The sequence below is a fragment of the uncultured Lentibacter sp. genome (assembly GCF_937123735.1).
In the GTDB taxonomy this organism is placed as follows: domain Bacteria; phylum Pseudomonadota; class Alphaproteobacteria; order Rhodobacterales; family Rhodobacteraceae; genus Lentibacter.
Genome location: NZ_CAKZKL010000024.1, coordinates 57,306 through 112,208, shown reverse-complemented (window position 1 = coordinate 112,208; position 54,903 = coordinate 57,306). Strand labels below are relative to the sequence as shown.

Genomic DNA, 54,903 nt, shown 5'->3' with positions numbered 1-54,903 from the left:
TTGCTTTTGTTGTGCCTTGGATTGTCTGGCGCTGGCCGTGGGCATCATAGGTGTCAAGGCTACGGCGCACTTTTTGAAGCGTTGAAAGGCGATTGGCCACAGTCTTGATGCCACGGGTGGCGCTTTCCAACATCGCCTGATTTCGGATAGCTTTTGTTTGGAGGGTCTTGATGTTCCCTTCGGCCCGCAAAGGCGTTGCACTCAGTGTCTCGATCAAAGATTTCTTTTGCTCCAAGAGTTTGACGAGCGCCTCTAGCTCACCGTTGATGAGCGCGTTGTATTCCTTCTCTAAAACTGTCTCGATTTGGTTGATGAGATCACTTTGGTTGGATCTGGTCATTTTGCTTCTCCTTGAGGGCCTGAAAGATTGATTCGGCGAGCCCGATACCACCGCGCTCGACGATTTTTTTTGCGTGGGCCTCGACCATAAAGGAGGCAAAATGCTCCTCACCGGCGCCACCGCCCAGAGCCTCGCGGGCCTTCCCAAAGCCTGCTTCTTTCAGCATTTCCGCCAAAAAACTGGCCTCGAGGTCTTTGGCGACCTCTTGCAGCCTTGTGTTGTGGGCCAGTGGGATGGTTGCCTTTGCAGACTCTGTGAGAGCACTTGTGACAGGGACCATTGAATTACCTCCAATTCTTCGGATTTTCTTGGTTATGCCCATAAATCGGTAAAGAAGCGGTAACCAACTTCTGGGATGGTTGTGCCATTGGAAGAATTCCTGAGGTCAAAATGATACTGCTCAATTTATCCGCTGCGACGACACCTGCCTTGGGAGAGACAGGTCTGCTCCAAAGTTCCCTTGCAGGCTCTGATGGCGACTCGGGTCACGCCTCCTTTGATGAAGTTCTGGCCGATGGCGCCAAAGGGTCTCTGTTGTTGTTGCCGCCCGATGTGGAACTTCCGGGTGAAAGCCTTAAAGCTGAGCAGGAGGGCGCCGAGCTTGTTTTAGCTGATCCGGATGTTGCCCAGCCCACCGCAGATCAGGCGCTTAGGCCGCCCGATGGGGAGAGGGAATTTGAAAGGCTCGATATCCCTTCCGCGCAGACGATTGAGACAGCACACTCGGCTAAGATTGTGCCGCCGCCTTCAGGTGCGCCTTCAGAGCGGCTGAGCGCGGAAGGGTATGAAAAGACACCAGAGGCGCACACCCACCCCGTAGAAGGCTTGCGCTGGCAAGCCAAGGGGGGTGCTGGCGATGACAACACTGTCTTACCCCAGTCATTTATGATGCGTGGGTTAGAAGCCCCGGTTGATGTTGGTCATATCCCTGCGGCTGAGCCGCGCGAAGTGGCTGCAAAAGCCACTTCGGTGGACACAGAGAGACAAATGATGGCGCCTTGGGTAGGGATGGCTGGCGCGAATGAAGAGACATCTGGCTCTGTTGAAACAGCGCCTAGTGCCAAAGCCGGCGGGCGGTTGGAGCCCGTGGTTGCTCTCTCTGAGAAAGCTATGCCTGTTGCCGCCCAGTTTGGGACTGTTGAAAAATCGGGCTCTCAAACACCTGTGGACATTCAGGCCCAGCGCAGTGGACCTTTGCCAGAGGCGGCAAAGGTGCTCTCGGCCGCCTTGGGGCAAGGCGAGTTGATGCAGGCAGCGACAAAGTCAGCGCCCCAAGCAGCATTGGACAAAAAGGCTGAAGCGAGTTTCACACCCGCGCGCATTCAAAATAAAGAGCCTGCGCCGGCGCATGACGATTTATTTGCAGCGCCGCGTATGGCCAAGAATGCCGATCAGTATGTGACTGCCAGTTCAGGCTCAAGCAGCCAGAACATGGCGGCGCTCGGAGGAATTGCAGTAACGCCAGGGAAAACTGAGTGGGTTCCGACGCGCGGCGCTGAAGCTGGGCGTGAATTGATAGATCCACAGACCTCTTTGCAGACCTATAATCCCGAGCACATATCGCGCGAGGGCAAGGCGCCTTCGCTGCAACCCATCAATGCCGAAAAAGCCGTGCTGATCGTGCGCGAGGCGCTTGATGAGCTTGTTGCAAACAAACGCCGCGAGATTGAGCTGCAATTGCACCCGAAGGAGTTGGGAAGACTGCGCTTTGTGATGAGCCCAGCAGAGGGGCAGGTTATGGTGCATGTCTTTGCCGACCGCCCGGAAACGCTTGAGGCAATGCGCCGGCATGTGGATATTTTGGCGCGCGAGTTCTTGGCGGAGGGTTTTGCGATGGGGCAATTTTCATTTGAACAGAACCAGCCAGGTGATCAGGAACGACGGACGCTCGAGGCCGGACCACGCGAGCCCCACACAGAGCTCAATGCAGCCTTGCCGGAGCAGGCTCAGTATGTGTGGCAAAATCCGAATGCCCGTCTTGATATTCGTCTCTGAAAGGACTGCACATGACACAAATTTCCGCCGTGACACCCCCTGTGACCTCGTCTGGCACGGTTGCAAAAGCGCAAACAGCTTTGAACTCTGATTTTCAGACCTTCATTGAAATGCTCACCACCCAGGCGCAGAATCAAGATCCGTTGAACCCGATGGATTCGGCTGAATATGCGTCTCAGCTCGCCAGCTTTTCCTCGGTCGAACAGCAAGTATTGACCAATGATTTATTGGCGGGCCTGGCGGCACAAATGGGCGCAACCAACCTCTCACAATTGTCGAGCTGGGTGGGTATGGAAGCGCGCAGTGCGGCGCCCGTGCAGTTTGAAGGTGACGCTGTGACGTTACACCCGTTACCCGCGCGCGCGGCTGATGAAGCTTATCTTGTGGTCTATAACGCGCTTGGCGAAGTGGTTCAGCGCAATCAGATCGGACTGGATTCTGCACCGATCAACTGGACGGGGCTGCACAGTGACGGGACAACGCTGCCTGCGGGGGTATACCGGTTTGAGGTTGAAAACCACTCGGCGGGAAATCTGCTCGGGAACTCTGCGGTGGAATCCTATCAGCGTGTTGAAGAAGCGCAGATGATAGAGGGTCAGGTCGTGTTGTTGCTTGAAGGCGGGCAGGCGGTTTTCCCGGACGATGTGATTGGCTTGCGAAGCTGAGGTGATGGCCGAACCATGGGGGTGTTGGCAAGGAGGGGAAAGGTTTCAGCGCAGCTTTTGTATCGTGATATGACCAATCTTAGGGCCAATCCATTGTCGCGACTGAACAATCCGCCCTGTGGAAGACACTCGGTAGTTGTTTTGAAAGGAAAGACCATGCCCTGCACAACGCTCCTCGACCGTGCGTGTGGTCACATGGATCTCGCCAATCGAGATTGTTTGCTGCCCCGTAGGGGCAAAGCTGCATGAGAATATGAGCGAAACTTCCTGGTTTTCACCATCTAGGTAGATATGGCTGCGTATTGCCGACCCTGCGCGCTGTCCCTGGATGAGCGCAAGGCTTTCGCCGACATTGGCAGACATCAAATCGGCTCCGAGTCCGCGACTTGCGGTTACCAAGCCGCTTTGCTCAGAGAGCGTGCGCCGATCAGGTGACCCCCAAGTGCTGTAGGCTCCGTTTCGGGCGATCTCTGTCAAGAAGGTGAAGGTATTGTGGCGTTCAACAACGGCAACAGCCAAGCGCTTGTCGGTGTTGGCCAGCGCCTCGGTGATCGTGCGCTTTAGCTCGGTGGCATCTGGGATGGCAGAGGACGGCGCAGCTTTTTTCAAGACAGCCCCGCGTATCGCTTGAAGACCAGTGCCATGGCCGGGCTGGTTCCCACAGGCTGCCAAGAGAAGCAACGCGGGAAAAACCAACAGGAGCTTGCTATGCTGTTTCATCTCCAGAACCGACCCCATGTTTTCGCCATATCTGCGCCATGGCTGCTCCGTATGCTCTGATACAGCCGGCCGTTCACATTCAAGCGCGCGCCCCCATCGCGGGTGAGAGACTGAATGGTAAGAGGAGCGCTCCGTTTGGTTGCACTGCCAATTGCCCAGCTCATCGGAACAGTTATCCGGATACCTTTGTCAAATGAACCCTCTCCAAAACTCTCCGACGATAGATTTGTCTTCGTGACATAGGCCCCTATGCGCCAGCCGTTGCCAAACTCCCGGTCAAGTGAGGTTGTGACCCCCCAGTCGCCCGCGAGATAGCGGCCAGCATCAAGCTGCGTGTGAAACCCGTTTCCGAGATCATAATAGGCAGAGATATGCCCTGTAGCGATTTTGTAGCCCCGCGTGCCAAACTGCTGGTCATAGTCGCGTTGCGCCACATAGTTGAGTTCTGCGCCAATCGCGAGGCGGCTGTTGACAGGTTTCCAAAGCAGCTCCCCTGACGCGCCGGCATACATTTGCTCCAAGTAGCCGACAGTCACCCGGCTATAAAGGTTGTCAGACAGGCGGCCGTATCGGGCGAGTGTGAGATGGTCAATTTTGGGACCGCTTCCCGAGGCATAGAGCCGGGCGTCAGACCGCACGGGATAGGCTGGGTCAACCGCGACGAAACCGGTGCGCCCCTCCGGAAGGCCGTCCAGGTTGCCCCCGAGCTTGTAAGTGAAGGCACCCGACGCGACCCAGCCAGGGGATATATGGTATTGCCCCTCCAGATGCGCCACAAGATCGGCACGCACGGGGCTGTCGGGGTCGAATGCGCTGAGTTTCACCAGCGGTCCAAAGCTCCACGCCAGGCGCGGGAAGCGCCCTTGCGCGATTTCAAAGTCGCGAGCCCGGCTCTGGGCAGAAAAGCTAGCGCGCTGCAAAATGGCGGAGGCCGGGGCATTTTCGAGTGCCTCAAGGTCGGCACGGGCCAGAGCCACGGAGCCGGTGGGCATTCCCCGGCTGGATTGCGTAACCGTGAAAGTGGCAACGGAGGCAGGGAGCACACGGCTCATAACCCGCATCGTGCGGCCGATGGCCTGGCTGTCAATGTCATACCGCTCGTTGTGGATCATGATTTCGGCCTTGGTGGCCGCCAGCTTCAGTCCCTCAAGTTTGATCCCCTCACGGGCCAATGCGTTTGCGAGAGCTTTTGTGATCTGCGCTTTTTGATCTGCTTCAAATGTCCATCCCAGGTCGGCGATTGCAGTTTTTTTGCGTAGCGCCACAGGCTGTGGTGCAGGATCATTCCCACCAATCACGGGCGCGCTTTTCGGGTCCAAGGTGATTGCAACGTTGAGGCCAAATGTGCTGCCATACATATAGGCCGCACCGAACTGCACAGTGTTGTTAAGTTTGTAATTGATGCCAAGGTTCACAGGCGATTTCACCGCAAACATATCGCCGTTCTCGCGCAGATAGGCATCTGAAGAATACTCGGCGGCAAAGCTTAGGCGGGCATTGTGTTGATAGCTGATCCCTGCAAATGGCGCCATCGGGCCTCGAAACCACCTGTCATAGTTTGGAATGCCACCGCCACCAAGGAGCTCGCTGGGCCTTGTGCCAAAGGTGGTGGCTGTGTTGTGGCTCCCAAGCCGTCCCCACCCGAGGCCCCCTGTCAGCCGCAGCTTTTTGCCAATAGATTTTGTTGCAACGATATATTCGCCTTCATAGAGCCCTGTTCCCAGAAGATCCCGCAGCCCGAGCGCGATGGCGGGACGGTAGCGGGTTTCTTCAAACAGCTGGTAGTGAAGATCAAAGCTGCGGTCATAGTATGAGGGCAGGGTGTAGCGCGGCCCGGCATCAAACCCGTTCAAAGCAGAGTAGCGAAAGCTGCCTGAAAGCTTGGGAGTGACCTGGAAGGTAAGAGCGGTTTTGGTGGTGCCCCCGAAGTAAGAAAGGCCGGTAACCAACCGGGCGTCCTGTGCAACCTCGGCCGTCGGCATATCAATCAGGCCGCCCGGGTTGCCATACATGTTGATCCAGGGTGTTGTCTGAGGATCTGCCCCGATCATCGTCGGGGTCAGGGCCAGGGCAAGAATGGCAGGTTGGAGAGTTCTTTTGCGCATACCGTGCGTCGCCTCGTAATCACTTTGACCAAACTAGACCAAACTATCTTTTTTTAACAGACCAAAGAAACGAGCGGTTGGAAAGATAAACGCGAGGGGCCTCAGCCGGCGAGTGCCCAGAAGCCAAGAGCGGCCAGCCCGGCACCTGCGAGCGCTGCCAACACCAGCAAAGCCTTTGCAGGCTTGGCCTCGGGCTTGGTGGTGGTTGCGGCCTGTGCTGCCAGCGCATTTTCCACAAGACGCGGCAGCCGCGGCCCAAAGCGTGCGACAACCATGAGTGTCTTGATCAAATCACTGGCGAGTGCGCGCGGGCCAAGTGATTTTTTGATGTAGTCTTCGACGATCGGGCGCGCGACATCCCAGATATTCAATTGAGGGCTGAGGCTACGGGCAACACCTTCGACAACGACCATGGTGCGCTGAAGCAAGATAAGCTCGGTGCGGGTTTCCATGCCGAAGCGCTCGGTCACCTCGAATAGGTAACTGAGCAATTTGCCCATAGAAATGCGCGTGGCGTCCATACCGAAAATCGGCTCCCCCACAGCTCTGAGCGCACGGGCGAACTCCTCAACATCGCGATCTGCGGGGACATAGCCGGCTTCAAAATGCACTTCAGCTACGCGCTGATAATCCCGCTTGATGAAGCCATAAAGAATTTCGGCGTAAACGCGTCGGGTGTATTCATCAATATGGCCCATGATCCCAAAATCAAACGCGACGATATCGCCGTTAGGGGCCACCTTGAGATTGCCTTGATGCATGTCAGCGTGAAAAAATCCGTCGCGCAAGGCATGGCTGAGAAACAGCTGCAAAACTCGCGTGCCAAGCGCGTCACGGTCGTGGCCGGCAGCATCAATTGCGGCATTGTCGCCCAAAGGCACGCCATCCGCCCAGCTCATGGTCATGATACGGCGGCTTGAATGCTCCCAGAGGATTTTGGGCAAGGCAAAGCCTGCATCCTTTTGTGTGTTGGCAGCAAATTCGCTGGCAGAGGCACTTTCGAGGCGTAGGTCGAGTTCGCCCTTCACCACACCTTCAAAATGCGCGATCACATCACGCGGTTTGAGGCGACGCGAACCAGGACTGAAGACTTCAATAAAGCCTGCCACAAAGTAAAACACATCAATGTCGCGTTGAAAGGCACGCTCTATGCCCGGGCGCAACACTTTGACAGCCACCTCATCACCCGTAGCGCGCAGCGTTGCCTTGTGAACCTGTGCAATCGACGCAGCGGCGACGGGCTCGCTGAACGTCTCAAACAGCTCTTCTGTCGGCTGGCCCAGCTCGGATTGAATCATGGCCTGCGCCACATCTGTCGGGAAGGGGGGCAATTTGTCTTGAAGCACGCGCAATTGGTGCGCCAGATCGGTGCCCACAAGGTCAGGGCGTGTGCTGAGAACCTGACCAAATTTGATATAGGCAGGGCCCAGCGCCGAGAGCGCACGCGCAGGTGGCGGCAATTCCGTGTCGCCCCGTTTTCCAAGCCATTGGAAGGGCCACACCAAGCTCCGCGCCAGAATACGCAGTGGGCGGGGCGCATCAAAAGCCTCAAGCACCACAGGCATGGCGCCTGTGCGCTCCAAGGTCGCTCCCATCCGGATCATCCGGAAGATATTGTGGGGGCCCTTCAAATTTTCCAGCCCGAATGCAGCGCCGCAATGCCGAGGCTCAGGTTGCGATAGCTCGCATTTTCAAAGCCCGCTTGCTTGATCATGGACAGAAAGCTTTCCTGATCGGGGAAGCGGCGTATGGATTCCACGAGATATTGGTAGCTGTCTTTGTCACCGGCAATGGCCTGGCCTAGCTGGGGAATGATATTGAAGGAATACAGGTCGTAAGCCTTTTGCAGCAAGTCATTCGGGATCTGGCTGAACTCCAGAACCATGAGCCGCCCGCCCGGTTTGAGCACGCGAAAGGCCTCTGCAAGGGCTTCCTCGGGGCGGGTGACGTTTCGGATGCCGAAAGAAATGGTGTAAACATCAAAGCTGTTGTCGGGAAAAGGCAGGGCCATCGCATCGCCAACAACCCAGCTCAGCTTGCGTGCCATCCGCTCGGCTTCGGCACGCTTGCGCCCCTCTACAAGCATAGGCTCTGTCAGGTCGCAGACAACGGCCTCAGCTTCGCCTGCGCGGGCCAGAAAGCGGAAAGAAATGTCACCTGTTCCTCCGGCGACATCCAGCAGGCGCTGGCCCTTCCGGGGGGCCAGCCAATCCATCATGGCGTCTTTCCAAAGGCGGTGGATCCCGAGGCTCATCGCATCGTTCATGATGTCGTATTTTGACGCAACCGACCCGAATATCCCCTGCACCCGACCAGCCTTTTCAGACTCTGGCACGGTTTGAAAACCAAAATGTGTTGTTTTGTTGTCCATGGGCCTTGCCGATTGCTGCACTCCCTCCTCATATAGTGCCAATGGGGCGCGCACAATGCGCCGAAATGGCACGAAACACGCAAGCGAGGCGCCCATGCCGGAACTTCCTGAAGTTGAAACTGTGAAGCGCGGCCTTGCCCCTTCCATGGAGGGGGCGCAGATCGAGGCTGTTGATGTCAACCGTCCGGATTTGCGCTGGCCCTTTCCCAAGCAGATGGCGGCGCGGTTGGCCGGACAGACAGTTTTGCGTTTGCGCCGGCGCTCAAAGTATATCCTGGCAGACCTGAGCAGCGGAGAATCACTTCTGGTTCATCTGGGAATGTCTGGGCGCATGACTGTGTCTGGGGACCCTTTGGGGCAGTTTGTGCATGAGCACCCGCAACTGGAAAAGCATGATCATGTGGTGTTCTGGATGGCAGGCGGCGCCCGCATTGCCTTCAATGATCCGCGCCGCTTTGGGGCCATGGATTTGTTGCCAACAGAAACCGCACAGGAGCACCCGCTTCTTGCCAAGCTCGGGCCAGAGCCCTTGGGGAACGACTTTTCTGAGGCTTATCTTGCCCAAGCTCTTTCGGGCCGGCGCACTCCTATGAAAACCGCTCTGCTGGACCAGCGGATTATTGCGGGATTGGGGAATATCTATGTCTGTGAAGTGCTTCACAAAACGGGGATTTCCCCTTTGCGGCAGGCGGGCAAGGTAAGCGCTGCGCGGCTGGCAAAAGTCGTGCCTGCTGTGCGAGAGGTGTTGGAAGCGGCCATTGCGGCAGGTGGGTCCTCGCTCAAGGATTTCAAACAGGCCAGCGGCGAACTTGGCTATTTTCAACACCAGTTTCAGGTCTATGATCGTGCGGGAGGCGCCTGCCGGACAGCGGGGTGCGAGGGGGTTGTCGCCCGGATCGTGCAGGCCGGACGCTCGACCTACTATTGCCCTGTCTGTCAAAGATAGCTTGAACCAGACGTCAGGAGTGATATTCAAACGGCTCTGAGAGAAACAAGCGAAAGCGACTGTCATATGGCTTTTGAGACGATTACCGTCGACGTTGAAGACCACATAGCCCTTATCAGGCTGAACCGGCCTGATGCCCTCAACGCGCTGAACGCACAGCTGCTTACAGAGCTTGTTGAGGCTTTGAAGGACGCACAGACCAACGAGAAAGTGCGCTGTGTCGTCCTCACCGGCAGTGAAAAAGCTTTTGCCGCGGGTGCGGACATCAAAATGATGAGCGAGAAGAGCTTTGTCGACGTGTTCACAGAAGACCTGTTCACGCCAGAAAGCCACGAGATTGGCCGCATTCGCAAGCCTATTATAGCTGCGGTGTCGGGCTATGCTCTTGGGGGCGGATGTGAGCTTGCCATGATGTGCGATTTCATTATTTGCTCGGATACAGCCAAGTTTGGCCAGCCAGAGATCAATCTCGGGGTGATGGCCGGGTTGGGCGGCACCCAGCGCCTGACAAGGGCGATTGGCAAGGCCAAGGCCATGGATATGAACCTCACAGGTCGCTTTATGGATGCGGATGAAGCGGAGCGCGCCGGGCTTGTCAGCCGGGTGGTGCCTGCCAAAAAACTGATGGAAGAAGCGATGAGCGCCGCGGCCAAAATTGCCGAGAAATCCATGCTGACAACCATGGCAATCAAAGAGGCCACCAACCGCTCGTTTGAGACGACGCTGGCTGAAGGCCTGTTGTTTGAGCGCCGGGTTTTTCATTCGCTATTTGCGACTGAAGACCAGAAAGAAGGTATGGCGGCCTTTGCAGAGAAGCGTCAGCCGCAGTTTCGCGATCGCTAACCAACAGCGCAGGGCGTGAGATAGGGGTTTGCATTTGCGGCAAACTTGCTTATACGCCCTCGCAATACATGCGTGTGCAGCCCGCTCTGGCTAGAATCACCACTTGGTGTCGGCTGTGGGCGCAATGCGTTCTTACGAATTGAAAACAACCGAACCAAGGACACTCTCATGGCAAATTCGCCCCAAGCAAAAAAACGCGCCCGTCAGAACGAGGCACGCTTCGCTGTAAACAAAGCGCGCCGCTCGCGTATCCGCACATTCCTGCGCAAAGTTGAGGAAGCTATCGCCACTGGCGATAAAGAGGCCGCAACAGCAGCCCTGCGCGCGGCCCAGCCCGAACTGATGCGCGGAGTGACGAAAGGCGTTTTCCACAAGAACACAGCTGCGCGCAAAATGTCGCGCCTGACATCTCGTGTGAAGGCGCTCGGCTGAACACGCCACCTTCTAGACCTTGCAAGCGGCGCCCTTTTGGGCGCCGTTTTTATTTTTCCCCATGTTTTCAATGCCGCCCAAAGGCACGCGAGATTCTTTTGCGCTGAATCGCGAGTCAAGCGTGAAGATAAGTTGCGACATGCTTGCGCTCATTGGTAGTTTCGAGTTCAGCGATTCACCTCGCGATGGGGGGATAATCAGGTTGGGCCGGCAGGATTTTGGGAGTCTTGCGCTGGTGTTAACCGGATGTCCAAAGGTTGTAGTTAAAAAGCAAAAGATTGATGGCTTTTGGCTTATTGGTTTGTTTGTCTCATGGCTGGTGAATCATACGGGCAGACCCTCTTTCTGCGCGTTTGATAGGGATAGTGAAATTTTTCGAGGCCTGCCTGACAGGCCCAAGAAGACGAAGCGGGACAATTATGACGGACGAACAATGGGGTGCCTTGCGAAGCAACCTTCTGAATGCAGTTGGCAAAAACAACTTTTCAAGCTGGATCGAGCCTCTGGACTTTGACGGGCTTTGTGACGGGGTCGCAACATTCCACGTTCCCACGACGTTTCTGGGCAATTATGTAAAACAGAATTTTGGCGATCAGATTCTTTATCAGATGATGGGTCTGGGTGTTGATGTGTCGCGTGTGCGCTTTCTTGTGCCGGCGGCCAATGGCCGCTCGCGCCATAGCCTGGCCCAGAGCCACGCCACCGACGTGCTGCCTGCTGGCGAAGTGAAAGATGAAAGCCGCCACAGCGTTGTTGCGGCAGCGCCTCTGGATGTGAAGTTCACCTTCTCAAATTTTGTGGTCGGCAAGCCAAACGAGCTGGCCCATGCGGCGGCAAAGCGTGTGGCCGAGGGTGGCCCCGTTACGTTCAACCCGTTGTTTCTTTATGGCGGTGTCGGCCTTGGCAAAACCCATTTGATGCACGCAATCGCATGGGAGCTTCAGCTGTCACGTCCGGATCTGAACGTGGTCTACCTGTCTGCTGAGCAATTCATGTATCGCTTTGTCCAAGCGCTCAGAGACCGCAAGATGATGGATTTCAAAGAGCTGTTCCGCTCGGTAGATGTCTTGATGGTCGATGACGTGCAATTTATTGCAGGTAAAGACAGCACGCAGGAAGAATTTTTCCATACGTTCAACGCGCTGGTGGACCAGCACAAGCAGATCATTATTTCAGCAGATCGCGCCCCGGGAGAGATCAAAGGGCTGGAAGAGCGCATCAAGAGCCGGTTGCAATGTGGTCTTGTGGTAGACCTTCACCCCACCGACTACGAGCTCCGCCTGGGCATTCTGCAATCCAAGGTGGAAGTGCATCAAGCCCAGTATCCAGAGCTTGAGCTTGACGCTGGTGTGCTTGAGTTTCTGGCCCATCGGATCAGCACCAATGTGCGGGTGCTGGAGGGCGCGCTCACGCGGCTCTTTGCCTTTGCCTCGCTTGTTGGGCGCCCGATTACGCTGGAGCTAGCGCAAGACTGTCTGGCAGATGTGCTGCGCGATTCTGAACGCAAGATTTCTGTGGAAGAAATTCAGCGCAAGGTTTCCGAGCATTACAGCATTCGGCTGAGTGACATGATCGGCCCCAAGCGGGTGCGCACTTACGCCCGCCCGCGTCAGATTGCCATGTTTTTGTGCAAGCAATTGACCAGCCGCTCCCTGCCGGAGATTGGCCGCTGTTTTGGCGGGCGTGACCATACGACCATCATGTATGGGGTGCGCAAAATTGATGATTTGCGGATGCACGATGGGCAGCTTGCAGAAGACATCGAAATTCTGCGCCGGATGCTTGAAGCCTGAGGCGCGATTGGCGGCGGGTGCTTGACGGCTCGCGCTTTCCAGCAGACAACACAAGAAAGAACTTGAGTTGACAGGCGGATGGGCTACCTTGCCCATCCCGCACGCACAAAGGAGCTAGGGATGAAGTTTAGCATTGAGCGCGCTGCGCTATTGAAAGCCGTGGCACAGGCGCAGTCTGTTGTAGAGCGCCGCAATACGATCCCTATTTTGGCAAATGTCTTGATTGAAGCCCAGGACAACGACGTTCGCTTCCGCGCAACGGATCTGGATATCGAGGTCGTTGACCGCGCAGATGCGCATGTGGAACGCGCCGGCGCGACGACAGTTTCTGCCGTGATGTTGCATGAGATTGTGCGCAAATTGCCGGATGGTGCGCTGGTCACATTGACGGATGATGGGGTCTCTGGGCGTCTGACAGTTGAAGCCGGGCGCTCTAACTTCTCTTTGGCGACGCTGCCCAAAGAAGATTTCCCTGTGATGGCAAGCTCTGAATACAGCTCCAATTTCTCGGCACCGGCACCTGTTTTACGCCGATTGTTTGACAAGTCGAAATTTGCGATTTCCACCGAGGAAACCCGCTACTATCTCAATGGCGTCTACATGCATGTCTCTGATGCCGATGGCGGCAAGGTGTTGCGGTGTGTGGCCACAGATGGCCATCGCCTTGCGCGCATCGACGCCGAGTTGCCCGCCGGTGCGGCGGAAATGCCGGGCGTGATTGTGCCACGCAAAACTGTGGGGGAATTGCGCAAGCTTCTTGACGATGATGACGCCAAGATCGCCGTTTCTGTGAGTGAAACGAAAATCCGTTTTGCCACCCCTGACATTACACTCACCTCCAAGGTGATAGACGGCACATTCCCTGATTACACCCGCGTTATTCCACAGGGTAACACCCGCAAGCTTGAGGTGGATGCCGCCGAGTTTGCCAAGGCGGTTGACCGGGTTGCCACGGTTTCTTCCGAGCGCTCGCGCGCCGTCAAACTGACATTGGGCGAAGACAGATTGGTGCTCTCGGTGAACGCGCCTGACAGCGGTGCTGCCGAAGAGGAGCTGGCCGTTGCATATGGCGATGAGCATCTGGAAATAGGCTTCAATGCCAAATACTTGCTGGAAATTGCCAGTCAGGTAGACCGGGAAAACGCAGTCTTCCTGTTCAACTCGTCCGGAGACCCGACATTGATGCGCGAGGGCAATGACACCTCGGCTGTATATGTCGTGATGCCCATGCGTGTATAAGGCTGGGCGGGGGAAGCACGCATGGCTTCGCTTGCCCTAACCAAGCTCTCGCTTTCCCATTTTAGGTCTCATAAATCGGCACGCCTTGAGGTTGATGAGCGGCCTCTGGCCCTGTTTGGGGCCAATGGTGCTGGCAAGACCAATATTCTGGAGGCTGTCTCGCTGTTCTCTCCGGGGCGCGGAATGCGCCGTGCTGCGGCCAAAGAAATGGCGAAACGGCCCGAAGCCATTGGCTGGAAGTTATCAGGGCTCGTGGAGAGTGACGGGCGCAGTTACGAAGTCGAGAGCAGCTCCTCAGACGGCGCCGCCCGCGCTGTGAAAATTGATGGCAAGCCCGCCGCGCAAACAGCTTTGGGGCGGATTGTTCGCATGGTTTGGCTGATGCCGTCTATGGACCGGCTCTGGATTGAAGGGGCGGACGGGCGCAGGCGCTTTCTGGACCGTATGAGCATGAGCTTCTTTCCTGCCCATTCCGACGTGTCACTAGAGTATGAGAAGGCCATGCGCGAGCGCAACCGGCTGCTGAAAGCCGAGGTGCGCGACACGCATTGGTATGCCGCGCTTGAAGGACAGATGGCCCGGAGCGGAGCCGCCATTCATGCCAACCGGATGGCCGCGTTGGAGCGTCTGAAGGCTGCACAGGACGGTGCGCAAACAGCCTTTCCTGTAGCGGAGCTTGAGCTTGTCCAAAGTGAAGGAGAGATGCCTGAAACGGAGGCAGATCTGGCTGAGGCCCTGGCCGAAAGCCGGTTTCGCGATATGGCCGCTGGACGCGCTTTGGTTGGGCCGCATCGCTCTGATTTATATGGAGTTTTTGCGGCCAAGGCAGTGCCTGCGAAAGACTGCTCGACTGGCGAGCAAAAGGCGCTTTTGATCTCGCTTATTCTGGCGAATGCGCGGGCGCTCAAGGCTGATTTGGGCGTGCCACCGATTGTGCTACTGGACGAGGTGGCTGCACATCTGGATGCGACGCGCCGTGCTGCGCTTTATGACGAAATTTGCGCTCTCGGGGCACAGGCATGGATGACTGGCACAGGGCCTGAGCTTTTTTCGGAACTGGGGTCGCGGGCGCAACATCTTGAGGTGCGTGAGGTGGGGCAGGGTTCAGAGATCGTCCGGCTCTGAGGGTGTTGGCCACAGCCAGCTGTAGAGCCATTGGAGGGCGAGCCCGATCACGCCTGTGACAAACACGGGCTCAAACAGGCTGGCCACATAGAGATATTTCCCCTGACCCATGGTGAAGGCGAAGACGGCCACAATGGCCAGGCTGAAGAGCACCACCTCAAAGGCTGACCAAAGCCTGTCATCCTTTGGTTTGGCGGGGGTGAAGGCTCTTTCGACGGGTTTGCGGGGCTTTGCAGCGTTTTGATTGATCATGCTCAAATGCTGCTGGAGCAATATGCGCAAAAGCCGAAAGGAACGTGGCCAAATCACGGCGCTTTGCGCAGATTAAGCGCGAATTGAGACGATCCTCGCGGCTTTGACAGTGGGTTTGGCGGTGCGCGTGTCAGACAGCAAAATCTAGCGGTTGGGCGTGACAATCCCCCCTATAAATTGTATAAAATGACAAAATCGCAAAGGAAGCGTGTGAATGTCAGATAACGAGCAGAGATCCGAAGAGTATGGCGCGGATTCTATCAAAGTTCTCAAGGGGTTGGAGGCTGTTCGCAAGCGGCCCGGAATGTATATCGGCGACACCGATGATGGCTCTGGTCTGCACCATATGGTCTATGAGGTTGTCGACAACGGGATCGACGAGGCGCTCGCTGGCCATGCCGATTATGTGAATGTGAAAATTCATGCCGACTCCTCTATTTCTGTGCGCGACAACGGGCGCGGAATTCCGGTTGGAATCCACGAGGAAGAGGGTGTTTCGGCGGCCGAAGTGATCATGACGCAGCTGCACGCGGGCGGCAAATTTGACAGCAATTCTTATAAGGTGTCAGGCGGCCTCCATGGTGTGGGTGTGTCGGTTGTAAACGCGCTCTCTATCTGGCTGGAGCTGCGCGTCTGGCGCGATGGTAAGGAACACTACGCAAAGTTTGCCCATGGCGACACGGTAGAGCACCTGCGCGTTGTGGGCGACGCCAATGGCGAGACAGGCACGGAAGTGCGCTTTCTGGCCTCGACAGAGACCTTCTCCAACCTTGATTATGAGTTTGCCACGCTGGAAAAGCGGCTGCGCGAGCTGGCCTTTCTCAACAGCGGTGTGCGGATCATTCTGGAAGACGAACGCCCCGCAGAGCCCGTAAAGTCCGAACTGTTTTACGAAGGCGGCGTTAAGGAATTCGTTAAGTATCTCGACCGATCCAAGACCTCGGTGATGGATGAGCCGATCCATATCGTCGGCGAAAAGGACGATATTGGTGTTGAGGTGGCGATGTGGTGGAACGATAGCTATCACGAGACGGTTCTTCCTTTCACAAACAACATTCCGCAGCGCGACGGGGGCACGCATATGGCGGGCTTCAGGGGCGCGCTCACGCGGACGATCAACAACTATGCCCAATCATCGGGCATCGCCAAAAAAGAAAAGATTAACTTCACGGGCGATGATGCCCGCGAGGGCCTCACCTGTGTGCTCTCGGTGAAGGTTCCTGACCCGAAGTTCTCCAGCCAGACAAAGGACAAGCTGGTGAGCTCAGAAGTGCGCCCTGTGGTGGAAAGCCTGACGGGGGACAAGCTGGCCGAATGGTTTGAGGAAAACCCGGCTCAGGCCAAGATCATTGTCGGCAAAATCGTGGAAGCCGCCCACGCCCGCGAGGCGGCGCGCAAGGCGCGCGAGCTGACACGGCGCAAAACGGCGATGGATGTGAACTTTCTGGCCGGAAAGCTCAAGGATTGTTCGGAAAAAGACCCGAGCAAGACAGAGCTTTTCATCGTGGAGGGCGACTCTGCCGGTGGCTCGGCCCAGACGGGGCGCGACCGTGGCACGCAGGCCATTCTGCCGCTCAAGGGCAAGATCCTCAACGTGGAGCGCGCGCGGTTTGACCGGATGCTGGGGAGCCAGGAAATTGGCAACCTTGTGATGGCGCTGGGCACGGGGATCGGGCGCGACGAATTCAACATCGAAAAACTGCGCTACCACAAGATCGTTCTGATGACCGATGCGGACGTGGACGGCGCGCATATTCGCACGCTTTTGCTGACCTTCTTTTACCGTCAGATGCCCGAGCTGATTGATGGTGGCTATCTCTACATTGCGCAGCCGCCGCTTTACAAAGTCGGGCGGGGCAAGTCGGAGGTCTACCTCAAGGACCAGACCGCGCTGGACGACTACCTGGTGCAGCAAGGTGCTGACGGGGCGGTGCTTAAGCTTGGCAACGGCTCTGAAATGGCCGGGCAAGACCTCATCCGCGTGATCGACGAGGCGCGCCAGCTGCGGCGGGTTTTGGACGCGTTTCCAACGCATTACCCGCGTCATATCCTTGAGCAGGCGGCGATTGCAGGGGCTTTTGTGCCCGGTGCGATCGAGGGCGATTTGCAGGGTGTGGCCGACAAGGTGGCGCGGCGGTTGGACCTGATCGCGCTGGAATATGAGCGCGGTTGGCAGGGGCGGATCACGCAGGATCACGGCATCCGGCTGGCGCGGATTTTGCGCGGTGTCGAAGAGGTGCGCACGCTGGACGGGCCGATGCTGCGCTCGGGTGAGGCGCGCCGCACGGGCAGTTTGACCGAAAGCTTGCAGGAGGTTTACGGCAAGCCCGCAAGGCTGGAGCGCAAGGAGCGCAGCCAGATGATTTACGGTCCGCTGGACCTGCTCAAAGCCATTCTGGAAGAGGGCGAGCGCGGGCTGTCACTCCAGCGCTACAAGGGCCTTGGTGAGATGAACCCGAGCCAGCTTTGGGAGACCACCCTGGACCCGGATGCGCGCACGCTATTGCAGGTAAAGGTAGAGGATATTGCCGAGGCAGACGACCTTTTCACCAAGCTGATGGGCGATGTGGTTGAGCCGCGCCGCGAGTTTATCCAGCAGAATGCGCTGAGCGTGGAAAACCTAGACTTTTAAGGCGTTTACGCAGATTTAAAGAGGCCCGTTTGCAACGCGCAGGCGGGCCTTTTTGCGGCGCTCAATCGTCCACAGCGCGGATCAGTTTGCGCTCGAGCACGCGCAGAACTGTCTTGAGATCATGGCCGCGTTTGAGGATCTGCCCGTCCATGCCGATGACCGAATATTGCCCCTGTTTCAGGCGCAGTTTGGGCTGCTTTTCGATGCGGTAGAGCGGGTGCTCGGCGGTGCGGCGGAAGACGGAGAACACGGCGCAATCCTTGAGGCAGGAAATGCCGTAATCGCGCCATTCGCCAGCGGCGACCATGCGGCCGTAGAGGCCGAGGATGAGCGCCAGCTCGCTGCGGTGAAACGCGACCTGCCCGCTGACAGGAAAGGGCGTTGGGGAAGCCATATTCATGGCCCCAGCGTGGCCCTCTTTGCGCCGCGAATCAAGCCCTGCTGTGAAAGGGTTAACGGGGCCAAAAAGGGGGGGGTGATATGCGTGCACCGGGCGTGCACAAAGCGTGCACCGCCCAAACACGATTTTGGCGGGTTAACACAGCGCACGGTGCGCGGGGTGTGTGAACGAGAGGTTAAGGCCCTTGCAGAAAGGTTAACGCGACCCGTTAACGCTGCGCGCGGTGGGTTTTCGGATTGCGCTTTGCGCAATCCGACCCATGCGAGAGGGGCCAGCCCCTCTCGCGCTCTCCCCGGGATATTTGAGGAAAGAAAAAGGGGCCGGGTTGGCGCGTGGCTTTAGAGCGGGTCGATATCGCCCTGGGCGCGGGTGGCGTGGAAGTTGCGCTCGAAGCTGGCGAAGGTATCTTCGGCGATGGCTGCGCGCATTTCGGCCATGAGGGTTTGGTAGTAGTGCAGGTTGTGCCATGTGAGCAGCATGGAGGAGATGATCTCCTGGCTGCGGAAGACGTGGTGCAGGTAGGCGCGGCTGTAGTTTTTGCACGCGGGGCAGGTGCAGCTTTCATCGAGCGGGCGCGGATCGTTTTGATGGCGGGCGTTTTTGATGTTGAGCACGCCGAGGCGGGTGAATATCTGCCCTGTGCGCCCGGAGCGGGAGGGCAGCACGCAGTCCATCATGTCAATGCCGCGGGCGACGGCGCCGACGATGTCATCGGGTTTGCCCACGCCCATGAGGTAGCGCGGTTTGTTCTGCGGGAGCTGGTCGGGGGCATACTCAAGGCAGCCGAACATCGCCTCCTGCCCTTCGCCCACGGCAAGGCCGCCGACGGCGTAGCCTTCAAAGCCGATGTCTTGCAGGGCCTCGGCGGAGGCTTGGCGCAGGTCTTCTTCCAGCCCGCCTTGCTGGATGCCGAAGAGCGCGTATCCCGGGCGCGCGCCAAAGGCGTCGCGGGAGCGGCGCGCCCAGCGCATGGAGAGCTCCATCGACTTGGCGATATCGGCGCGGGAGGCGGGCAGGGCGGGGCATTCATCAAAGCACATGACAATGTCAGAGCCAAGCAGGCGCTGGATCTCCATGCTGCGCTCTGGCGAGAGCATGTGTTTGGAGCCGTCAATATGGGATTTGAAGGTCACGCCTTCTTCGGTGAGTTTGCGCAGGCCGGCCAGCGACATGACCTGAAAGCCGCCTGAATCTGTGAGGATGGGGCGCTCCCAGTTCATGAATGTGTGCAAGCCCCCGAGCGCTGCGATGCGCTCGGCCGTGGGGCGCAGCATGAGGTGGTAGGTGTTGCCGAGCAGGATATCGGCCCCTGTGGCGCGCACGCTTTCGGGCATCATCGCTTTCACCGTTGCCGCTGTGCCCACGGGCATGAAGGCGGGTGTGCGGATCTCGCCACGGGGGGTGGAGATTGTGCCGGTGCGGGCCTTGCCTGATGTGGCAGCGAGGGAGAAGGAGAAGCTTTGTGTCATCCTTTGCCTCTTGGCCTATTGTGGCGGATTTGCCAAGAGCCAAGCGGCCTGTGATCAGGGCTGGCCGTGGGCGAAAAACTGTGCGAATGGGCGCGCATTGGGCTTTGCAGCATCTTCCTGTAGGCTTGTCTTGAGCGATTTTTCATACATTGGACCGTAGCGCATGAGTATTGAGAACAGCAGTTCTGTTTTGTCGTTTGGCTGGGAGGAGTGGGTGGCTTTGCCGCAGCTGGGCTTGCCGGCGATTCAGGCCAAGGTTGATACAGGGGCGAAGACATCGGCTTTGCACGCCTATGACATCGAGGTTTTTGGCCCGGCGAGTAAGCCCAAGGTGCGGTTCATGGTGCACCCTGTGCCGGGGCGGGAGGATATTGTTTTTGCCTGTTCGGCAGAGATCAGGGACCGGCGCGAGGTGACGTCTTCCAATGGCGAGAGCGAGAACCGTTATGTGATCGAGAGTCATCTGGATGTGGCCGGGCAGAGCTGGCCGATCGAGATCACGCTCAGCAACCGGGCGACCATGAACAGCCGGATGCTGCTGGGGCGGCAGGCGCTCAAGGATCATATCACCATTGTTGCCACGGGCCGGTTTTTGCAGCCGGAGTTGAGTTATGATGTCTATCATTCCAAGCGGTTGCGGGAGGTGGCGCCGGAGCGGGCGCTGCGAATTGCGGTGTTGAGCCGGGAGGACAATTACTCCACCCGCCGGCTTGTTGAAGAGGGCGAGAAGCGGGGCCATGTTGTCGAGGTGATTGACACCACGCGCTGTTACATGGCGCTCAATGCGCTGGCGCCGGAGGTGCATTATGATGGCAAGCGGCTGGCGCGCTATGATGCGGTGATCCCGCGGATCGGCGCGTCTATCACCTCTTATGGCACCGCCGTGGTGCGCCAGTTCGAGACCATCGGGACGTTTTGTGTGAACTCCTCGCAGGGCATTACCGCGAGCCGCGACAAGCTTCATGCGCATCAGCTGATGGCGCGTCACAAGATCGGTATGCCCAACACGGCTTTTGCGGCCAGCCCCAAAGACACCAACTCGATTGTTAGCCTGGTTGGCACGGCGCCTTTGATTGTGAAGCTTCTGGAGAGCACGCAGGGCAAGGGCGTTGTCCTGGCGGAAACCAAGAAGGCGGCCGAATCGGTGATTGATGCGTTTCGCGGGCTGAAGGCCAATTTTCTGGTGCAGAATTTTGTCAAGGAAGCGGCGGGCGAGGATATCCGCTGTCTGGTGATTGGTGGCAAGGTTGTGGCCGCCATGCGCCGCACGGGAGCGGAAGGAGATTTCCGCTCCAACCTGCACAGGGGGGGCTCGGCTGTGGCGGTCAGGATCAGCAAACCCGAGCGCGAAGCGGCGTTGAAAGCGACCAAGGCTTTCGGGCTGCATATGGCGGGCGTGGATTTGCTGCGCGCCAGCGACGGGCCGAAGGTTTTGGAGGTGAACTCCTCGCCGGGGCTTGAGGGCATCGAGGCGGCGAGCGGCAAAAACATTGCCAGCACGCTTTATGAGATGATCGAGGCGCGGGTGCGCCCGGCGCCCGTGCGCAAGCGCATGAAGGCGTCTGGCTAAGGCCATCACGAGAGCTTGTCTTGATTGGTCGGGGATTTCATGCGGTAATTCGGCGTGAAAGGGAGAGTAGCTATGATGAAGTTTCTGGGAACATTTGCCTTGGCCACGGCGCTAGCCGGCGCGGGTTTGGCCCATGAAGGCGTGAAAAACGAGGCCGTGAAAGCGCGGATGATGCTGATGGACGGTGTGAAGACCGCGACAGGCGCGCTGGGCGGCATGGCCAAGGGCGATGTGGCCTTTGACGCGGCCAAAGCCGGCGCGGCGCGGCAGGCCTTGATAGATCATGCGGCAGCCATTCCGGCGGCCTTTAAGGCCCCCGAGATGGACCCGAAGTCAACCGCGCTGCCCGCGATCTGGGAAAACTGGGCCGATTTTGAAGCCAAGGCCCGGTCGATGGGCGCGGCGGCTGAAGAGCTCGACACAAGCGAGCTTGAGTGGCTGCAAGCGGGCATGGGCGCTTTGGGGGGCAGTTGTGCCGCCTGCCACAAGGCTTATCGCGTCAAGAAGTGATCAGCCGCAGCGGAACCCCGTGATCCGCTCTGAGGCGTCAATCAGCACGTTGAGGCGCGCGGGGCGGTGATCTTTTGTGATGGCGCTGTTGGGGCCGACAATGCGCACAGGGCCGGCGCTTGTATCAAACTTGACGTCCCCGATGCGCATCCCTGTCATGAAGGTGACATCTTCTGCGCCGCAGCCCGCCTTTGTGGGGTGTGTGGCCGGTGGGTATGCCGGTGCGGGCGCGTTTGTCGGGGCCATCTGGCAAGCGGAGATGAGCGCTATGACGGCAATGCTGGCTGAAAAACGGACCGGATACATCGAAGACTCCTTTAACGGGTTCTGACCGCGCGGCGGCCGGGGCAACTCTGCGCAGGGTGACAGGATTTTGCGCCCCGGTGCAGGGGAATGCGGCGGCTCTCTTCCCCCAAGGCGCTGGGCGGCCTGTGCTGCGCTTTGCAGCCGGGCGGAGCTGTCTTTGGCTTGCATAAGCGGGCCGTTTGCCGCAGGCTCCACCGGGAAAAACGGGAGAGAAAGCAATGCGAACACGGGCAGCAGTGGCGCTGGCAGCGGGCCAGCCTCTGGAGATCATGGACGTCGAACTGGAGGGCCCCAAGGCGGGCGAGGTTCTGATTGAGATCAAGGCCACAGGCGTGTGCCACACCGATGAGTTTACCCGCTCGGGCGACGACCCTGAGGGGCTGTTCCCCAGTATTCTGGGCCATGAAGGCGCTGGGGTTGTTCTGGAAGTGGGCGAGGGAGTGACCACGCTCGCGCCGGGGGATCATGTGATCCCGCTTTACACGCCTGAATGTCGCGAATGCCACGCCTGCCTGAGCGGCAAGACGAACCTGTGCACCGCCATTCGCGGCACGCAGGGGCAGGGCCTGATGCCGGATGGGACCACCCGTTTCAAGATGCTCGATGGCACGCCGATTTATCACTACATGGGCTGTTCGACCTTTGCCAACCACACGGTCATGCCCGAGATTGCCCTCGCCAAGGTGCGCAAGGATGCGCCGTTTGAGAGCATTTGCTATATCGGCTGCGGTGTGACCACGGGCATTGGCGCGGTGATCAACACGGCGGGGGTTGAGATCGGCTCCACGGCGGCTGTTTTCGGCCTTGGGGGTATTGGTCTCAATGTCATTCAGGGCCTGCGCATGGCGGGGGCCGACAAGATCATCGGTGTGGACCTCAATGACGACAAGGCGGAGATGGCGCGCAAATTCGGCATGACCGATTTTGTGAACCCAGGCAAGCTTTCGGGCCAGTCTGTGACTGAGAAGATCATCGAGCTGACCAAGACCGAGCAGGACGCTTTCGGCGGGGTGGATTACAGCTTTGATGCCACGGGCAATGTGCAGGTGATGCGCGATGCGCTGGAATGCAGCCACCGTGGCTGGGGTGTTTCGGTGATCATCGGTGTGGCCCCTGCGGGGGCGGAGATCAGCACGCGCCCCTTCCAGCTTGTCACCGGCCGCGTCTGGAAAGGCACCGCCTTTGGCGGCGCGAAAGGGCGCACGGATGTGCCCAAGATCGTGGATTGGTATATGGATGGGAAGGTCGAGATTGACAGCATGATCACCCATAAGATGGGGCTGGACGACATCAACAAAGCCTTTGATCTCATGCATTCCGGAGAGAGTATCCGCAGCGTTGTGGTCTACTAGCCCGGGTTGGCCCGCGCCTTGCCCTGATGTTTGACGGGCATGGGGGCGGCGGAGAGCCCGCAGGGCCATTTGCAACCGGGACAGGCGAAACCGGGCAAGGCCCGTTGCGGTTTTGCTTTTCTTTTGCGGGGGTTTTTGCAACACTCTTGCGGGGGCAGGCGGTGGCCTGATCCATGGGAGTGCGCGGAGGGGCAGCTATGACGCTGAGACAACTGGTTGTGTTCACGGTCGCGCTTTGTGTCGCCTTCGCAACGGTTTTGAGCCTTGGGGATCTGTTCGGCTTTGACGCCTGGGCGCGGTTTGATGCGTTGGGCCTGTCGGCTTTGCCGGTGGGCATTGGGCTCTTGCTGTTTTCGGCTGTGGGGGGGCTTGCCTATCTTTTGGACAGGCGCAAGGATGACTGAAACCTTTGAAAACACCGCATTGGCGCGGCTGAGGGCTTAACGACGTGCAGTTTGTCAGGTTTGGGGTTGTTGCGGGTCTTTTGCTCAGTCTGGTCTATCTGCTTTTGTCGCTTTACCTGCGGTCTTTGCGGCGCGAGCGCCTTGAAAACGACTGGGCCGGGCTTGACGCCGCTGCGCAGGCGCAAACAGAGCGGGACGCATATGTGGCCGCGGGACTGCGCCGTTATGAGCGCGGGCTCTGGCGCTGGCTGCTCTTGCTGGTTTATGTGTTGCCCGGCCTGGCGCTGGCCTGGCTGGTTTATGTGGTCAATTGAGAGGAGCTGTCATGCGCAATTTGAAACGGGTCTTGCGGGGCTGTGTGCTTTTGCTTGCGGGGCTCTATCTGCATTACACCCTGCCGCAGCACGACATTGCCAAGGTGACGGGGGTTTCGGACCGTCTTGAGCGGCTGTCTTGGGTGCAAAAGCCGTTTTTCAACCAGGGCGATCTGGGCGCGGCAGAGGGCGAGATGCGCGATTTGCGTTTGATCAACTCAGTGCGGGTGAACAGCTGGTTCTTCGGTCTTTGGCGGGGCGGTGAGCAGGTGATGGTTTACCGCAATGAGGATACGGGGGTGTATCCGCCTTATTTCAAGTTTGACAGTTCTGATCTGGAGGCCGAGGCCACGGCCCTGGCCGGCAAGGAGCAATGGGTTTCCATCACCCACTATGGTTGGCGCCTGCGGTTTTTGTCGATCTATCCCAATGCGGTTTCGATCACGCCTGTGAGCGGGCCGGAGCACCGGGTTTTCCCCTGGTTCAACTTGTTTTTCTTCGGGTTTCTGCTTGTGGCGGGTGTCACTTTGCGGGCCATGTGGCGCCAGTTTCTGGAGCGGATGGTTGATCCGGCGATGGAGAGTCTGGAAGACGGCTATGACCGCCGCAAGAGCAGGATCCAGAAGTGGATTGACCGCTGGCGTTGAGTGGTTTGCCAGCGGTTTGAGATGAGTATTTTTGCCAAGAAAAAGCCAGGGGTGAGTGGCGTTCTGCGCGCGCCGGGCAGGGGTTAGGCGCGGTCTGAGAGGCTGCGGTAGGGGCGCATTTTGGGGCCGTTGTAAAGGGTGAGCGGGCGGATGAGGATGTTGCTGCGTTGCTGCTCGACACATTGGATGATCCAGCCGGGCATCCGGCCGATGGCGAAGATCGGCACATAGAGGTCCATGGGAATGCCGTGGAGCTGGTAGATGACGCCGGAGTAGAAATCGACGTTCACGTTGAGGCCATGGCGGGCATAGGGCTGCATGGCCTCGACGACGGCTTGCAGGATTTCATACCATTCCGGCGCGCCCATTTCCGCGCCGAGCTGGCGCACCCCGTCGCGCATGTGGCGCGCGCGCGGATCTTCGGCGCGATAGACGCGGTGGCCAAAGCCTGTGACGGCCTCGCGGGCGGCGCGTTTGGCTTTGACATAGGCGGCGGCCTTGTCGGGTGTGCCGATCTCGTGGACCATTTTCATGACATCTTCGGCGGCTCCCCCATGGGCCGGGCCGGCGAGGGTGGCCAGGGCGGTGACCATTGCGCCGTGCAGGTTGGCTTCTGTGCCGACGGTCACACGGGCGGCGAAGGCCGAGGCATTGGCGCCATGTTCGGCGTGGAGGATGAAATCGACATCCGCCAGCCGGGCCGCGGCTTCGGAGGGCACGGTGCCTTTGAGCATGTAGAGCCAGTTTGCGGCATGGCTCAGGGCGGGATCGGGCGCGACGGGGGCGCGGTTGTTGCGGATGTTTTCATGGGCGGCGATGATCATCGGCACCTGGGCGGTGAGGCGGATGCCGTTTTCGATGAAGGCGTCCTCACCGACAGATTGGCTGGCCGGCTCCAGGGCTGCCAGCGCCGAGACGGCGGTGCGCAGGACATCCATCGGGTGGCCCTGAGCGGTGCTGCGAATGATGTCATAGACCGCCGGGGGCAGCTGGCGCGCGGCTTTGAGGCGGGCGTCAAACTCTGCCAGCTCCGCAGCGGTGGGCAGCTCGCCGAAGATCAGCAGGTAGCAGACTTCCTCAAAGGTGGATTGCGTGGCGAGGTCGTGGATCGAGTAGCCGCGATAGCTGAGTTCGCCCTTGGCCCCATCGATATGGCTGACGCCGGAGCGCTCGAAATAGATGCCTTTGAGGCCACGGTTGATCTTGACGTCTGTGCTCATAGCTGGCTCCTTTGGTTCCTGTATACGGAGGCATACATGAAATTTTTAGAAAAAATATATGCCGCGGCGCAGGCGCGCCCACGGCGGATTGTTTTTCCCGAGGCGGGAGATGCACGGGTGGCCGAGGCCATGGTGCAGCTCAAGGCCCGAGGGCTATGCGAGCCTGTGCCTCTGGCCGAGGTGAGCGCGGCGCAGGTTGCGGCGCTTGTTGCCCAACGGGGCCTGAAAGAGGCGATGGCGCGGCGCTTGTTGGCCAAGCCCTTATACCGCGCTGCGGCCATGGTTGCCGCAGGCGAGGCGGAGGCCATGGTGGCTGGTGCAGACAGCCCCACCCGGCGGGTGATTGAGGCGGCATCTATGGCAATAGGCCCAGCGGCGGGCGTCAAGACGGCCTCGTCTTTCTTTGTGATGCTCTTTGCGGACGGGCGCGAGATGATCTTTGCGGATTGCGCTGTGAATGTGGCCCCCTCGGCGGAAGAGCTGGCAGATATCGCGCGGGCCTCGGCGGCTTCAGCCGGGGCGCTTTTGGGGCGGTCCGAGCTGGCCATGCTGTCTTTTTCCACGGGCACGAGCGGTGCTGGTGAGAGCGTGGAGCGGGTGCGCCGCGCCGCAGACCTGGCCGGGGTGTTGGGCCCCGTGCAGGCGGACGCGGCGCTGAATGCGGCGATTGCCGCGAAGAAGGGGCTGGGCGCCGGCGCGGCCAATGTGCTGATCTTCCCGGATCTGGATGCGGGCAACATAGCATATAAGCTGTGCCAAGAGCTGGCCGGGGCGCAGGCTTTGGGGCCCTTTTTGCAGGGGTTTGCGCGGCCTGTCTGCGACTTGAGCCGTGGGGCGAGCGTGGCGGATATCGTGGCGGCAACGGCTGTCACGTCGGCCATGAGTTGAGGGGGGTGTTGAGGCGCGCTCATGGGCGGGCCATCAGGGTGTCTGCGTCCTGAGCGATCTGGCGTTCTTCGTCGGCGGGGACAACGTGCACGGGTTTTTCGCCAAGCCACGCCAGCCCTTGCATGATGCGCTCGCGGATGGGCGCCGAGTTCTCGCCGATGCCGCCTGTGAAGGCGATGGCATCGACACCTTCGAGCGCCGCGATGAGGCTACCGGCCTGACGCACCACGGAATAGACGAAATGACTGACGGCGAAGGCCGCCTCTGGCGCAGGGTCGGCCAGCAGAGCGCGCATATCGGCTGTTGTGCCCGACAGGCCGAGGAGGCCGCTTTCCTTGTTGAGCAGGGTTGTGGCAGCATCCAGCCCGTGATCCTGGAGGAGGCGGAGAACGGCCATGCCATCAATATCGCCCGTGCGGGTGGCCATTGTGGGGCCGGAGAGCGGCGAATAGCCCATCGATGTGGCGATGGAGCGGCCATCTTTTATGGCGCAGAGACTGACGCCTGCGCCAAGGTGCATGGCCAGAAGCCGCGGCGGCAGACCGGCCCCGAGCTGGCGGACCATGCCTGCGTAGCTGAGGCCGTGGAAGCCGTAGCGGCGGATGCCCTTGTCGCGCTCTGCCTTTGGCAGGGCGTAGGCGGTGGCAACCTCGGGCTGGGTGGCGTGAAAGGCGGTGTCAAAGCTGGCGAACTGGGGCAGGTGCGGCAGGCGCTCGGCCACGGCGGCAATGCCCGCGAGCGCGGGCGGGTTGTGCAGGGGCGCGAGCGGGACCATGGCCTCGATCTGGGCGAGGGTTTCGGCTGTGATGGCGATGGGAGCCGTGAGGGTTTGGCCGCCGTGGACAACGCGGTGGGCCGCGCCTGTGATTTCGCTCAGGGCGATGCCATGGGCGGGGAGGCCCGCGAGCAGACAATCGAGCGCTGCGCTGTGGTTTTGGGTGGTGACGTCTTCTCGGGTGTCGCCCAGTGCCATGCGGCCCGCGCCGCCAACGCCGGACACATTGCCTTCGATGAGAAGCTCGAGCGCTGTGTTGAAGACGGCGAGCTTGATCGAGGAGGAGCCGGTGTTGAGGACGAGGAGCATCAGCTTTGGCCTTGTTTGGCTTGGTGGGCGGCAATCATGCCGAGGGCGGCAGAGGCGAGGCGTGCGGCGGCTTCTTGTGAGCGGGAGGTGAGCAGGATCGGCACGCGCGCGCCGACAACGAGGCCGCCCGCGCAGCAGCCCATGCCCAGCACCATCAACTTGAAGAGCGCGTTGCCTGTGGTGATGTTGGGGGTGACGATGATGTCGGCATCGCCAGCCACGGGGCTTGTGTAGCCTTTCACCTCGGCGGCTTTCTTGGACAGGATGAGGTCCATCGCGATGGGGCCTGCGACATCGGCTTGGGGCAGGTTGGCTTCTGCCCACGCGGCGATGGCGGCACTTTCCATTGTGTTGGTGATTTGGGGTGTTGCGTCTTCCGAGGGCGCCAGAAGAGCGGCTTTGGGGCGGGCTATCCCCAGCGTCTGCGCGAGGGAGACCGCGTGAGACAGGCAGGCCTGACGGGTCTCAATGCTGGGGTCGACGTTCAGGGCGGCATCGGTGAGCAGGAGGGGGCGGTCACTGCCCGGGGCTGTGATGTGGAAAACATGGCCGCAGCGTGTGCCAGCGGCGCGCAGGCCAGCGGCGGAGGGCAGCAAGCCTTTGAGAAAGGTCGAGGTGTGAACCTGTCCTTTCATGATTGTATTGACCTCGCCTCTGCGCGCCAGCTCGGCGGCCTTGACGCTCGCTTCGGCATGGGGGGCGTGGATCAGGCGCAGGGCGGAGATGTCATAGCCGATCTCGCTGGCGGCGGCGCGGATCTTGGCCTCGTCGCCGATGAGGACGGGCTCGGCCAGCCCCGCCTCGGCGGCTTCGCGAATACCCAGAAGGGGCGTGACTGCGCCTGCGTTGACAAGGGCCACGCGGGGCACGGGCAGGGCGCGCGCCTGTGCAAGAAGGCGCGCGGGCGCGTGGGGCGTGGCCTTGGAAAGGAAAGGGTAACGCTCTGTCATGATGTGCCTTTCTTGGATGTGTCCGCCGCAGTATGGGGCGAACACATCACAAGTATGTGGCGCAATCTACCGCTATCCGGCCTTTTGCGGCACCATATCAGCAGCGGAGATTCCAGCCACGGGGACCGGCTTTTTCATCGCGTCGCGGCGGAAGGGCTCACCCAGCTCCTGGTTGATCATGGCCTCGATCAGGGTTGTGATCCCTTTTTTCTGATCTTCACAGGCCTGTGCGAGGGCGGCTGTCAGCTCTTCCTGGGTGTGGGCGACAACGCCTTTGAGGCCGCAAGCCGAGGCGATTCCGGCATAGCTGACCTGGGTGTCGAGCTCGGTGCCGACGAAGTTGTCATCAAACCAGAGTGTGGAGTTGCGCTTTTCCGCGCCCCATTGGTAGTTGCGGAAGACCACCTGCGTGACGGCGGGCCATTCCCCACGGCCAATGGCTGTCAGCTCGTTGACGGCGATCCCGAAGGCGCCATCGCCGGAGAAGCCCACCACGGGCACATCCGGGCAGCCTATCTTGGCGCCGACAACCGCGGGCAGGCCGTAGCCGCAAGGGCCGAAGAGGCCGGGTGCGAGATATTTGCGGCCCTCGTTGAAGCTTGGGTAGGCGTTGCCGATGGCGCAATTGTTGCCGATGTCGGAGCTGATGATCGCGTCGGCCGGAAGGGCAGACTGGATCGCGCGCCAGGCCATGCGGGGGCTCATCCAGTCGGGTTTGTCAGAGCGGGCGCGCTCGTTCCAGTTGGTGCCGGGATCGTCGTCTTCGTGGTCCATGCTGGAGAGTTGCTGCGCCCAGCGGGATTTTGTCTCGGCGATTTTGTCACGCCGCGCCGCGCGGCCTTCATCGCCGGCTGTGTCGGACAGTTTGTCGAGGATGCCCTGCGCAACCATGGCGGCGTCTCCGACGATGCCGACAGTGACCTTCTTGGTGAGGCCGATCCGGTCGGGGTTGATATCGACCTGGATGATCTTGGCCTCTGCGGGCCAGTATTCCATCCCGTAGCCCGGCAGGGTGGAGAAGGGGTTGAGCCGCGTGCCAAGGCACAGCACCACATCGGCGTCCTTGATCAGCTCCATGCCGGCCTTAGAGCCGTTGTAGCCCAAGGGGCCTGCAAAGAGCGGGTGGCTGCCGGGGAAGGCGTCATTGTGCTGATAGCCGACACAGACCGGCGCATCGAGGCGCTCGGCCAGCGCTTGGGAGGCGGCGATCCCGCCATGGGAGAGCACGACACCTGCGCCGTTGAGGATCACCGGGTTCTTGGCTGCGCTGAGCAGCGCTGCGGCCTCGGCAACAGAGTTTGTGCCGCCGGGGGAGCGCTCGAATTCGATCGGATCGGCAATTTCGGTGTCAATCACCTGTGTCCAGAAGTCACGCGGGATATTGATCTGGGCCGGGCCGGAGAGGCGCTTGGCCTGTGAGATCACGCGGGTGAGCACCTCGACCACGCGAGAAGGATCCCGGACCTCTTCCTGATAGGCGACCATATCTTCAAAGAGCTTCATCTGCTCGACTTCCTGAAAGCCGCCCTGGCCGATTGTCTTGTTGGCGGCTTGGGGGGTAACCAGCAGTAGCGGAGTGTGGTTCCAATAGGCGGTTTTCACGGCGGTGACGAAATTGGTGATGCCGGGACCGTTCTGGGCGATCATCATGGACACCTTGCCGGTGGCGCGGGTGTAGCCGTCGCTCATCATGCCGGCGGAGCCTTCATGTGCACAATCCCAGAAGGTGATGCCCGCTTTGGGAAAAAGGTCGGAGATAGGCATCATGGCCGAACCGATAATGCCAAAGGCATGTTGGATGCCGTGGCGCTGTAGAACCTTCACAAAGGCTTCTTCTGTGGTCATTTTCATCTGCATTTTCTCCGAAAGACTTGCTGGATTGGCCGGGAATCAGGCTGCGGGTGCAGGCTGAGGCTTCAGGTTGAAATTACGGGCGGTGGGCGGCGGGGGTTAGGGCCAGCTTGCTGACGCGCTTAAGGCCAGTTGCGGAGGGTCTGGGCTATGATCTGCACCCCGTCTGGTATTTTTGAAGCCGGGATGGAGCTGTAGCCGAGGCGGTAGAGATTTTGCGGTGCATGGGTGCTGTCAAAAAAGGGTGCGCCCGGTTCTATCAGCACCGAGCGGGCCTGAAGGGCTTCGGCCAGCGCGACCGTATCTACCCCCTCGGGCGCGCGCATCCAGAAGGCGGAGCCGCCCGAGCCGCTCTTGCCGGCCAGGTGCAGCCCATGCAGCGCCATGGCCTCGCTCATGACCCGGCGGCGCTCGGCCAGAACGCCTGACATGCGCCGGATGAGAGCGTCGTAATGGCCCAGCCGCAAGAAATAGGCCGCGGTGCGCTGGATGTGGCCGGGCACATGGCGCAGGACCGAGGCGCGCAGCGCGCGGGCCTCGCGGATGAAGGGCCGCGAGCCGACAAGATAGCCCAGCCGCAGCCCCGGAAAGAGCGATTTGGAGAAACTGCCCACATAGACCACGCGGCCATCGCCATCGAGCGATTTGAGCGCCGGCGAGGGGGCGCCATCAAAGGACATTTCAAACTCGTAATCATCTTCCACGATCACTGCCCCCACCGCGCGCGCCTTTTCGAGCAGGGCACGGCGACGGGCCAAGGGCATGGTGGAGGTTGTGGGGCACTGGTGGCTCGGGGTGGTGAAGATGACATCGGTTTCGGCAGGGATGTCGGCGGGTATCAAGCCGTCATCATCAACGCCCACAGGGGCAATATGGCAGCGGGATTGGCTGAGGATATTGCGCAGGGAAGGGTAGCAAGGTTCTTCCACGGCGGCGGTGCGGCGCTGGGTGAGCAAAACTTGCGTGGCCAGCCAGAGCGCGTTTTGAGCGCCCATTGTCACCAGAATTTCCTCTGGCTCTGCGAGGATTCCCCGGCGCGGCAGGGTGTGGCGGGCGATGAATTCGATCAGCTCCGGGTCATCCTGATCGTAATAATCCGAGGTCAGCGGCTCGAAGTCTTTCTGACCCAGAGCTTGCAGAGCGCAGAGCCGCCAGTTGGCGTGGTCAAACAAGGTCGGGTCGGTTTGGCCATAGATGAAGGGAAAGCGAAAGCGCGCCCAGTCACGCGGTTTGACATGGGGCGTGCCACCGGAAAACCGCTGGCCTATGGCGCGCGACCAATCCAGCGCATCTTGCGGCTCCGGACGGGGCGGGAAGCTGGGGGGCTCTGGCGCATTCTCGGAGACGAAATAGCCAGAGCGCCCGCGCGAGCTGAGGTAGTCGTTGGCCAGAAGCTCGGTATAGGCGAGGGTGACGGTGATCCGGGAGACGCGCAGGTGTTGCGCAAGCCTGCGGGTGGAGGGGAGTTTCTCGCCCTTGCGCAGCCGACCCGAGAGAATGCCCTCAGCGACCATCTGCTGGATCTGGGCTTGGAGCGTTCCCTGAGCGTCAGGGTTGAGAAAGAAGGTTTCAACTGAAATCGCCATGGCCCTCAGCTTAGGCTGGACTGAAGCGGGTTGCAATCTGGACTTACGTTAGCCGAGCGGGTCGGGCGCGATGTTTGCGCCGCAGAGCAGCACGGCCACCCGCTCGCCCGCGCTGGGCCGGTAGGCGCCGCACATCAGCGCCGCGAGGGCTGTGGCCCCTGCGGGCTCCACCAGCAGGCGGCGCTCTTGCCAGAGCGCTTTTTGCGCAGCTGTGATGGTGGCGTCGGGCACAAGCACGCTGTGCACCCTGTGCTGGCAGGCGAGATCATAGCAGATCTGGCCGATCTTGCGCGCGCCAAGCGCATTGGCGGCGACGCCTGAGACCTGCACATCACAGGGGCCGCCTTGGGCCAGGGCCGCCTGGAGCGCGCAGGAGGTTTCAGGCTCGACGGCCACCACCTTGCGCGCGCCTGCGAGCCAGCCGAGCGCGCCAGCGATCAGCCCGCCTCCGCCCACGGCGATGAGCACGGTATCGGCCATGAGGCCCTGCGCCTCCCATTCGGCCATGCAGCTGCCCTGCCCCGCCACCGTGGCGGGGGCATCATAGGCGTGGATCTGCATGGCGCCCGAGGTGGCTTCATATTCGGCGGCGGCCTCGGCGGCGTTGGCGTATTCGCCTTGCACCACGGTGAGCTGGGCGCCTGTACGCTCGATGAGGGCGATTTTGGCGGGGCCGGCCATGTCGGGCACGAAAATATGCGCCCTATGGCCGAGCCTCTGCGCGGCATAGGCCACGGCAGCGCCGTGATTGCCACCTGAAGCGGCGACGAGACCGGCCTTGGGCACGGGGCCAGAGAGCAGCGTGTTGAACGCGCCGCGCGCCTTGAAGCTGCCCGTATGTTGGAGCTGCTCCAGTTTGAGCTCGACGGGAAAGGGCAGGCCGAAGCCCTGCACCTGCATCACGGGGGTGGTCTGGATATAGGGCGCGATGCGCGCGGCGGCGGCGCTGATCTGTGGTTTCCACTGCATGGGCTCGCGTCTCCGTCACTGGCCATTGAGCGCCAAAGCCTATAGGGCTTGGCCAGAGGTTCAAGTAGGGAATGAGTGCATGACTGATGACAGCAAGAGACGGTTTCGGGACGCCCACACCGACCGCGACACCGCCGAGCAGATACCCGATACGCCGCAAACCCGCGCGCCGGCCTATCGGCTGGCGTTTGCGGATGAGGATTTTCTGTGCCGTGACGAGCTGCGCCCCGTGCGGCTGCAACTGGAGCTGCTCAAACCGGAAATGATGCTCAACGAAAAGGGAATCGAGAGCACCATCGTTCTGTTTGGCGGGGCGCGGATTCCGGAGCCTGCGCAGAAAGACAGGGCGCGCACCGGCACGCTGGCGGAGCTGAGCCGCTTTTACGAGGAGGCACGCACGTTTGCGCGGCTGATGACGGAAAAGTCGATGCAGAGTTACGGGCGCGAAAACGTGATCGTGACCGGTGGTGGCCCCGGTGTGATGGAGGCGGGCAACCGTGGCGCAATGGACGCGGGCGGACACTCGATCGGCCTCAATATCGTGCTGCCGCACGAGCAGGCGCCGAACGCATATGTGACGCCGGGGCTGTGCTTTAATTTCCACTATTTCGCCATTCGCAAGATGCACTTTTTGATGCGCGCGAATGCGGTCTGTGTGTTTCCCGGTGGGTTCGGGACACTGGATGAGATGTTTGAATCGCTCACGCTCATCCAGACCGGGCGGATGAAGCGGATTCCTTTCCTGCTGTTTGGGCGCGCCTTCTGGGAGAAGATTGTCAACTGGGAGGCGCTGGCGGAGGCCGGGACGATCTCGCCCGAGGACCTCGACCTGTTCCGGTTTGTGGAGACAGCGCAAGAGGCGGTGGAGCTTATCGAAAATTGGGCCCCTGCGGCCGCGCGGGACGATATTCCGGGGCGGTGACAGAGGCTTTGCGCCGTGCCTGACGGCACGTCGCGGTGGGGGCCTCGGCTGCGCCTCGGCCCCCTTTTGGCGCTAAGCAGCGAGGCTGGCGCGGGTTTTTGTGATCATCAGGGCGGCTTCGGCGGCTTCGCGGCCCTTTTGCACGAAATGCTCGGCAAAGATCGCCATGTGGTGCTCTGTTTCGTGAAACTGGTGGGGTGTGAGCGACACGCTGAGCACGGGCACGCCTGTCTCAAGCCCGGCGCGCATGAGGCCATCGACCACGGCTTGGGCGACGAACTCGTGGCGGTAGATGCCGCCATCGACCACGAGGGCCGCCGCAGCCACGGCGGCGTAGCGGCCTGAAGCGGCCAGATCGCGCGCCAGAAGCGGCATTTCGAAGGCGCCGGGCACATCGAAGACATCGACCTGTGCGGCGGGGATGCGCTGGGTGAACCCCTCCAGAGCGCGGCTGGTGATGCTGGCGTGCCAGCTGGCCTTGATAAAGGCGTAGCGGGGCAGTGTCTGTGCTTTGTTCATGATGTCACTCCTTTCAGCTTTAGACACGTGCCCAGAGCATAAAGGGACAGCTTTGCGCTGCGGGCTGCGCCCACATCGCTTTTGCTGCTCTCTCCCATCCGGACTGTGACCGTCGGCTCCGGAATTGCACCGGATCTGCTGACACCTTTTGTGGTTCCACAAAGTTTCCGAAAACCGGTTCCCAGTTTTCGGTTCGTGGACACTCAAAGCCGCTCGCGGGCTTGCCCTTGGCTTGCGCCGCAGGCTTTACCGCCGGTGGGGAATTTCACCCCGCCCTGAGAACGCGCTGACGTTGGCACAGAATTTGGGGCGGGGGAAGGGGCTTTGCCCCTCTTGGCCCATGGCCAATTCACCCCAAGGTATTTGCGACCAGAAGAAGCAGGGGCAGTTCAGGCGAAGGCGGCGCCGGCGCGGATATGGCCGGTTGTTTCGCCGGCGAAGTTGAGGATTGGCGCATTGAGGCGTTTGAGGGTGGCGGGATGCTTGGGATCAAGCAGGCCCAGCCGCAGCAGGATGGCGGCAATCGCGCATTCGGCGCCGCGGGTGGAGCCATCCACGATTTTGAGGGCAATGCCGATTTTCTTTTCGGGCACGATGGCGATGAAGAAAGCTTCGGCGCCTGTTTTGAGGGCCACGCGGCCGTTCATGGCGCGCATGAGCTCGGTGCAGGCGCGGCCCTCGCCAGCCACCAGTTCGGGGTATGTGCGCATGGCGTCGCGCAGGCGGGCGGCGGCTTTTTCGCGGCTGTTGCCGCCATCGGAGGCGGCGGCAAAAAAGGCCATGGCGCGGGCCACCCCATGCAGCGTGGCTGCGAAGTTGGGGGCGGAGCAGCCATCAATGCCGTAGCCGGGGCTGGTTTCTTGCGTGAGCTCTTCAAAGGCGGCGCGGCAGGCCTTTTGCACCGGGTGATCTGGCGCGACATATTGGGGGTCTTTGCTGCCGAGGTGGCGGCTCAGGGTGAGAAAGCCCGCGTGTTTGCCGGAGCAGTTGTTGTGGTAGCGGCAGGGGGAGGCATCGGTTTTGTGCATCTTGATCAGGTCGGCCTCATCACGCGGGGCCTGGGGGCCGCAGTTGAGATCGGCATCTGTCAGGCCGAGATCCTTGAGCCAGTTTTGCACCCTATCGGTGTGGATGGGTGCGCCCTGGTGGGAGGCGCAGGCGAGCGCGAGCTGTTCGCCGGTGAGGCCAAAAGCATCTGCGGCGCCGCTCTCGAGCAGCGGCATGGCTTGCAGCATTTTGGAGGAAGAGCGCGGCAGCACGGTGAGGTTTGGGTCGCCCCAGCTTTCGAGGATCTCTCCGCCCGGCCCGCAGACGACGGCATGGCCCATGTGGAGGCTTTCCAGAAAGGGGCCACGCCAGATTTCGGCCATGGATACTGCTGCGGTCATGTCTGTCTCCCGAAAACTTGTGCGATTTTCCGCCAATTGCTCTTTCGTATATGGCAGTTTTCAGGGTAATGTCGCAATGTCGAGTGGAAAACGGCCCGAAAAGAATATTGGCAAAAGCCGCGGGCCAGGTGGAATTGAGGCAACGGACGGCTGGAGGCTGGAGAATATGGGATTACGATTTGCGCAAAATATGGCTTGTGCGGTTTTTCTGGCATTGGGCGCTGGCGGCGTAAACGCGCAGGAGACAAGCGACAACCAGGTTGCCACAAAGACGGCCTGGGCGGTGTTTGCGGACAGCAACCCAAAGGAATGTTGGGCGGTGAGTGCGCCCAAGGAAACGGTCAACACCAAGGATGGGCGCGAGGTGGCGGTGCGCCGGGGGGATATTCTGTTGATGACCTTTTTCCGCCCTGCGGCACAGGTGAGCGGGCAGCTGGCCTTCACGGGGGGCTACCCGTTTGCGAAAGGCTCGACGGTTTCCATGAACATTGACGGCACGGTGTTTGAGCTGTTCACGGACGGTGAATGGGCCTGGGCGGCATCGGCGGCAGAGGATGCCAAGATTGTCGCGGCCCTCAAGCGCGGCTCCAACGCGGTTTTGACCGCCCGCTCCGGGCGCGGCACACAGACCAAGGACAGTTTTTCGCTCTCGGGCTTTACGGCGGCTGTGGAAGACGCGGAAAAGCGCTGTAACTAGGCCCCCGGGCAGGTGAGGTGACGAAAGGCGCGGGCAGTGGTCTGCGCTTTTTGCTAGTGGCAGGCAGCGGCCAAATCTGCGCGTGATTTTATGTGAAGGGTCGCGCATGTGCTGGGGGCGGTGAGCGCAAGCCTGTGCAGTTTCGGGCGCATCTCGCGGTGCATCCAGAGCATCATGGGGTAGAGCTTGTGGGATGCTTTCCAGAGCTTGCAGCCCTGTGGCGCGCCGTCTTTGCCTGTCAGAAGCGAGCTGATCTGGCGTTTGGTGGCCCAGAAGAGATGTTGCGAAAGCGGCAAGTCGATGTGGATGAAGGTATCTGCGCGCGCCAGGCGGGCTGTGATGCTGCTCCAGGGGCCGACGCCATCAAGGATCCAAGCGTCGCGGGCGATGAGCGCTTTGTGGGCGGCCTGAAATTGGTCTGGCGGTGTGGGCTGCCAGTTTGGCTGCCAGAGCAGATCATCTAGCGCATGGTGGTGCAGGGCGTATTTTTGCGCCAGCGCCCGAGCGAGGCGGGATTTGCCGCCGGCTGCATTGCCGATGATCATGACCCGTTTCACGGGGGCCAGCCGATAAGGATGGCGCGGAAATCATTGACATTGGTGCCGGTTGGTCCGGGTGTGAACAGCGCTTGGGCGGCGGCAAAGGCTGTGTAGGCGTCATTGTCTGCGAGCGCTTTGAGCGGGTCGGTGCCGGCGGCGCGGATGAGCGCGGCGGTTTGGCCTGTGGCAAAGGCGCCGGCGTTGTCTTCGGAACCGTCGATTCCGTCGGTATCGGCGGCGAGCGCGTTGATCTGTGGCGCGCCGTCAATGCCGAGTGCGAAGGCCAGCAGGTATTCGCTGTTGCGCCCGCCGCGGCCCTGGCCTGTGAGGGTGACTGTTGTTTCGCCGCCTGAGAGGATGAGGCGCGGGGCCATGCTGGCTTTGGCGTAGGCGGCATGGGCCGCGCCGAGGCGGCGCGCCTCGCCTTCCAGATCGTCACCGAGGATCTCAACGGGCCAGCCCCGGGCTGCGCCGACCCGTGCCGCAGCGGCGAGGGACTGTGCGGCAGAGGCGATGACATGCACCTCATGGTTGGCAAACACCGGATCGGAGGGCACCGGGGGCTCGGGGGCTGTCTGGAGGTGGTGCAGCAGATGTGCGGGCAGGGTTATCTTGTGCTGTTCAAGCGCCGCGCGCGCGGTGGCGCGGTTGGACCAGGAGGGCACAGTGGGGCCGGAGGCGACTTCGGCCGGGTCATCACGCGGGACATCGGAGACCACGAGGCTGACCATGCGGGCCTGTGTGGCTGCGGCAAGGCGGCCGCCCTTCACGCGGCTGAACATCTTGCGAATGGCATTCATGGCGCTGATCGGCGCGCCGCAAGCCAGCAGCGCCTCATTGAGGGTCTGTTCATCCTTGAGCGTGAGCCCGGCGGCGGGGGCGGCCAGCAGCGCAGACCCGCCGCCACAGACCAGTGCAATGACCAGGTCATGGGGCGTGAGATCCTTGATCTGGTCAAAGAGCGCTGTTGTGGCCGCGAGGCCTGCGGCATCGGGGACCGGGTGGGCGGCCTGGAGCACTTTGATTTGGCGGGTGGGCGCGCCAAAGCCATAGCGGGTGACCACGCAGCCCGACAGGGGCGTGGGCCAGAGCTGTTCGAGCGCGGCGGCCATTTGTGCCGCCCCCTTGCCAGCGCCAATCACCACTGTGCGGCCTCTCGTGGGCGGCTGCGGCAAATGGTTGGCCAGCGCCTGCAAGGGATCGGCCGCTGTTATGGCGGTGTCAAAAAGCGAGGTGAGAAGGGCTTTGGCGCGCGGTTCCATGGCGCAAGCTTAGCGCTTCGCCGGGCGGGGGCAACTCAATAAGCACAGATCGCACAGCCCATAGAAAAGCCCCCGCACGGCCGGTGCGGGGGCTTAGAGCGCAGGTGCGCGTGGCTTAGGAGCGGCCTTTCCAAGGCACGAGGCGGCGCTCGGCCACGCGCATCAGGATGTCGATGCTGTAGCCGATGATCCCGATGAGGATGATGCCCATGATGACAATGTCGGTGAGCTGGAAGCGCGCGGCGACCATGATCATCATACCGGCCCCCTTTTCCGCGGCGACAAGTTCTGCGGCGACAACAGTGCCCCAGCAGACCCCCATGGCGACGCGCGCGCCTGTGAAGATTTCGGGCAGGCTATTGGGCACGATCACATGGCGCATGAGCTGCCATTTGGAGGCCCCGAGCGAATAGGCGGCGTGCACTTTTGTGATGTTCACACCGGAGACACCGGCCCGCGCGGCGATGGCCATGATCCAGAGCGCCGCGAGGAACAGCAGGATGATTTTGCCAACCTCGCCAATGCCAAACCAGATGATCACCAGCGGGATCAGAGCGAGGGGCGGAACGGGGCGCATGAATTCGACGATCGGATCAAACCAGCCACGGAACCAGTTGGACAGACCCATGGCATAGCCCAGCGGGATGCCCACCAGCGCGCCGAGCGCGAAGCCTACGACCACCCGGAACAGCGAGTAGCCCAGATGTTCCCAGAGGGTGAAGCCCTGATAGCCTTCGGTGGCAACTTCAAAGAAGCGCTCGATCACTTTTTCGGGCGGTGGCAGCCAGATTGGCTCCATTTGCATCCCGCCGGGCGGGGTGATCTGGATGGCGCCCTTGTCGGTGAGGGAGACCTCGCCGGCGCGCACGAAGACCGATTGGCCAATGCTGATGGGTTGGCCATCAATTGCGATCACTTTGGCCCCGTCACGGCGTTTTGCGCCATCGTTCTTGTCAAAGAGGACCGTCTTTGTGCGCCCCGCCGAGACCAGCGCGGCATCATTTTTGGCAAAACCTGCGCCCTCGTCCACTTCGGGCATGGCAGGGTCTTCGCCGAACTTGTGAACGCGCAGGGTGATGGTGGCTTTGTCGGTGTTTCCGTTGCCGTCGTCGAGCGTGTAGGTCAATTCGGTGTCGCCGATGAAGGGGGCAGGGGCGTGGATGGGCGCCCATTTGGAGCCGGTGAACGCCCCCCAGAGCAGGAAGATGGCAATGACGGAGATCACACTTGCCCAGCGGTCGGGCCGCACGGCGCTTTCATCGCCGAAGGTGACTGTCTTCAGCGAAGTGAAATCGGCGGTTTTCGCCATGATCCTGGCAAAGCCGAACCGCACGATAAAGAAGCCCAGCAGAAACAGGGCGATATAGATCAGCAGGACAGTCATGCGCTTGCCTCCTCGGAACGACCCATGATTTCTTCTTCCATGTCCCAGATCATGCTGAGAATTTCCTCGCGTTTCTCGCCAAACTCGGGGTGCTTTTTCACCTCGCGCAGGTCTTGGCCCACGCCCATATCGGCAAAGGGCAGGCGGTATTCGCGGTGAATGCGTCCCGGGCGCGGGGCCAGAACGAGCAGGCGCTCGCCCAGTAACAGGGCCTCTTCAACCGAATGGGTGATGAGGATGATGGTTTTGCCGGTCTCTTTCCAAAGCTTGAGCACAAGCCCCTGCATTTTTTCACGGGTGAGCGCGTCGAGCGCGCCGAGAGGTTCGTCCATCAGGATCACGTCGGGGTCATTGGCAAGGCAGCGGGCCAGAGCCACGCGCTGCTGCATTCCGCCCGACAGCTCGAAGACGGATTTTTCCTTGAAATCCTTGAGGCCGACAATATCCAGCAGGTGGTCGACCGTGTCGCGCCATTGGGCTTCGCTCTGGCCTTTCATGCGGGGGCCGAAGCTGACGTTTTCGCGCACGCTCATCCACTCAAAGAGAGCGCCTTGCTGAAAGACCATGCCGCGCTCGGCGTCGGGGCCTGTGATCAGGTGGTCATTGAGGGTCATCTTGCCTTCGGTGGGGGCTAGGAAGCCTGCAATGATGTTGAGAAGCGTTGTCTTGCCGCAGCCTGAGGGGCCCAGCACGCTCATCAGCTCGCCGGACTGGATGTTCAGGGAAATATCTTTGAGCGCCTGCACATGGCTGCCATTGGGCAGATCAAACCGCATGGAAATTTTATCAATTGAAAGAGTAGACATGCCCGCCTTTCGGAGCCGGAGGCTCTTGTTTTTATGGCCCATTCACCTGAAATTGCAGGGTGTGCGCCGCTTTTGCGAGAGGGTGCGCAGCAAGGCCTGTGCCCTGCTGCGCCCGTTGGTTTACATACCTTTTGCGGCTTGCAGCGGGCCTGTGTTGACGGTGCCTGAATAGGTGTCCAGTGCGGCGTCAATGCTGCCGGCTTCAAGGAAGACATCTGCGACGCCTTTCATGAAGGTCTGGGCGTTGCCCCCGAGCCAGCCTGAGGCCAGCTGCTCGTCAACCGTTGGGAAGGTGAAGGTTGCAATCGTGTCCTTCGTGGCCTGCTCGTCCATGCCCGCGTCTTTGGCGATGACGGGGAGCATTTTGGCATGGTTGGCCTCATCGGCCCACATGGCGTTGGCGTCAGCTGTCACTTTCAGGAATTTCGCGACCAGATCACCGTTCTCGGCCACAAAACCTGCCGGGGCAGATGTGACGTCAAAGACCAGAATGCCGAGCGCTGTTTTTTCGTCACCCGTGAGGAGCACATTGCCGTGCTCTTTGGCACGGCGCAGCGAGCCGCCCCAGCCGCAGAACATATCTACCGCGCCCTGCGCGATTGCGGCGGCACCTTCTGGTGGGTTCATGTTGACCACTTCCATCGAGCCGACATCAACGCCGAAATGGCTCATCTGCTTGAGGAAGCCGTAGTGTGCGGCGGTGCCCAACGGCACGGCGACTTTCTTGCCGGCCAGCTCGCCGGCGTTTGTTTTATCGATTTCCAGCGCTTCGGCCACCACGCAGTTATCGTTTTCGGCATAGCTGACGGCGACATCAATGATCTGGAGGTCCTGACCGCCGGATGTGGCCACCACGAAAGGCGGCACGCCTTGGCTGACCGAGATGTGCACGTCGCCAGAGGCCATGGCGGCGCTCATTTCGGTGCCCGAGCCAAAGGCACGCCAGTTGACTTTAACGCCCATGGCGTCGTCATAGGCGCCGGCGACTTTGTGGTGTTGGAAGGGCATGGGCCATTCCTGAAAGAAGGCAACGGTAATTTCATCAAGCGCAGAGGCCTGGCTTCCCGTGATCATGGCTGTAGCTGCGACCGCAGAAAGAAGAGTTGATTTGAGTGTCATGGAATAGCTCCCGTTGGTGTTGCACGCCTGTGCGGCGCGGCCCTCCAGTTGATCTGGATTTTGGGCGTTTTGGAAAGGGCGCACCCGCCTTGGCGCACCCCTTGGCCGCATGAGGGCTTAAATGCTGATTCCCTTCAACGGTTATTTTGTGGAATGCGCGGTATTTTCAGCTTTCTGGAAAACTGTATTTGGCCGGTTTGGCCTATTGTTGCGCAACAAAACTTGGCTGTGCTGAAAAAACGGGCTGGCTGTGTTCGTTGGTTTTGGTCTTATATGACAAAACGGACTGGCCCTATCAGATTCGCACAAAATAGCGCTCTTCTGGGCATAGAATTTGATCAAAACCAGAGCACATCTGCGCTCTGAACGGAGGCTTCTTGAAATGGACGGCAATCTTACTCCCAATGACATCAGCCATATTGTTGACGCGGATCGCGCGCATGTCTGGCATCACCTGACCCAGCACAAGCCGTTTGAAACGGGTGAGCCGCGGGTCATCATTGAAGGCAAGGGGATGCGTGTCTGGGATCAGCATGGCAAGGAGTGGCTGGATGCGGTGTCGGGCGGAGTCTGGACTGTCAATGTGGGCTACGGGCGCGAGAGCATTGCCAATGCGGTGCGCGACCAGCTGATCAAGCTGCCCTATTTTGCCGGCTCGGCGGGCTCTGTTCCCGGCGCCTTGTTTGCGGAGAAGCTGATCAGCAAGATGCCCGGCATGAGCCGTGTCTATCAGACAAACTCCGGCTCGGAGGCCAATGAGAAGGCCTTCAAGATGGTGCGCCAGATCAGCCACAAGCGCTATGGCGGCAAGAAATACAAGATCCTGTATCGCGACCGCGATTATCATGGCTCCACCCTTGCCGCGATGTCGGCAGGCGGTCAGGACGAGCGCAACGCCCAATACGGCCCCTTCGCGCCCGGTTTCGTGCGCGTGCCGCATTGCATGGAGTATCGCGCACAATGGGACCTCACGGGCGAGGCCTATGCCGCTGCAAGCGTGAAGGCGATTGAAGAGGTCATTCTGGCGGAAGGCGCGGACACCATCGGCGCGCTCTGCCTTGAGCCTGTGACAGCGGGGGGCGGGGTGATTCCTGCGCCTGAGGGCTACTGGCCGCTCATTCAGGAGCTGTGCCGCAAGTATGACATTCTCTTGCACATCGACGAGGTTGTCTGTGGGGTGGGCCGCACGGGCACGGAGTGGTTCGGGTATCAGCACTATGGTATCGAGCCTGATTTTGTGACCATGGCCAAGGGTGTGGCCTCGGGCTATGCCGCGATTGCCTGCTGTGTGACCAACGAGCGTGTTTTTGAGATGTTCAAGGACGACGACACCGACCCGCTCAACTACTTCCGCGATATTTCCACATTCGGGGGCTGCACGGCGGGGCCGGCGGCGGCGCTGGAGTGTTTCCGCATCATCGAGGACGAGAACCTGCTGGAAAACACCACCAAGATGGGCGCGCGCTTCATGGACAACCTGCGTGCGCTTCAGGAGAAGCACAAGGTTATCGGCGATGTGCGCGGGCTTGGTCTTTTCTGCGGGGCCGAGCTTGTGGCGGACCGCGCCAGCAAGGAGCCTGTGGCCGAGAAGATGGTGGCGCAGGTTGTGGCCGAATGCGGCAAGCGCAACGTGATCATCGGCGCGACGAACCGCTCGATTCCGGGCTTTAACAACACGCTGTGTTTCTCGCCGGCGTTGATTTCGACGCCCGATGTCATTGACGAGATCACCGAGGCGGTGGACGGGGCGCTGGGCGCGGTCTTTGGCTAAGCGGGTGAACGACATGGGCCAGCCTGTGGGCTGGCCTGTGACGCTTGAGCTGCCGCGGCCTGCACCAGAGCGCGTGCGGCTGGCGGGGCGGTTCTGTAGTGTGGTGCCGCTTGACGCAGAGGCGCATGGCGCTGCGCTTTGGCAGGCGTTTTCGCAGGATGCTTTGGGGGCGAACTGGACGTATCTGCCGATTGGGCCTTACGCGTTCGAGGCGGACTTCCTGGCGTTCTTGAGCGCGGCTGAGGCCAGTGCGGACCCGCTCTATTTCACCGTGCTGAACGGTGAGGGGCGTGCTGTAGGCCATGCGACGTTTCTGAGGATCGACCCCGCGAATGGGGTGATTGAGGTTGGATTTATCCACTTTTCGCCGCTCATGCAGCGCACGCCGATGAGCACGGAAGCGATGTATCTGATGATGCACTATGTTTTTGAGACGCTTGGCTACCGGCGCTATGAGTGGAAATGCGATGCTTTGAACGCGCCGTCGGTTGCTGCCGCCAAGCGGCTTGGGTTCACCTTTGAGGGCGTGTTCCGGCAGGCCGTTGTCTATAAGGGGCGCAACCGTGATACGGCGTGGCTTTCTGTGATTGACGGCGCTTGGCCTGCTTTGAAGGCGCGGTTTGAGCGCTGGTTGGACCCGGGCAATTTTGACACCGAGGGGCGGCAGAAGGCTTCATTGTAGGATCGAATTTGCTTTGCAAATCCGATCCGTTGGGGGACGCTGTCCCCCTGATTCAAAAGCCCTGCTTTTGAATCCCCCCCTGGGATATTTCGAGCAATAAGAAAGGTGCAGGGGCTTTGCTTTAGAGCTGACGGACCGCGCCTTTGGCGGCGGAGGTCGTCATGGAGGCGTAGGCCTTCAGCGCGGTTGTGACTTTGCGTTTGCGTTCTTTGGCGGGCTGCCAGCCTTTGTCATCTTGCGCGCGGCGGCGGGCGTTGAGCTCGGCGTCATCGACTGCAAGGTTGATTGTGCGGTTGGGGATGTCGATCTCGATGAGATCGCCATGCTCCACGAGGCCGATGAGCCCGCCTTCGGCCGCTTCGGGGGAGACATGGCCGATGGAGAGGCCGGATGTGCCACCCGAGAAGCGGCCATCGGTGAGCAGGGCGCAGGCCGCGCCGAGGCCCTTGGATTTGAGGTAGGAGGTTGGGTAGAGCATTTCCTGCATCCCCGGGCCGCCGCGCGGGCCTTCGTAGCGGATGACCACCACGTCGCCAGCTGTGACCTTGCCTGTGAGGATGTCGCTCACGGCCTGATCCTGGCTTTCGCAGACATAGGCGGGGCCGGAGAACGTGAGGATGCTGTCATCGACGCCCGCTGTTTTGACGATGCAGCCATCTTCTGCGAGGTTGCCGAAGAGCACGGCGAGGCCGCCATCCTGGCTGAAGGCGTGTTCTTTGGTGCGGATGACGCCTTCTTTGCGGTCCAGGTCGAGCGCAGGGTAGCGGCGGTTTTGGGAGAAGGCGACCTGTGTGGGCACGCCGCCTGGTGCTGCGCGGTAGAACTCGTGCACGGCTTCATCGGTGCTTTGGGCCACATCGTATTTGGCCAGCGCCTCGGCCATGGTTGGGGCGTGCACGGTGGGCAGATCGCGGTGGATGAGGCCAGCGCGGTCAAGCTCGCCCAAGATGGCCATGATGCCGCCGGCGCGGTGGACGTCTTCCATATGCACATCATCTTTGGCGGGGGCGACTTTGCACAGGCAGGGAACCTTGCGGCTGAGCCTGTCGATATCCTGCATCGAAAAGTCGATCTCGCCTTCGTGGGCGGCGGCGAGGAGGTGCAGAACGGTGTTGGTGGAGCCGCCCATGGCGATGTCGAGCGTCATGGCGTTTTCAAACGCTTTGAAGCTGGCGATGTTGCGGGGCAGGACGGAATAATCCTCGCCCTCGTAGAACCGCTTGCAGAGATCGACGACGCGGTGGCCTGCTTCGCGGAAGAGCGCTTCGCGGTCGGCGTGGGTGGCGAGGACCGAGCCGTTTCCCGGCAGGGAAAGGCCGAGGGCCTCTGTGAGGCAGTTCATCGAGTTGGCGGTGAACATGCCCGAGCAGGAGCCGCATGTCGGGCAGGCGGAGCGCTCGATCGCTTCGACTTGCTCATCTGACATGTTTTCATCGGCGGCGGCGACCATGGCATCGACGAGGTCAATTGCCTTTTCTTCGCCGTCCCAGACAACCTTGCCCGCTTCCATCGGCCCGCCGGAGACAAAGACACAGGGGATGTTGAGGCGCATGGCGGCCATGAGCATTCCGGGGGTGATCTTGTCGCAATTGGAGATGCAGACCATGGCATCGGCGCAATGGGCGTTGACCATATATTCGGTGCTGTCGGCGATGATCTCGCGGCTGGGCAGCGAGTAGAGCATCCCGTCGTGGCCCATGGCGATGCCGTCATCGACGGCGATGGTGTTGAATTCTTTGGCGACGCCACCAGCCTTTTCCACTTCGCGGGCCACGAGCTGGCCCAGATCTTTCAGGTGGACATGCCCCGGCACGAACTGGGTGAAGGAGTTGACAATGGCGACGATGGGTTTGCCGAAGTCATCATCTTTCATGCCTGTTGCGCGCCAGAGGCCGCGGGCTCCGGCCATGTTGCGGCCGTGGGTGCTGGTGCGGGAACGAAGAACGGGCATGAAGACCTCCTGAATTTATCTGGGAGGCAATGTGCATATGGGCGCGCCAAAGGCAAGGGCGGGCAGTGGCGCGGCTTCTGCGCGCTATTGGCGCAGCCAGCGCGGCGGTTCGGGCGAAGCGATTGCGCGGCACTTAGAAGGCGGCTAAAGGAGAGGCAAGTTTAGAAACCGGCGATTTGGAGAGACACAGATGTCAAATGCACAGCTTGAAGCGGCAATCGAAGCGGCATGGGAGGCGCGTGACGCGATCACCGCCGCGACAACGGGCGAGACCCGTGACGCTATTGAAGACACGCTCGCGGCACTTGACAGCGGCAAGCTGCGCGTCGCCGAGAAGCAGGACGACGGAAGCTGGCATGTGAACCAATGGGCCAAGAAAGCCGTGCTTCTGGGGTTCCGCATCAAGGATATGGAAATTCAGGAAGGCGGCCCGCAGGCCGGCGGCTGGTGGGACAAGGTGGACAGCAAGTTCATGGGCTGGAAGGCCGAAGACTGGAAAACCGCAGGTTTCCGCGCTGTGCCCAACTGTGTGGTGCGCAAAAGCGCCTATATTGCGCCCGGTGTTGTGCTTATGCCCTCATTTGTGAACATTGGTGCCTATGTGGACAGCGGCACGATGGTGGACACTTGGGCGACTGTCGGCTCGTGTGCGCAGATTGGCAAAAACGTGCATCTTAGCGGCGGCGTGGGCATTGGCGGTGTTTTGGAGCCGATGCAGGCGGGGCCGACCATTATTGAAGACAACTGCTTTATCGGCGCGCGCTCAGAGGTTGTGGAAGGCTGCATCGTGCGCGAAGGCTCTGTGCTGGGCATGGGTGTTTTCATCGGCCAGTCGACCAAGATTGTTGACCGCGAAACCGGCGAAGTGATGTATGGCGAAGTGCCGGCGGGCTCTGTTGTTGTGGCAGGCTCGATGCCGAGCAAGAACGGCGTGAACCTTTACTGCGCCGTGATCGTGAAGCGGGTGGACGAGCGCACGCGCTCCAAGACCTCGATCAACGAGTTGCTCAGGGACTGATCGCTCTATCAGCGAAAACCCTTAAGGCGCGGCGACGGAAGTTGCCGCGTTTTGCGTTTCAGACCTTGAGCAAGGGAGAGAACGCGATGGCGAGACTGGTGATATTGACGGCATTGATTGGCGTTGGTTTGTGGATGCAGGCCAACGGGCTGGTGTGAGCGGGCCGCTTTGCGCGGGTTGACTTGGCTTGCGGCTTTCGCCAAGCCTGCGCGCAAGTGAGCGAGGGAGCCGCGCGATGGCCGAAGAGAGCGAAAAGAAGAAAAAAGCCAAGAAGCCCCAGCAGGTTTACACCCTGCTGGTGGAGATTGGCCGCAAGGAAGGCGACGGGCTGCCCAAGGGCGCGACCGGCGCGGCACTTGTGATTTACGCCAGCGGTGTGGACGAGGCCGAGGCTGTGCGCGAGACCGTGGCCATTCTCAAGCAGGCCGATACCGCGCCTTTGGATGTGACGGGGTATGGCACGCTGGAAGAGCGCGAGGCGCTGGGCCATGACATCCCGGAAGAAGAGCGCGCGCTGATGGCGCGGGCGCTGGCGGAGAACGCCGTGATTGTGGCGCAGATGGAGCCGCATTTTGAGGGCCAGGGCTACACAAGCGAGAGCGAGCACTGAGATGCCCCAAGCGCCTGTCAGAATTGCGATCAACGGCTTCGGGCGGATTGGCCGCTCGATCCTCAGGATGTTGCATGGCGCGCGGGCGGGTGAGTTTGAGGTCGTTTTGATCAACGATATCGCGCCGCTTGAGAGCTGTGCCTATTTGTTTGCTTATGACAGTATTTTCGGCCCGTTTCCCGGCCAGGTCGAGCACGGCGATAAGCGGCTGGATGTGGAGGCGCGGAGCTATCCGTTTCATGCCGAGGCCGATATTCGCGCGCTGGATCTGAGCGGTGTGGATGTGCTTTTGGAGTGCACGGGCGCGGCGGGCAACCGTGCGGTGGCCGAGCGTGGGCTTGAGGCAGGGGCGAAAGCTGTGCTGATCTCCGGCCCCTCGGAGGCGGCGGACAAGACTGTTGTTCTGGGGGCAAACGAAGCCCAGCTTGGCGCGCACCGGATTGTCAGCAATGCCAGTTGCACGACCAATGCGCTTGCGCCGCTCTTGCGCCTTTTGGACGAGGGCTGGGGCGTTCAAAGCGGGCATATGACCACGGTGCATTGCTACACGGGCAGCCAGCCGACGATTGACAAGCCGAGGGGCGATTTGGTGCGCAGCCGCGCGGCGGCGCTCTCGATGGTTCCGACGACGACGAGCGCAGCCAAGCTGATTGACGTGGTTCTGCCCAAGCTGGCGGGGCGGATCGAGGCGCGCGCGGTGCGTGTGCCGACGGCGAGTGTTTCGGCGATTGACCTTGCGGTGCAGCTCTCAAAGCCGGCCACTGTGGCCGCTGTGAACGCGGCCTTTGAAGCGCGGGCCAAGGATAGCCCGCTCTTTGGCTATATCATCCAGCCGCTTGTTTCGACCGACCTGCGCGCGCGGCCTGAAAGCATCATCCTGTCAGGGCGCGAAACCAGCGTCTCGGTGGGTGGCTTGCTGCGGGTATTTGGCTGGTATGACAACGAATGGGGCTTCTCCAGCCGAATGCTCGATATGGCCCGCCTGATGGCGCGGCGCTGAGGCGCTTTGAGTTGGATCAGATTTGCGCTAGGCTTTTTGCAACCGGCGGGTCAAGCGGAGAGTGCCATGAATATTTCGGGAGCGGCGAAGGCGGCGGGGCTGCCTGTGAAGACGGTGCGCTATTATGCCGATATCGGGCTGGTGGAGCCCGCGGCGCGCACGGCGGCGGGCTATCGCGCCTATGATGATGTGAGCCTGCGCAAGCTAACCTTTGTGGGCCGTGCGCGGCGGTTTGGCTTTTCGATTGCGCAGTGTCGCGAGCTTTTGGGGCTATATGAAGATGCCGCGCGCAGCAGCGCGGAGGTGCGCCAGATTGCAGCGGCGCGGTTGGAAGACATCCGCACCAAGCAGCGCGAGCTGGAAAAGCTGGCGGCTGAACTGGAGCTGCTTGTGGGAGCCTGCTGCGGAGACGAGAGGCCGGATTGCCCCATTTTGGATTACTTGAGCTAGGGGCAAGATCTGGCCGGTTTGCCCTGTGGCGAGGGCGCTTGCGAGTATTTTTGCCAAGAAAAAGCCAGGGCTCAGGAAAGTCAGGGCTCAGGACAGGCCCAATCGTTTGAGCGCGGGTTTGAGCGTTTCGGCGACATGGTCGATGAAGAGACGCACTTTTGGGTCTTGGAGTTTGCGGTGCGGATAAAGGCAGACAAGGCTCGTGGGCAGTGGCGGGGTTTCAGCGAGCAGTTCCACAAGCGCGCCTGACGCCAGCGCTTGGGCGACTTCAAAGCGCGGCTTATTGGCGATGCCTTCGCCCTTGAGCGCCCAATCGGTGAGGATATCGGAGCTGTCGGCATCAAAGCGGCCCTGCACATTGAGTTTGAGCGGGCCTTCTTTTGTGCCGAGGGTCCAGAAATACTCGGGTGAGCGTGGATACCGCAGCAACAGGCAATTGTGCGCGAGCAGCGCTTGCGGGGTTTTGGGGACGCCGTGCGCTGCGAGATAGGACGGGGCGGCCACAAGTGCGCGGGGGCATTCCGCGAGTTTGCGTTGCTTGAAATTGCTGTCAGGTGGGTTGCCGAGCTGGAAGGCGATGTCGAGCCGGTCTTCCAGCAGGTCGACTTTGCGGTCAGACAGGCGCAGCTGCACCTGCACCTCGGGGTGGGCCTTTGCAAAGGCGGGCACCAGGGGCGCGAGCAGGCGCTGACCGAGCCCGAGCGGTGCGGAAACCCGCAACGCGCCGCGCGGCTGGCCAGAGAAGCCTGCAAGGGCGGCTTCGGCATCTTCGAGGGTCGCAATGACCTTGCGGGCGTGATCATAGAAGAGCTGGCCTGCCTCGGTGGTGCGCAGCTTGCGGGTGGTGCGGTCAAACAGGCGCGCGCCGAGGCGTTTTTCAAGCTCTTTGATGCGGTTGGAGGCGACGGCGGGTGTGAGGCGCATATCCCGCCCTCCCGAGGTGATTGAGCCAAGCTCAACCACGCGGCAGAAAACCTTGATGCTTTCGATATAGGGCATGGTATCCTCTTTCCTGTTGGGCAAGTATGGCAGACGGCGGGACGATTTATTTTATAAAATTTGTTGAAAGTGTCTCGCCAAACAGGCGCTATCGTTGAAAGCTGTGGCGGCGTAAGCTGGCGCGGGAAGCCAATGCGGAGGCGAGGCCATGGGCAAGATGCGCCATGAGATCAGATTTATCCTGAACGGTGAGGAGGTGCGGCTGCACGAGCTGGGCGCTCAGCAGACTTTGCTGGATTACCTGCGCATAGCGCGGCGGCTGACGGGCACGAAAGAGGGCTGTGCCGAGGGCGACTGCGGCGCCTGCACCGTGCTTGTCGGGCGGCTGACCGAGGCTGGCTTGCGCTATGAGACGGTGAACGCCTGTATCCGCTTTCTCGCCAGCCTTGATGGGTGCCATGTGGTGACGATCGAGCATCTGCGCGGGGCTGAGGGCGGCCTGCATCCTGTGCAGCAAGCGATGGTGGAGGTGCATGGCAGCCAATGTGGCTTTTGCACGCCGGGCATTGTGATGTCGCTTTATGCGCTGTGGATGGAGGCGGCTGCACCGAGCGATGCGCAGATCGAGACGGCCTTGCAGGGCAATCTTTGCCGCTGCACAGGCTATGAGCCGATCTTCAAGGCGGCGCGGGCGGCAGCGCAGATGGGCGACCCTGCGGCGGATCCGCTGGCGCTTGAGCGTGCTGATGTGGCCAAACGGCTTGCGGCGCTGGCCGATGGCGCGCGAGTGGATGTGAACCGTGCGGGCGACCGTGCGATCTTGCCTGCGCGTGTTGAGGACTTGGCCGAGGTTCTGGCAGAGCACCCGGATGCGACGCTTGTGGCCGGAGCGACAGATGTGGGCCTTTGGGTGACCAAGATGATGAAGCCGATCACCCCTGCGGTGTTTATCGGGCATCTCGTTGAGCTCAGGACTGTGTCTGAAACGGGTTCCTCGCTGCGCATTGGCGCAGGGGCGAGTTACAGCGAGGCCGAGGCGGCGCTGGGCCGCGCCTTTCCGCATATGGTGGATTATTGGCGGCGGATTGCCGGCTGGCAGGTGCGCAATATGGGCACGGTGGGCGGAAATATTGCCAATGGCTCCCCGATTGGCGACACGCCGCCTGTGTTTATCGCGCTGGGCGCAAAGCTGCATTTGCGCAGCGCTGCCGGCCTGCGCGAGATGCCGCTGGAGGATTTTTTCATAGACTACGGCAAGCAGGATTTGCACGCGGGCGAGTTTGTGGAGGCTGTCGAGCTGCCGTTGGCCGAGGCAGGTGTGCACCATGCGGCCTACAAAGTGTCCAAGCGGCGCGACGAGGATATCACCGCCGTTGCGGCGGGCTTTGCCGTGCGTGTGGCGGACGGCAAGATCACTGGTGCGCGCATTGCCTTTGGCGGCATGGCGGCGACGCCCAAGCGCGCGGCCAAGGCCGAGGCGGCGCTGGTGGGGAAACCCTTTGCAGAAGCGAGCTTTGAGGCGGCGGCACAGGCTGTGGCCGAGGATTTTGCCCCGCTGAGCGACTGGCGGGCAACGGCAGACTACCGCAGCCTTGTGGCGGCCAACCTTTTCCGCCGTTTCTGGGCCGAGCAGGGCGCGGGGCAAGTGGCAAGGCTGGAGGGCGTGTAAATGGACGATTTCGGACATACGGGCGCGGACGCCAAGCACGACTCGGCGATCAAGCAGGTGATGGGGGCGGCGGAGTATACTGACGATATTCCGGAGCCGATTGGCACGCTGCACGTTTATCTTGGGTGCTCCAAAGTGGCGCATGGCACCATACGGGCGCTTGATCTGAGCGCTGTGCTGGCCTGCGAGGGTGTTGTTGGGGTTCTGACGGCCAAGGACATTCCGGGGATCAATGATGTGTCCGCCGTTCATGCGGGCGATGAACCTGTCTTTCCTGAAACGACTGTCGAATTTCACGGCCAGCCGCTTTTTGCCGTGGTCGCCGAGAGCCGCGATATTGCGCGGCGGGCGGCGGAGCTTGCGCATGTCAAGATCGACGCGCTGCCGCATGTGCTTGGGCCGCTTGAGGCGATTGCGGCGGGCTACCCTGATGTGACAGCGCCGCTCAAGCTGGAGCGCGGCGATGTGACGGCAGGGTTTGAGGCTTCAAAGCATCATATTGCCGGGCAGATGGCGATTGGCGGGCAGGACCATATGTATCTGGAGGGGCATATCTCTTTTGCTATGCCGGCCGAGGATGAGGATGTGGTCATCTATGCGTCAACCCAGCACCCGAGCGAGGCGCAGATGATTGTTGCGCAGGTGTTGGGTGTGCCGGCGCATTCTGTGGCGGTGAAGGTGCGGCGCATGGGCGGCGGCTTTGGCGGCAAGGAAAGCCAGATGAACCTCTTTGCCGCAGTTGCGGCCATGGCGGCGAAGAAATGGAACCGCCCTGTGAAGATCCGCCCTGACCGCGACCAGGACATGACAGCCACAGGCAAGCGGCACGACTTTGTGGCCGACTATCAGGTGGGATTTGATGCGGACGGGCGCATCGAGGCGGTGGAGGGCCAGTGGGCCGCGCGCTGTGGCTTTGCGGCGGACCTTTCGGGGCCTGTAACCGACCGCGCGCTGTTTCATGCGGACAACGCCTATTTCTACCCGCATGTGCGGCTCACCTCGCGGCCTATGAAGACCAATACGGTGAGCAACACGGCCTTTCGCGGCTTTGGTGGGCCGCAGGGGGTTATCGTTGCGGAGCGGATGATTGAGGAGATTGCCTATGAGCTCGGGCGTGACCCGCTCGATATCCGCAAGGCCAATTTCTACGGGGTGGGCGCGCGCGATGTGACGCCCTACCACCAGCGCGTTGAGGACAATATCCTTGAGCGGCTGGTTGGCGAGCTTGAGGAGACATCAGACTACCGCACGCGGCGCGAAGCGATCATTGCGCACAATGCGAAGGGCGGGATCATCAGGCGCGGGATTGCGCTGACGCCGGTGAAGTTTGGCATCAGCTTCACAGCGACATGGTATAACCAAGCGGGTGCTTTGCTGCATGTCTATAAAGACGGCTCCTTGATGATCAACCACGGCGGAACGGAGATGGGCCAGGGGCTGAACACCAAGGTGGCGCAGGTTGTGGCCGAGGCCTTTGGTGTGCCGCTGGAGGCGGTGAAGATCACCGCCACGGCGACAGACAAAGTGCCCAACACCTCCGCAACGGCGGCCTCCTCGGGGAGTGACCTTAACGGGATGGCGGCGCTGGATGCCTGCGCGCAGATCAAGGCGCGGCTCGTGGCCTATGCGAGCGAGACTTGGGGCGCGAAAGACCTGCGCTTTGAGGGTGGGCAGGTCTTTGCTGGCGATAGGGCCTTTGGCTTTAAGGAGTTCATTGCAGGCGCTTATATGGCGCGTGTGCAGCTTTCGGCGGCAGGGTTTTACAAAACGCCTGAAATCCACTGGGACAGGGCCACGGGCAAGGGGCAGCCGTTTTTCTACTATGCCTATGGCGCGTCTTGCTCGGAGGTGGAGATTGACACGCTCACGGGCGAATACCGGGTGACGCGGGCCGATGTGCTACACGATGTGGGCCGCTCGCTCAACCCCGCCATTGACCGTGGGCAAGTGGAGGGGGCTTTCATCCAAGGGATGGGCTGGCTGACCACCGAGGAGCTTTGGTGGGACGAGACGGGCTGCTTGCGCACCCATGCGCCGAGCACCTACAAGATCCCGCTGGCAAGCGACAAGCCGCGCGAGTTCAACGTGCGCTTGGCGGAGTGGAGCGAGAACCCCAAGCGCACGATCAAGCGCAGCAAGGCGGTGGGCGAGCCGCCGTTTATGCTGGGTATTTCGGTGTTTGAAGCGATCAGCCATGCGGTGGCCTCTGTGGCGGATTACAAGGAATGCCCAAGGTTGGATGCGCCCGCCACGCCAGAACGTGTCTTGATGGCTGTGGAGCGGCTCAAGCGATGAGCGGCCTGGCGGAGTTTCTTAAGCGAGGCGGGCCGATTGTTGAGGTGCGCATTGCCGAGGTGCGCGGCTCTTCCCCGCGTGAGGCGGGCGCGTTTATGCTTGTGGCGGATGGTGCGCTTTGGGGCACTGTGGGCGGCGGGCAGCTGGAATATCTGGCGATAGACGAGGCGCGCGCGCTTGTGCGCTCCGGAGCAGAACACCGTGAGATGAACGTGCCGCTTGGCCCCGAGATCGGCCAATGCTGCGGCGGGCATGTGCGGCTTGAGCTGGGCGTGCTGGACGGCGCTGGCAAGGCGGCACTTTTGGTTGAGGAGGCCGCGCGCGTGGCCGCATTGCCCGAGGTTCTGATCTTTGGCGCGGGGCATGTGGGGCGGGCACTTGCCTATGCCTTTGCGCCCTTGCCCCTGCGCGTGCGGCTTATCGACAGCCGCGCGGAAGAGCTGGCGCGGACAATGGCGAATGTGCAGCAGGTTTGCACGCCCTTGCCCGAAGCCGAGCTGCGCGCGGCGGGGGCAGGAGCGGCCTATATCGTGGCCACCCATGAGCATAGTCTTGATTTTCTGCTGACAGCCGAAGCGCTGGCACGCAATGATGCGGCCTATGTCGGCATGATCGGCTCCAAGACCAAGCGCGCGAAATTTGCGAGCTGGAACGGGGGCGACACGCCCCGGCTTGTCTGCCCGATGGCGGCGGCGCATAAGGGCGACAGGCGGCCCGAGGTGATTGCGGCTTTTGTTGTGGCCGAGGTTCTGGGCGCGCTGAGCGCTGTGACATTGGAGAAAACCCATGGCTGAAACGCTGTTTCTGGGCCGCACCCTGAGCTTTCACCGCCGCCCTGAGGGCGCGGAGGATGTGGGCGCGTTTGACTACCACGAAACAGGCGCTGTGCATGTGAAAGACGGGC

54 protein-coding genes and 1 riboswitch (2 of these 55 running past the window's edge) are annotated in these 54,903 nt (G+C 60.8%); of the genes, 28 read left to right on the top strand and 26 right to left on the bottom strand.

The genetic code is table 11. The features are described 5' to 3' along the window. Together Q0478_RS05780 and Q0478_RS05775 are read right to left on the bottom strand one after the other, a co-directional pair. Positions 1-340 carry the 5' portion of a hypothetical protein gene (locus Q0478_RS05780; protein ID WP_298677059.1) on the bottom strand. Its footprint begins 20 nt before the window's first position, so only the first 340 of its 360 coding nucleotides appear in the window; its start codon is at positions 338-340; its stop codon lies off the left edge, out of view. After that, entirely contained in the window at positions 318-620 is a 303-nt protein-coding gene (locus Q0478_RS05775) for a rod-binding protein (RefSeq protein ID WP_298677058.1), read from the bottom strand. Before Q0478_RS05775 ends, Q0478_RS05780 begins: the two co-directional genes overlap by 23 nt. Before the next feature lie 545 nt (positions 621-1,165). Between Q0478_RS05775 and Q0478_RS05770 the strand changes: the two genes are divergently transcribed. Together Q0478_RS05770 and Q0478_RS05765 are read left to right on the top strand one after the other, a co-directional pair. Continuing rightward, on the top strand, positions 1,166-2,335 hold the full coding sequence (locus Q0478_RS05770; protein ID WP_298677056.1) for a flagellar hook-length control protein FliK: 1,170 nt from the start codon (positions 1,166-1,168) through the stop codon (positions 2,333-2,335). Positions 2,336-2,346: 11 nt separating this feature from the next. Continuing rightward, complete coding sequence (locus tag Q0478_RS05765) at positions 2,347-3,000, top strand: flagellar hook capping FlgD N-terminal domain-containing protein (RefSeq protein ID WP_298677054.1); 654 nt, start codon at positions 2,347-2,349, stop codon at positions 2,998-3,000. 45 nt (positions 3,001-3,045) lie between these two features. On the opposite strand, the gene Q0478_RS05760 is transcribed toward Q0478_RS05765, so the two are convergent. The 4 genes from Q0478_RS05760 to ubiE all read right to left on the bottom strand — a co-directional run bounded on the left by Q0478_RS05760 (position 3,046) and on the right by ubiE (position 8,196). Beyond that, complete coding sequence (locus Q0478_RS05760) at positions 3,046-3,609, bottom strand: YjbF family lipoprotein (protein WP_298677052.1); 564 nt, start codon at positions 3,607-3,609, stop codon at positions 3,046-3,048. Between the two features lie 107 nt (positions 3,610-3,716). Continuing rightward, complete coding sequence (locus Q0478_RS05755) at positions 3,717-5,825, bottom strand: YjbH domain-containing protein (protein ID WP_298677050.1); 2,109 nt, start codon at positions 5,823-5,825, stop codon at positions 3,717-3,719. Positions 5,826-5,926: 101 nt separating this feature from the next. Further along, positions 5,927-7,456, bottom strand: a complete 1,530-nt coding sequence (gene ubiB / locus Q0478_RS05750; protein WP_298677048.1) for a 2-polyprenylphenol 6-hydroxylase — start codon at positions 7,454-7,456, stop codon at positions 5,927-5,929. Further along, positions 7,453-8,196: a bifunctional demethylmenaquinone methyltransferase/2-methoxy-6-polyprenyl-1,4-benzoquinol methylase UbiE gene (gene ubiE / locus Q0478_RS05745; protein ID WP_298677046.1), complete on the bottom strand. Its 744-nt coding sequence runs from the start codon at positions 8,194-8,196 to the stop codon at positions 7,453-7,455. The genes ubiB and ubiE overlap by 4 nt, the downstream gene beginning before the upstream one ends. Before the next feature lie 94 nt (positions 8,197-8,290). Here ubiE and mutM point away from each other — a divergent pair, with 94 nt between their 5' ends. The 3 genes from mutM to rpsT all read left to right on the top strand — a co-directional run bounded on the left by mutM (position 8,291) and on the right by rpsT (position 10,417). Beyond that, the gene (gene mutM, locus Q0478_RS05740) at positions 8,291-9,142 is read left to right on the top strand and encodes a bifunctional DNA-formamidopyrimidine glycosylase/DNA-(apurinic or apyrimidinic site) lyase (RefSeq protein WP_298677044.1); all 852 of its coding nucleotides are present in this window, start codon (positions 8,291-8,293) and stop codon (positions 9,140-9,142) included. A 66-nt stretch (positions 9,143-9,208) separates the two neighbouring features. Further along, positions 9,209-9,985 carry an enoyl-CoA hydratase gene (locus Q0478_RS05735; RefSeq protein ID WP_298677042.1) on the top strand — a complete coding sequence of 259 codons (777 nt, stop codon included), beginning with the start codon at positions 9,209-9,211 and terminating at the stop codon, positions 9,983-9,985. Between the two features lie 168 nt (positions 9,986-10,153). Then, a complete protein-coding gene (gene rpsT, locus Q0478_RS05730; protein WP_298677040.1) occupies positions 10,154-10,417 on the top strand; it encodes a 30S ribosomal protein S20 in 264 nt (87 codons plus the stop codon). Between the two features lie 12 nt (positions 10,418-10,429). On the opposite strand, the gene Q0478_RS05725 is transcribed toward rpsT, so the two are convergent. Then, a complete protein-coding gene (locus Q0478_RS05725) occupies positions 10,430-10,558 on the bottom strand; it encodes a hypothetical protein (protein WP_298677038.1) in 129 nt (42 codons plus the stop codon). A 278-nt stretch (positions 10,559-10,836) separates the two neighbouring features. On the opposite strand from Q0478_RS05725, the gene dnaA reads away from it, so the two are divergent. From dnaA to recF, 3 genes are all read left to right on the top strand, one after another. Further along, positions 10,837-12,210: a chromosomal replication initiator protein DnaA gene (dnaA, locus tag Q0478_RS05720; RefSeq protein ID WP_298677036.1), complete on the top strand. Its 1,374-nt coding sequence runs from the start codon at positions 10,837-10,839 to the stop codon at positions 12,208-12,210. 120 nt (positions 12,211-12,330) lie between these two features. Then, positions 12,331-13,449 carry a DNA polymerase III subunit beta gene (gene dnaN / locus Q0478_RS05715; RefSeq protein WP_298677034.1) on the top strand — a complete coding sequence of 373 codons (1,119 nt, stop codon included), beginning with the start codon at positions 12,331-12,333 and terminating at the stop codon, positions 13,447-13,449. A 21-nt stretch (positions 13,450-13,470) separates the two neighbouring features. Continuing rightward, positions 13,471-14,574: a DNA replication/repair protein RecF gene (gene recF / locus Q0478_RS05710; protein ID WP_298677032.1), complete on the top strand. Its 1,104-nt coding sequence runs from the start codon at positions 13,471-13,473 to the stop codon at positions 14,572-14,574. On the opposite strand, the gene Q0478_RS05705 is transcribed toward recF, so the two are convergent. Then, complete coding sequence (locus Q0478_RS05705; RefSeq protein WP_298677030.1) at positions 14,554-14,826, bottom strand: hypothetical protein; 273 nt, start codon at positions 14,824-14,826, stop codon at positions 14,554-14,556. The genes recF and Q0478_RS05705 overlap by 21 nt on opposite strands. A 214-nt stretch (positions 14,827-15,040) precedes the next feature. Here Q0478_RS05705 and gyrB point away from each other — a divergent pair, with 214 nt between their 5' ends. Beyond that, positions 15,041-17,458 carry a DNA topoisomerase (ATP-hydrolyzing) subunit B gene (gene gyrB / locus Q0478_RS05700; RefSeq protein ID WP_298677028.1) on the top strand — a complete coding sequence of 806 codons (2,418 nt, stop codon included), beginning with the start codon at positions 15,041-15,043 and terminating at the stop codon, positions 17,456-17,458. Positions 17,459-17,519: 61 nt separating this feature from the next. Here the strand turns inward: gyrB and Q0478_RS05695 are convergent, their stop codons facing one another. Both Q0478_RS05695 and tgt read right to left on the bottom strand, forming a co-directional pair. After that, positions 17,520-17,858, bottom strand: coding sequence for a DUF2794 domain-containing protein (locus tag Q0478_RS05695; RefSeq protein WP_298677026.1), 339 nt, complete (start codon positions 17,856-17,858; stop codon positions 17,520-17,522). A gap of 338 nt (positions 17,859-18,196) precedes the next feature. Further along, a complete protein-coding gene (tgt, locus tag Q0478_RS05690; RefSeq protein WP_298677024.1) occupies positions 18,197-19,327 on the bottom strand; it encodes a tRNA guanosine(34) transglycosylase Tgt in 1,131 nt (376 codons plus the stop codon). Between the two features lie 163 nt (positions 19,328-19,490). On the opposite strand from tgt, the gene rimK reads away from it, so the two are divergent. Continuing rightward, complete coding sequence (rimK, locus tag Q0478_RS05685) at positions 19,491-20,897, top strand: 30S ribosomal protein S6--L-glutamate ligase (RefSeq protein ID WP_298677023.1); 1,407 nt, start codon at positions 19,491-19,493, stop codon at positions 20,895-20,897. 72 nt (positions 20,898-20,969) lie between these two features. Beyond that, a complete protein-coding gene (locus Q0478_RS05680) occupies positions 20,970-21,407 on the top strand; it encodes a cytochrome c (protein WP_298677021.1) in 438 nt (145 codons plus the stop codon). Here the strand turns inward: Q0478_RS05680 and Q0478_RS05675 are convergent, their stop codons facing one another. Then, complete coding sequence (locus tag Q0478_RS05675) at positions 21,408-21,713, bottom strand: I78 family peptidase inhibitor (RefSeq protein WP_298677019.1); 306 nt, start codon at positions 21,711-21,713, stop codon at positions 21,408-21,410. A gap of 218 nt (positions 21,714-21,931) precedes the next feature. On the opposite strand from Q0478_RS05675, the gene Q0478_RS05670 reads away from it, so the two are divergent. The 4 genes from Q0478_RS05670 to Q0478_RS05655 all read left to right on the top strand — a co-directional run bounded on the left by Q0478_RS05670 (position 21,932) and on the right by Q0478_RS05655 (position 24,430). Beyond that, the gene (locus tag Q0478_RS05670) at positions 21,932-23,065 is read left to right on the top strand and encodes an S-(hydroxymethyl)glutathione dehydrogenase/class III alcohol dehydrogenase (protein WP_298677018.1); all 1,134 of its coding nucleotides are present in this window, start codon (positions 21,932-21,934) and stop codon (positions 23,063-23,065) included. Positions 23,066-23,262: 197 nt separating this feature from the next. Next, positions 23,263-23,469: a hypothetical protein gene (locus tag Q0478_RS05665; protein ID WP_298677017.1), complete on the top strand. Its 207-nt coding sequence runs from the start codon at positions 23,263-23,265 to the stop codon at positions 23,467-23,469. 44 nt (positions 23,470-23,513) lie between these two features. Continuing rightward, the gene (locus tag Q0478_RS05660) at positions 23,514-23,783 is read left to right on the top strand and encodes a hypothetical protein (protein WP_298677015.1); all 270 of its coding nucleotides are present in this window, start codon (positions 23,514-23,516) and stop codon (positions 23,781-23,783) included. Positions 23,784-23,794: 11 nt separating this feature from the next. After that, positions 23,795-24,430, top strand: coding sequence for a DUF1523 family protein (locus Q0478_RS05655; RefSeq protein ID WP_298677014.1), 636 nt, complete (start codon positions 23,795-23,797; stop codon positions 24,428-24,430). Between the two features lie 83 nt (positions 24,431-24,513). On the opposite strand, the gene Q0478_RS05650 is transcribed toward Q0478_RS05655, so the two are convergent. Further along, complete coding sequence (locus tag Q0478_RS05650; protein ID WP_298677012.1) at positions 24,514-25,650, bottom strand: citrate/2-methylcitrate synthase; 1,137 nt, start codon at positions 25,648-25,650, stop codon at positions 24,514-24,516. Positions 25,651-25,686: 36 nt separating this feature from the next. On the opposite strand from Q0478_RS05650, the gene Q0478_RS05645 reads away from it, so the two are divergent. Then, positions 25,687-26,538 (top strand): phosphate acyltransferase, encoded by an 852-nt coding sequence (locus Q0478_RS05645; protein ID WP_298677010.1) that lies wholly within the window; start codon positions 25,687-25,689, stop codon positions 26,536-26,538. Between the two features lie 19 nt (positions 26,539-26,557). Here the strand turns inward: Q0478_RS05645 and Q0478_RS05640 are convergent, their stop codons facing one another. The 5 genes from Q0478_RS05640 to Q0478_RS05620 form a co-directional block, all read right to left on the bottom strand. After that, positions 26,558-27,622, bottom strand: coding sequence for an acetate kinase (locus tag Q0478_RS05640; protein ID WP_298677008.1), 1,065 nt, complete (start codon positions 27,620-27,622; stop codon positions 26,558-26,560). After that, positions 27,622-28,572 (bottom strand): phosphate acyltransferase, encoded by a 951-nt coding sequence (locus Q0478_RS05635; protein WP_298677007.1) that lies wholly within the window; start codon positions 28,570-28,572, stop codon positions 27,622-27,624. Before Q0478_RS05635 ends, Q0478_RS05640 begins: the two co-directional genes overlap by 1 nt. Before the next feature lie 72 nt (positions 28,573-28,644). Then, on the bottom strand, positions 28,645-30,423 hold the full coding sequence (gene xsc, locus Q0478_RS05630) for a sulfoacetaldehyde acetyltransferase (RefSeq protein ID WP_298677005.1): 1,779 nt from the start codon (positions 30,421-30,423) through the stop codon (positions 28,645-28,647). A 122-nt stretch (positions 30,424-30,545) separates the two neighbouring features. After that, entirely contained in the window at positions 30,546-32,009 is a 1,464-nt protein-coding gene (locus Q0478_RS05625) for a PLP-dependent aminotransferase family protein (protein WP_298677003.1), read from the bottom strand. Between the two features lie 48 nt (positions 32,010-32,057). Beyond that, positions 32,058-32,978, bottom strand: coding sequence for a threonine/serine dehydratase (locus tag Q0478_RS05620; RefSeq protein WP_298677002.1), 921 nt, complete (start codon positions 32,976-32,978; stop codon positions 32,058-32,060). A gap of 79 nt (positions 32,979-33,057) precedes the next feature. On the opposite strand from Q0478_RS05620, the gene Q0478_RS05615 reads away from it, so the two are divergent. Beyond that, positions 33,058-33,900, top strand: coding sequence for a TIGR00730 family Rossman fold protein (locus tag Q0478_RS05615; RefSeq protein WP_298677000.1), 843 nt, complete (start codon positions 33,058-33,060; stop codon positions 33,898-33,900). Between the two features lie 72 nt (positions 33,901-33,972). Here Q0478_RS05615 and Q0478_RS05610 read toward each other — a convergent pair whose 3' ends face one another. Both Q0478_RS05610 and Q0478_RS05605 read right to left on the bottom strand, forming a co-directional pair. Further along, the gene (locus Q0478_RS05610) at positions 33,973-34,419 is read right to left on the bottom strand and encodes a 6,7-dimethyl-8-ribityllumazine synthase (protein ID WP_298676998.1); all 447 of its coding nucleotides are present in this window, start codon (positions 34,417-34,419) and stop codon (positions 33,973-33,975) included. 82 nt (positions 34,420-34,501) lie between these two features. Continuing rightward, positions 34,502-34,706: riboswitch (FMN riboswitch) on the bottom strand. A 102-nt stretch (positions 34,707-34,808) separates the two neighbouring features. Further along, entirely contained in the window at positions 34,809-35,807 is a 999-nt protein-coding gene (locus Q0478_RS05605; RefSeq protein WP_298676996.1) for an asparaginase, read from the bottom strand. A gap of 190 nt (positions 35,808-35,997) precedes the next feature. On the opposite strand from Q0478_RS05605, the gene Q0478_RS05600 reads away from it, so the two are divergent. Then, positions 35,998-36,504 (top strand): invasion associated locus B family protein, encoded by a 507-nt coding sequence (locus tag Q0478_RS05600; protein ID WP_298677118.1) that lies wholly within the window; start codon positions 35,998-36,000, stop codon positions 36,502-36,504. Between the two features lie 53 nt (positions 36,505-36,557). On the opposite strand, the gene Q0478_RS05595 is transcribed toward Q0478_RS05600, so the two are convergent. From Q0478_RS05595 to Q0478_RS05575, 5 genes are all read right to left on the bottom strand, one after another. After that, a complete protein-coding gene (locus Q0478_RS05595; protein ID WP_298676995.1) occupies positions 36,558-37,061 on the bottom strand; it encodes a hypothetical protein in 504 nt (167 codons plus the stop codon). Further along, on the bottom strand, positions 37,058-38,305 hold the full coding sequence (locus Q0478_RS05590; protein ID WP_298676994.1) for a glycerate kinase: 1,248 nt from the start codon (positions 38,303-38,305) through the stop codon (positions 37,058-37,060). The genes Q0478_RS05595 and Q0478_RS05590 overlap by 4 nt, the downstream gene beginning before the upstream one ends. Before the next feature lie 115 nt (positions 38,306-38,420). Next, positions 38,421-39,689 carry an ABC transporter permease gene (locus Q0478_RS05585; protein WP_298676993.1) on the bottom strand — a complete coding sequence of 423 codons (1,269 nt, stop codon included), beginning with the start codon at positions 39,687-39,689 and terminating at the stop codon, positions 38,421-38,423. Continuing rightward, positions 39,686-40,495 (bottom strand): ABC transporter ATP-binding protein, encoded by an 810-nt coding sequence (locus Q0478_RS05580; RefSeq protein ID WP_298676991.1) that lies wholly within the window; start codon positions 40,493-40,495, stop codon positions 39,686-39,688. Before Q0478_RS05580 ends, Q0478_RS05585 begins: the two co-directional genes overlap by 4 nt. A gap of 120 nt (positions 40,496-40,615) precedes the next feature. Continuing rightward, positions 40,616-41,614 carry an ABC transporter substrate-binding protein gene (locus Q0478_RS05575; RefSeq protein ID WP_298676989.1) on the bottom strand — a complete coding sequence of 333 codons (999 nt, stop codon included), beginning with the start codon at positions 41,612-41,614 and terminating at the stop codon, positions 40,616-40,618. A 382-nt stretch (positions 41,615-41,996) separates the two neighbouring features. Here Q0478_RS05575 and Q0478_RS05570 point away from each other — a divergent pair, with 382 nt between their 5' ends. After that, a complete protein-coding gene (locus tag Q0478_RS05570) occupies positions 41,997-43,385 on the top strand; it encodes an aminotransferase class III-fold pyridoxal phosphate-dependent enzyme (RefSeq protein ID WP_298676987.1) in 1,389 nt (462 codons plus the stop codon). Then, positions 43,378-44,067, top strand: a complete 690-nt coding sequence (locus tag Q0478_RS05565) for a GNAT family protein (protein WP_298676986.1) — start codon at positions 43,378-43,380, stop codon at positions 44,065-44,067. The genes Q0478_RS05570 and Q0478_RS05565 overlap by 8 nt, the downstream gene beginning before the upstream one ends. 121 nt (positions 44,068-44,188) lie before the next feature. Here Q0478_RS05565 and ilvD read toward each other — a convergent pair whose 3' ends face one another. Continuing rightward, complete coding sequence (gene ilvD / locus Q0478_RS05560) at positions 44,189-46,018, bottom strand: dihydroxy-acid dehydratase (protein ID WP_298676984.1); 1,830 nt, start codon at positions 46,016-46,018, stop codon at positions 44,189-44,191. A 190-nt stretch (positions 46,019-46,208) separates the two neighbouring features. Here ilvD and dapD point away from each other — a divergent pair, with 190 nt between their 5' ends. The 4 genes from dapD (at position 46,209) to Q0478_RS05540 (ending at position 49,096) form a co-directional block, all read left to right on the top strand. Next, positions 46,209-47,036, top strand: coding sequence for a 2,3,4,5-tetrahydropyridine-2,6-dicarboxylate N-succinyltransferase (gene dapD / locus Q0478_RS05555; protein WP_298676982.1), 828 nt, complete (start codon positions 46,209-46,211; stop codon positions 47,034-47,036). 235 nt (positions 47,037-47,271) lie between these two features. Continuing rightward, entirely contained in the window at positions 47,272-47,646 is a 375-nt protein-coding gene (locus Q0478_RS05550) for a hypothetical protein (RefSeq protein WP_298676980.1), read from the top strand. A 1-nt stretch (position 47,647) separates the two neighbouring features. Continuing rightward, on the top strand, positions 47,648-48,646 hold the full coding sequence (locus Q0478_RS05545) for a glyceraldehyde 3-phosphate dehydrogenase NAD-binding domain-containing protein (RefSeq protein WP_298676978.1): 999 nt from the start codon (positions 47,648-47,650) through the stop codon (positions 48,644-48,646). Positions 48,647-48,712: 66 nt separating this feature from the next. After that, a complete protein-coding gene (locus tag Q0478_RS05540) occupies positions 48,713-49,096 on the top strand; it encodes a MerR family DNA-binding protein (RefSeq protein ID WP_298676977.1) in 384 nt (127 codons plus the stop codon). An 87-nt stretch (positions 49,097-49,183) separates the two neighbouring features. Here the strand turns inward: Q0478_RS05540 and Q0478_RS05535 are convergent, their stop codons facing one another. Continuing rightward, positions 49,184-50,095 (bottom strand): LysR family transcriptional regulator, encoded by a 912-nt coding sequence (locus tag Q0478_RS05535; RefSeq protein ID WP_298676975.1) that lies wholly within the window; start codon positions 50,093-50,095, stop codon positions 49,184-49,186. Between the two features lie 157 nt (positions 50,096-50,252). Between Q0478_RS05535 and xdhA the strand changes: the two genes are divergently transcribed. The 4 genes in view from xdhA to guaD are tightly spaced (each overlapping or abutting the next) and all read left to right on the top strand, a layout consistent with a single transcriptional unit that may run on beyond the window. After that, positions 50,253-51,704, top strand: a complete 1,452-nt coding sequence (xdhA, locus tag Q0478_RS05530) for a xanthine dehydrogenase small subunit (protein ID WP_298677116.1) — start codon at positions 50,253-50,255, stop codon at positions 51,702-51,704. Continuing rightward, positions 51,705-53,999: a xanthine dehydrogenase molybdopterin binding subunit gene (gene xdhB, locus Q0478_RS05525; protein ID WP_298676973.1), complete on the top strand. Its 2,295-nt coding sequence runs from the start codon at positions 51,705-51,707 to the stop codon at positions 53,997-53,999. It begins immediately after the preceding gene. Further along, positions 53,996-54,793, top strand: a complete 798-nt coding sequence (xdhC, locus tag Q0478_RS05520) for a xanthine dehydrogenase accessory protein XdhC (RefSeq protein WP_298676971.1) — start codon at positions 53,996-53,998, stop codon at positions 54,791-54,793. The genes xdhB and xdhC overlap by 4 nt, the downstream gene beginning before the upstream one ends. Continuing rightward, a protein-coding gene (gene guaD, locus Q0478_RS05515) for a guanine deaminase (RefSeq protein WP_298676969.1) crosses the window boundary here: on the top strand, positions 54,786-54,903 show its start. Its footprint extends 1,178 nt past the window's final position; 118 of the gene's 1,296 nt are visible here — the first part of the coding sequence; the start codon lies at positions 54,786-54,788; its stop codon lies beyond the right edge, outside the window. Before xdhC ends, guaD begins: the two co-directional genes overlap by 8 nt.

Excerpts from the sequence above, each read along its gene's own strand:
- Q0478_RS05775 (WP_298677058.1), bottom strand. The coding sequence starts at position 620 with ATGGTCCCTGTCACAAGTGCTCTCACAGAGTCTGCAAAGGCAACCATC.
- Q0478_RS05765 (WP_298677054.1), top strand. The coding sequence starts at position 2,347 with ATGACACAAATTTCCGCCGTGACACCCCCTGTGACCTCGTCTGGCACG.
- Q0478_RS05755 (WP_298677050.1), bottom strand. The coding sequence starts at position 5,825 with ATGCGCAAAAGAACTCTCCAACCTGCCATTCTTGCCCTGGCCCTGACC.
- ubiE (WP_298677046.1), bottom strand. The coding sequence starts at position 8,196 with ATGGACAACAAAACAACACATTTTGGTTTTCAAACCGTGCCAGAGTCT.
- mutM (WP_298677044.1), top strand. The coding sequence starts at position 8,291 with ATGCCGGAACTTCCTGAAGTTGAAACTGTGAAGCGCGGCCTTGCCCCT.
- Q0478_RS05735 (WP_298677042.1), top strand. The coding sequence starts at position 9,209 with ATGGCTTTTGAGACGATTACCGTCGACGTTGAAGACCACATAGCCCTT.
- rpsT (WP_298677040.1), top strand. The coding sequence starts at position 10,154 with ATGGCAAATTCGCCCCAAGCAAAAAAACGCGCCCGTCAGAACGAGGCA.
- Q0478_RS05725 (WP_298677038.1), bottom strand. The coding sequence starts at position 10,558 with ATGTCGCAACTTATCTTCACGCTTGACTCGCGATTCAGCGCAAAAGAA.
- dnaA (WP_298677036.1), top strand. The coding sequence starts at position 10,837 with ATGACGGACGAACAATGGGGTGCCTTGCGAAGCAACCTTCTGAATGCA.
- dnaN (WP_298677034.1), top strand. The coding sequence starts at position 12,331 with ATGAAGTTTAGCATTGAGCGCGCTGCGCTATTGAAAGCCGTGGCACAG.
- recF (WP_298677032.1), top strand. The coding sequence starts at position 13,471 with ATGGCTTCGCTTGCCCTAACCAAGCTCTCGCTTTCCCATTTTAGGTCT.
- Q0478_RS05705 (WP_298677030.1), bottom strand. The coding sequence starts at position 14,826 with ATGATCAATCAAAACGCTGCAAAGCCCCGCAAACCCGTCGAAAGAGCC.
- gyrB (WP_298677028.1), top strand. The coding sequence starts at position 15,041 with ATGTCAGATAACGAGCAGAGATCCGAAGAGTATGGCGCGGATTCTATC.
- Q0478_RS05695 (WP_298677026.1), bottom strand. The coding sequence starts at position 17,858 with ATGAATATGGCTTCCCCAACGCCCTTTCCTGTCAGCGGGCAGGTCGCG.
- tgt (WP_298677024.1), bottom strand. The coding sequence starts at position 19,327 with ATGACACAAAGCTTCTCCTTCTCCCTCGCTGCCACATCAGGCAAGGCC.
- rimK (WP_298677023.1), top strand. The coding sequence starts at position 19,491 with ATGAGTATTGAGAACAGCAGTTCTGTTTTGTCGTTTGGCTGGGAGGAG.
- Q0478_RS05680 (WP_298677021.1), top strand. The coding sequence starts at position 20,970 with ATGATGAAGTTTCTGGGAACATTTGCCTTGGCCACGGCGCTAGCCGGC.
- Q0478_RS05675 (WP_298677019.1), bottom strand. The coding sequence starts at position 21,713 with ATGTATCCGGTCCGTTTTTCAGCCAGCATTGCCGTCATAGCGCTCATC.
- Q0478_RS05670 (WP_298677018.1), top strand. The coding sequence starts at position 21,932 with ATGCGAACACGGGCAGCAGTGGCGCTGGCAGCGGGCCAGCCTCTGGAG.
- Q0478_RS05665 (WP_298677017.1), top strand. The coding sequence starts at position 23,263 with ATGACGCTGAGACAACTGGTTGTGTTCACGGTCGCGCTTTGTGTCGCC.
- Q0478_RS05655 (WP_298677014.1), top strand. The coding sequence starts at position 23,795 with ATGCGCAATTTGAAACGGGTCTTGCGGGGCTGTGTGCTTTTGCTTGCG.
- Q0478_RS05650 (WP_298677012.1), bottom strand. The coding sequence starts at position 25,650 with ATGAGCACAGACGTCAAGATCAACCGTGGCCTCAAAGGCATCTATTTC.
- Q0478_RS05645 (WP_298677010.1), top strand. The coding sequence starts at position 25,687 with ATGAAATTTTTAGAAAAAATATATGCCGCGGCGCAGGCGCGCCCACGG.
- Q0478_RS05640 (WP_298677008.1), bottom strand. The coding sequence starts at position 27,622 with ATGCTCCTCGTCCTCAACACCGGCTCCTCCTCGATCAAGCTCGCCGTC.
- Q0478_RS05635 (WP_298677007.1), bottom strand. The coding sequence starts at position 28,572 with ATGACAGAGCGTTACCCTTTCCTTTCCAAGGCCACGCCCCACGCGCCC.
- xsc (WP_298677005.1), bottom strand. The coding sequence starts at position 30,423 with ATGAAAATGACCACAGAAGAAGCCTTTGTGAAGGTTCTACAGCGCCAC.
- Q0478_RS05625 (WP_298677003.1), bottom strand. The coding sequence starts at position 32,009 with ATGGCGATTTCAGTTGAAACCTTCTTTCTCAACCCTGACGCTCAGGGA.
- Q0478_RS05620 (WP_298677002.1), bottom strand. The coding sequence starts at position 32,978 with ATGCAGTGGAAACCACAGATCAGCGCCGCCGCCGCGCGCATCGCGCCC.
- Q0478_RS05615 (WP_298677000.1), top strand. The coding sequence starts at position 33,058 with ATGACTGATGACAGCAAGAGACGGTTTCGGGACGCCCACACCGACCGC.
- Q0478_RS05610 (WP_298676998.1), bottom strand. The coding sequence starts at position 34,419 with ATGAACAAAGCACAGACACTGCCCCGCTACGCCTTTATCAAGGCCAGC.
- Q0478_RS05605 (WP_298676996.1), bottom strand. The coding sequence starts at position 35,807 with ATGACCGCAGCAGTATCCATGGCCGAAATCTGGCGTGGCCCCTTTCTG.
- Q0478_RS05600 (WP_298677118.1), top strand. The coding sequence starts at position 35,998 with ATGGCTTGTGCGGTTTTTCTGGCATTGGGCGCTGGCGGCGTAAACGCG.
- Q0478_RS05590 (WP_298676994.1), bottom strand. The coding sequence starts at position 38,305 with ATGGAACCGCGCGCCAAAGCCCTTCTCACCTCGCTTTTTGACACCGCC.
- Q0478_RS05585 (WP_298676993.1), bottom strand. The coding sequence starts at position 39,689 with ATGACTGTCCTGCTGATCTATATCGCCCTGTTTCTGCTGGGCTTCTTT.
- Q0478_RS05580 (WP_298676991.1), bottom strand. The coding sequence starts at position 40,495 with ATGTCTACTCTTTCAATTGATAAAATTTCCATGCGGTTTGATCTGCCC.
- Q0478_RS05575 (WP_298676989.1), bottom strand. The coding sequence starts at position 41,614 with ATGACACTCAAATCAACTCTTCTTTCTGCGGTCGCAGCTACAGCCATG.
- Q0478_RS05570 (WP_298676987.1), top strand. The coding sequence starts at position 41,997 with ATGGACGGCAATCTTACTCCCAATGACATCAGCCATATTGTTGACGCG.
- ilvD (WP_298676984.1), bottom strand. The coding sequence starts at position 46,018 with ATGCCCGTTCTTCGTTCCCGCACCAGCACCCACGGCCGCAACATGGCC.
- dapD (WP_298676982.1), top strand. The coding sequence starts at position 46,209 with ATGTCAAATGCACAGCTTGAAGCGGCAATCGAAGCGGCATGGGAGGCG.
- Q0478_RS05550 (WP_298676980.1), top strand. The coding sequence starts at position 47,272 with ATGGCCGAAGAGAGCGAAAAGAAGAAAAAAGCCAAGAAGCCCCAGCAG.
- Q0478_RS05545 (WP_298676978.1), top strand. The coding sequence starts at position 47,648 with ATGCCCCAAGCGCCTGTCAGAATTGCGATCAACGGCTTCGGGCGGATT.
- Q0478_RS05540 (WP_298676977.1), top strand. The coding sequence starts at position 48,713 with ATGAATATTTCGGGAGCGGCGAAGGCGGCGGGGCTGCCTGTGAAGACG.
- Q0478_RS05535 (WP_298676975.1), bottom strand. The coding sequence starts at position 50,095 with ATGCCCTATATCGAAAGCATCAAGGTTTTCTGCCGCGTGGTTGAGCTT.
- xdhA (WP_298677116.1), top strand. The coding sequence starts at position 50,253 with ATGCGCCATGAGATCAGATTTATCCTGAACGGTGAGGAGGTGCGGCTG.
- xdhB (WP_298676973.1), top strand. The coding sequence starts at position 51,705 with ATGGACGATTTCGGACATACGGGCGCGGACGCCAAGCACGACTCGGCG.
- xdhC (WP_298676971.1), top strand. The coding sequence starts at position 53,996 with ATGAGCGGCCTGGCGGAGTTTCTTAAGCGAGGCGGGCCGATTGTTGAG.